The 56,941-nt window shown below is 70.6% G+C and carries 50 protein-coding genes, 2 pseudogenes and 1 riboswitch (1 of these 53 cut by a window edge); of the genes and pseudogenes, 16 read left to right on the top strand and 36 right to left on the bottom strand.

The features are described 5' to 3' along the window. From ACIBJC_RS29010 to ACIBJC_RS28965, 10 genes are all read right to left on the bottom strand, one after another. Positions 1 to 573, bottom strand: partial view of an HpcH/HpaI aldolase/citrate lyase family protein gene (locus tag ACIBJC_RS29010; protein ID WP_399297434.1) — the 5' portion only. The gene continues 291 nt to the left of window position 1, outside the view; only the first 573 of its 864 coding nucleotides appear in the window; its start codon is at positions 571 to 573; its stop codon lies beyond the left edge, outside the window. Further along, entirely contained in the window at positions 548 to 1,744 is a 1,197-nt protein-coding gene (locus tag ACIBJC_RS29005; RefSeq protein ID WP_399297432.1) for a Glu/Leu/Phe/Val dehydrogenase dimerization domain-containing protein, read from the bottom strand. The genes ACIBJC_RS29010 and ACIBJC_RS29005 overlap by 26 nt, the downstream gene beginning before the upstream one ends. 7 nt (positions 1,745 to 1,751) lie before the next feature. Next, positions 1,752 to 3,080, bottom strand: coding sequence for an FAD-dependent oxidoreductase (locus ACIBJC_RS29000; RefSeq protein ID WP_399297430.1), 1,329 nt, complete (start codon positions 3,078 to 3,080; stop codon positions 1,752 to 1,754). Between the two features lie 38 nt (positions 3,081 to 3,118). After that, on the bottom strand, positions 3,119 to 4,237 hold the full coding sequence (locus ACIBJC_RS28995; RefSeq protein ID WP_399297428.1) for a DegT/DnrJ/EryC1/StrS family aminotransferase: 1,119 nt from the start codon (positions 4,235 to 4,237) through the stop codon (positions 3,119 to 3,121). A gap of 80 nt (positions 4,238 to 4,317) precedes the next feature. Next, complete coding sequence (locus tag ACIBJC_RS28990; RefSeq protein WP_399297426.1) at positions 4,318 to 5,082, bottom strand: class I SAM-dependent methyltransferase; 765 nt, start codon at positions 5,080 to 5,082, stop codon at positions 4,318 to 4,320. Beyond that, entirely contained in the window at positions 5,079 to 6,248 is a 1,170-nt protein-coding gene (locus ACIBJC_RS28985; protein WP_399297424.1) for a nucleotide disphospho-sugar-binding domain-containing protein, read from the bottom strand. Before ACIBJC_RS28985 ends, ACIBJC_RS28990 begins: the two co-directional genes overlap by 4 nt. Before the next feature lie 139 nt (positions 6,249 to 6,387). After that, positions 6,388 to 7,614 carry an FAD-dependent oxidoreductase gene (locus ACIBJC_RS28980; RefSeq protein WP_399297422.1) on the bottom strand — a complete coding sequence of 409 codons (1,227 nt, stop codon included), beginning with the start codon at positions 7,612 to 7,614 and terminating at the stop codon, positions 6,388 to 6,390. Positions 7,615 to 7,745: 131 nt separating this feature from the next. Further along, positions 7,746 to 8,828: a ParB/RepB/Spo0J family partition protein gene (locus ACIBJC_RS28975; protein WP_399297420.1), complete on the bottom strand. Its 1,083-nt coding sequence runs from the start codon at positions 8,826 to 8,828 to the stop codon at positions 7,746 to 7,748. 912 nt (positions 8,829 to 9,740) lie between these two features. Further along, the gene (locus ACIBJC_RS28970; RefSeq protein ID WP_399297418.1) at positions 9,741 to 10,307 is read right to left on the bottom strand and encodes a snapalysin family zinc-dependent metalloprotease; all 567 of its coding nucleotides are present in this window, start codon (positions 10,305 to 10,307) and stop codon (positions 9,741 to 9,743) included. Positions 10,308 to 10,443: 136 nt separating this feature from the next. Then, the gene (locus tag ACIBJC_RS28965; protein WP_399297416.1) at positions 10,444 to 11,925 is read right to left on the bottom strand and encodes an MFS transporter; all 1,482 of its coding nucleotides are present in this window, start codon (positions 11,923 to 11,925) and stop codon (positions 10,444 to 10,446) included. 277 nt (positions 11,926 to 12,202) lie between these two features. Here ACIBJC_RS28965 and ACIBJC_RS28960 point away from each other — a divergent pair, with 277 nt between their 5' ends. The 4 genes from ACIBJC_RS28960 (at position 12,203) to ACIBJC_RS28945 (ending at position 16,585) form a co-directional block, all read left to right on the top strand. Continuing rightward, positions 12,203 to 13,393 (top strand): non-reducing end alpha-L-arabinofuranosidase family hydrolase, encoded by a 1,191-nt coding sequence (locus ACIBJC_RS28960; protein ID WP_399297414.1) that lies wholly within the window; start codon positions 12,203 to 12,205, stop codon positions 13,391 to 13,393. 160 nt (positions 13,394 to 13,553) lie between these two features. After that, on the top strand, positions 13,554 to 14,870 hold the full coding sequence (locus tag ACIBJC_RS28955; RefSeq protein WP_399297412.1) for a PHB depolymerase family esterase: 1,317 nt from the start codon (positions 13,554 to 13,556) through the stop codon (positions 14,868 to 14,870). A gap of 85 nt (positions 14,871 to 14,955) precedes the next feature. Then, positions 14,956 to 15,984, top strand: a complete 1,029-nt coding sequence (locus ACIBJC_RS28950; RefSeq protein WP_399297410.1) for an LLM class flavin-dependent oxidoreductase — start codon at positions 14,956 to 14,958, stop codon at positions 15,982 to 15,984. A 112-nt stretch (positions 15,985 to 16,096) separates the two neighbouring features. Beyond that, complete coding sequence (locus tag ACIBJC_RS28945) at positions 16,097 to 16,585, top strand: Rieske (2Fe-2S) protein (protein ID WP_399297408.1); 489 nt, start codon at positions 16,097 to 16,099, stop codon at positions 16,583 to 16,585. A 122-nt stretch (positions 16,586 to 16,707) separates the two neighbouring features. Here ACIBJC_RS28945 and ACIBJC_RS28940 read toward each other — a convergent pair whose 3' ends face one another. Then, positions 16,708 to 17,652 (bottom strand): LysR family transcriptional regulator, encoded by a 945-nt coding sequence (locus tag ACIBJC_RS28940; protein ID WP_399297406.1) that lies wholly within the window; start codon positions 17,650 to 17,652, stop codon positions 16,708 to 16,710. Positions 17,653 to 17,746: 94 nt separating this feature from the next. Between ACIBJC_RS28940 and ACIBJC_RS28935 the strand changes: the two are divergent. Then, positions 17,747 to 18,760: pseudogene (locus tag ACIBJC_RS28935) on the top strand (DMT family transporter); the annotation flags it as partial. Here the strand turns inward: ACIBJC_RS28935 and ACIBJC_RS28930 are convergent. After that, positions 18,751 to 20,082 carry an aminotransferase class I/II-fold pyridoxal phosphate-dependent enzyme gene (locus ACIBJC_RS28930; protein ID WP_399297404.1) on the bottom strand — a complete coding sequence of 444 codons (1,332 nt, stop codon included), beginning with the start codon at positions 20,080 to 20,082 and terminating at the stop codon, positions 18,751 to 18,753. The pseudogene ACIBJC_RS28935 and the gene ACIBJC_RS28930 overlap by 10 nt on opposite strands. A gap of 36 nt (positions 20,083 to 20,118) precedes the next feature. Between ACIBJC_RS28930 and ACIBJC_RS28925 the strand changes: the two genes are divergently transcribed. Then, positions 20,119 to 20,832: a pyridoxamine 5'-phosphate oxidase family protein gene (locus ACIBJC_RS28925; RefSeq protein ID WP_399297402.1), complete on the top strand. Its 714-nt coding sequence runs from the start codon at positions 20,119 to 20,121 to the stop codon at positions 20,830 to 20,832. On the opposite strand, the gene ACIBJC_RS28920 is transcribed toward ACIBJC_RS28925, so the two are convergent. The 6 genes from ACIBJC_RS28920 to ACIBJC_RS28895 all read right to left on the bottom strand — a co-directional run bounded on the left by ACIBJC_RS28920 (position 20,814) and on the right by ACIBJC_RS28895 (position 28,409). Then, positions 20,814 to 21,806, bottom strand: coding sequence for an EamA family transporter (locus ACIBJC_RS28920; RefSeq protein ID WP_399297400.1), 993 nt, complete (start codon positions 21,804 to 21,806; stop codon positions 20,814 to 20,816). The two genes, ACIBJC_RS28925 and ACIBJC_RS28920, sit on opposite strands and share 19 nt — an antisense overlap. Before the next feature lie 78 nt (positions 21,807 to 21,884). Next, positions 21,885 to 22,454: a Clp protease N-terminal domain-containing protein gene (locus ACIBJC_RS28915; protein ID WP_399297398.1), complete on the bottom strand. Its 570-nt coding sequence runs from the start codon at positions 22,452 to 22,454 to the stop codon at positions 21,885 to 21,887. A gap of 221 nt (positions 22,455 to 22,675) precedes the next feature. Next, entirely contained in the window at positions 22,676 to 23,296 is a 621-nt protein-coding gene (locus ACIBJC_RS28910) for a PadR family transcriptional regulator (RefSeq protein ID WP_399297396.1), read from the bottom strand. 1,251 nt (positions 23,297 to 24,547) lie between these two features. After that, a complete protein-coding gene (locus ACIBJC_RS28905) occupies positions 24,548 to 25,585 on the bottom strand; it encodes a TniB family NTP-binding protein (protein WP_399297394.1) in 1,038 nt (345 codons plus the stop codon). Further along, a complete protein-coding gene (locus ACIBJC_RS28900) occupies positions 25,582 to 27,663 on the bottom strand; it encodes a Mu transposase C-terminal domain-containing protein (protein ID WP_399297392.1) in 2,082 nt (693 codons plus the stop codon). The genes ACIBJC_RS28905 and ACIBJC_RS28900 overlap by 4 nt, the downstream gene beginning before the upstream one ends. Next, entirely contained in the window at positions 27,651 to 28,409 is a 759-nt protein-coding gene (locus tag ACIBJC_RS28895) for a TnsA-like heteromeric transposase endonuclease subunit (RefSeq protein WP_399297390.1), read from the bottom strand. The genes ACIBJC_RS28900 and ACIBJC_RS28895 overlap by 13 nt, the downstream gene beginning before the upstream one ends. Positions 28,410 to 28,672: 263 nt before the next feature. Here ACIBJC_RS28895 and ACIBJC_RS28890 point away from each other — a divergent pair, with 263 nt between their 5' ends. Next, entirely contained in the window at positions 28,673 to 29,035 is a 363-nt protein-coding gene (locus tag ACIBJC_RS28890) for a PhzF family phenazine biosynthesis protein (protein ID WP_399297388.1), read from the top strand. A gap of 197 nt (positions 29,036 to 29,232) precedes the next feature. Next, complete coding sequence (locus ACIBJC_RS28885) at positions 29,233 to 30,237, top strand: SDR family NAD(P)-dependent oxidoreductase (protein ID WP_399297386.1); 1,005 nt, start codon at positions 29,233 to 29,235, stop codon at positions 30,235 to 30,237. Positions 30,238 to 30,298: 61 nt separating this feature from the next. On the opposite strand, the gene ACIBJC_RS28880 is transcribed toward ACIBJC_RS28885, so the two are convergent. Next, entirely contained in the window at positions 30,299 to 30,643 is a 345-nt protein-coding gene (locus ACIBJC_RS28880; protein WP_399297384.1) for a 2Fe-2S iron-sulfur cluster-binding protein, read from the bottom strand. Between ACIBJC_RS28880 and ACIBJC_RS28875 the strand changes: the two genes are divergently transcribed. Next, positions 30,548 to 31,168, top strand: a complete 621-nt coding sequence (locus ACIBJC_RS28875; protein WP_399297382.1) for a TetR/AcrR family transcriptional regulator — start codon at positions 30,548 to 30,550, stop codon at positions 31,166 to 31,168. The genes ACIBJC_RS28880 and ACIBJC_RS28875 overlap by 96 nt on opposite strands. Positions 31,169 to 31,270: 102 nt before the next feature. Here the strand turns inward: ACIBJC_RS28875 and ACIBJC_RS28870 are convergent, their stop codons facing one another. Further along, on the bottom strand, positions 31,271 to 31,669 hold the full coding sequence (locus ACIBJC_RS28870) for a VOC family protein (protein ID WP_399297380.1): 399 nt from the start codon (positions 31,667 to 31,669) through the stop codon (positions 31,271 to 31,273). 122 nt (positions 31,670 to 31,791) lie between these two features. Here ACIBJC_RS28870 and ACIBJC_RS28865 point away from each other — a divergent pair, with 122 nt between their 5' ends. Further along, positions 31,792 to 32,799: a helix-turn-helix transcriptional regulator gene (locus ACIBJC_RS28865; protein ID WP_399297378.1), complete on the top strand. Its 1,008-nt coding sequence runs from the start codon at positions 31,792 to 31,794 to the stop codon at positions 32,797 to 32,799. Positions 32,800 to 32,890: 91 nt separating this feature from the next. Then, positions 32,891 to 33,555: pseudogene (locus ACIBJC_RS28860) on the top strand (maleylpyruvate isomerase N-terminal domain-containing protein); the annotation flags it as partial. 64 nt (positions 33,556 to 33,619) lie between these two features. Here the strand turns inward: ACIBJC_RS28860 and ACIBJC_RS28855 are convergent. The 3 genes from ACIBJC_RS28855 to ACIBJC_RS28845 all read right to left on the bottom strand — a co-directional run bounded on the left by ACIBJC_RS28855 (position 33,620) and on the right by ACIBJC_RS28845 (position 35,505). After that, on the bottom strand, positions 33,620 to 34,054 hold the full coding sequence (locus ACIBJC_RS28855; protein WP_399297376.1) for a VOC family protein: 435 nt from the start codon (positions 34,052 to 34,054) through the stop codon (positions 33,620 to 33,622). A 55-nt stretch (positions 34,055 to 34,109) separates the two neighbouring features. After that, positions 34,110 to 34,514 (bottom strand): RidA family protein, encoded by a 405-nt coding sequence (locus tag ACIBJC_RS28850; protein WP_399297374.1) that lies wholly within the window; start codon positions 34,512 to 34,514, stop codon positions 34,110 to 34,112. A 67-nt stretch (positions 34,515 to 34,581) separates the two neighbouring features. Further along, entirely contained in the window at positions 34,582 to 35,505 is a 924-nt protein-coding gene (locus tag ACIBJC_RS28845) for a helix-turn-helix transcriptional regulator (protein ID WP_399297372.1), read from the bottom strand. Between the two features lie 226 nt (positions 35,506 to 35,731). Here ACIBJC_RS28845 and ACIBJC_RS28840 point away from each other — a divergent pair, with 226 nt between their 5' ends. Continuing rightward, complete coding sequence (locus ACIBJC_RS28840; RefSeq protein ID WP_399297370.1) at positions 35,732 to 36,553, top strand: PhzF family phenazine biosynthesis protein; 822 nt, start codon at positions 35,732 to 35,734, stop codon at positions 36,551 to 36,553. Positions 36,554 to 36,635: 82 nt separating this feature from the next. On the opposite strand, the gene ACIBJC_RS28835 is transcribed toward ACIBJC_RS28840, so the two are convergent. Continuing rightward, a complete protein-coding gene (locus tag ACIBJC_RS28835) occupies positions 36,636 to 37,436 on the bottom strand; it encodes a CPBP family intramembrane glutamic endopeptidase (RefSeq protein WP_399297826.1) in 801 nt (266 codons plus the stop codon). A 187-nt stretch (positions 37,437 to 37,623) separates the two neighbouring features. Here ACIBJC_RS28835 and ACIBJC_RS28830 point away from each other — a divergent pair, with 187 nt between their 5' ends. Further along, positions 37,624 to 39,480, top strand: a complete 1,857-nt coding sequence (locus ACIBJC_RS28830) for a hypothetical protein (RefSeq protein ID WP_399297368.1) — start codon at positions 37,624 to 37,626, stop codon at positions 39,478 to 39,480. 163 nt (positions 39,481 to 39,643) lie between these two features. Here ACIBJC_RS28830 and ACIBJC_RS28825 read toward each other — a convergent pair whose 3' ends face one another. Further along, positions 39,644 to 41,212 (bottom strand): glutamate--cysteine ligase, encoded by a 1,569-nt coding sequence (locus ACIBJC_RS28825; RefSeq protein WP_399297366.1) that lies wholly within the window; start codon positions 41,210 to 41,212, stop codon positions 39,644 to 39,646. A gap of 528 nt (positions 41,213 to 41,740) precedes the next feature. On the opposite strand from ACIBJC_RS28825, the gene ACIBJC_RS28820 reads away from it, so the two are divergent. Continuing rightward, positions 41,741 to 42,406: a hypothetical protein gene (locus tag ACIBJC_RS28820; protein ID WP_399297364.1), complete on the top strand. Its 666-nt coding sequence runs from the start codon at positions 41,741 to 41,743 to the stop codon at positions 42,404 to 42,406. Between the two features lie 292 nt (positions 42,407 to 42,698). Then, on the top strand, positions 42,699 to 42,905 hold the full coding sequence (locus ACIBJC_RS28815; protein ID WP_384995704.1) for a DUF5999 family protein: 207 nt from the start codon (positions 42,699 to 42,701) through the stop codon (positions 42,903 to 42,905). 151 nt (positions 42,906 to 43,056) lie between these two features. On the opposite strand, the gene gcvP is transcribed toward ACIBJC_RS28815, so the two are convergent. Continuing rightward, positions 43,057 to 45,942 (bottom strand): aminomethyl-transferring glycine dehydrogenase, encoded by a 2,886-nt coding sequence (gene gcvP, locus ACIBJC_RS28810; RefSeq protein ID WP_399297362.1) that lies wholly within the window; start codon positions 45,940 to 45,942, stop codon positions 43,057 to 43,059. 184 nt (positions 45,943 to 46,126) lie between these two features. Continuing rightward, a riboswitch (glycine riboswitch) is annotated at positions 46,127 to 46,224 on the bottom strand. Positions 46,225 to 46,337: 113 nt separating this feature from the next. Between gcvP and ACIBJC_RS28805 the strand changes: the two genes are divergently transcribed. Next, entirely contained in the window at positions 46,338 to 46,736 is a 399-nt protein-coding gene (locus tag ACIBJC_RS28805; protein WP_399297360.1) for a PRC-barrel domain-containing protein, read from the top strand. Here the strand turns inward: ACIBJC_RS28805 and ACIBJC_RS28800 are convergent. From ACIBJC_RS28800 to ACIBJC_RS28755, 10 genes are all read right to left on the bottom strand, one after another. Continuing rightward, on the bottom strand, positions 46,631 to 48,184 hold the full coding sequence (locus ACIBJC_RS28800) for a DNA polymerase IV (protein ID WP_399297358.1): 1,554 nt from the start codon (positions 48,182 to 48,184) through the stop codon (positions 46,631 to 46,633). The genes ACIBJC_RS28805 and ACIBJC_RS28800 overlap by 106 nt on opposite strands. Positions 48,185 to 48,264: 80 nt before the next feature. Next, positions 48,265 to 48,834, bottom strand: coding sequence for a MerR family transcriptional regulator (locus ACIBJC_RS28795; RefSeq protein ID WP_399297356.1), 570 nt, complete (start codon positions 48,832 to 48,834; stop codon positions 48,265 to 48,267). 179 nt (positions 48,835 to 49,013) lie between these two features. Beyond that, the gene (locus ACIBJC_RS28790; RefSeq protein WP_006123076.1) at positions 49,014 to 49,487 is read right to left on the bottom strand and encodes a bifunctional nuclease family protein; all 474 of its coding nucleotides are present in this window, start codon (positions 49,485 to 49,487) and stop codon (positions 49,014 to 49,016) included. A gap of 53 nt (positions 49,488 to 49,540) precedes the next feature. Then, on the bottom strand, positions 49,541 to 50,278 hold the full coding sequence (locus tag ACIBJC_RS28785; RefSeq protein WP_399297354.1) for a MerR family transcriptional regulator: 738 nt from the start codon (positions 50,276 to 50,278) through the stop codon (positions 49,541 to 49,543). A 20-nt stretch (positions 50,279 to 50,298) separates the two neighbouring features. Continuing rightward, complete coding sequence (locus ACIBJC_RS28780) at positions 50,299 to 51,183, bottom strand: FHA domain-containing protein (protein ID WP_329823361.1); 885 nt, start codon at positions 51,181 to 51,183, stop codon at positions 50,299 to 50,301. 82 nt (positions 51,184 to 51,265) lie between these two features. Next, complete coding sequence (locus tag ACIBJC_RS28775; RefSeq protein WP_399297352.1) at positions 51,266 to 52,165, bottom strand: DUF881 domain-containing protein; 900 nt, start codon at positions 52,163 to 52,165, stop codon at positions 51,266 to 51,268. A 5-nt stretch (positions 52,166 to 52,170) separates the two neighbouring features. Then, the gene (locus tag ACIBJC_RS28770) at positions 52,171 to 52,503 is read right to left on the bottom strand and encodes a small basic family protein (RefSeq protein WP_023543062.1); all 333 of its coding nucleotides are present in this window, start codon (positions 52,501 to 52,503) and stop codon (positions 52,171 to 52,173) included. After that, positions 52,500 to 53,432, bottom strand: a complete 933-nt coding sequence (locus ACIBJC_RS28765; RefSeq protein WP_399297350.1) for a DUF881 domain-containing protein — start codon at positions 53,430 to 53,432, stop codon at positions 52,500 to 52,502. The genes ACIBJC_RS28770 and ACIBJC_RS28765 overlap by 4 nt, the downstream gene beginning before the upstream one ends. A gap of 121 nt (positions 53,433 to 53,553) precedes the next feature. Next, a complete protein-coding gene (locus tag ACIBJC_RS28760; protein WP_399297348.1) occupies positions 53,554 to 56,049 on the bottom strand; it encodes a sugar phosphate nucleotidyltransferase in 2,496 nt (831 codons plus the stop codon). Between the two features lie 112 nt (positions 56,050 to 56,161). Next, complete coding sequence (locus ACIBJC_RS28755; protein ID WP_329823349.1) at positions 56,162 to 56,770, bottom strand: CDP-alcohol phosphatidyltransferase family protein; 609 nt, start codon at positions 56,768 to 56,770, stop codon at positions 56,162 to 56,164. Positions 56,771 to 56,941: the final 171 nt, after the last annotated feature.

The following is a 56,941-nucleotide window of genomic DNA, read 5'->3' as shown; positions in this document are numbered from 1 at the left end:
CCTCGCCGGGAGCCCCAGCGAGAGATGCAGGTCGTTCGGGCCGATGAAGACCAGGTCGACGCCCTTGACGGCAAGGATCTCCTTGATGTTCGCCACGCCCTGGGCGGTCTCGATCTGGACGCCGACGAGGATCTCGTCGTTGGCCTCCGCGAGGTAGCCGGGGGCGTTCACACCGAACCCGACGTGCGGGTGCATCCCTCCGCCGCCGCGCTCGCCCCGGGGCGGGAACCGGGCGTAGCGTACGGCGTCCTCGGCCTCCTGGGCGGTGTTCACCATCGGCACGATCACACCCTGGGCGCCCGCGTCCAGCGCGTGCTTGATGTGGTCGATGGTGCCCGCCGCGACCCGGGCGACCGGGGTGATCTCGCCGCCGCTCAGGTCGGAGACCGTGCTGAAGAGGTGGCTGGCGGTCGTGTGGTCGACCGGTGTGTGCTCGAAGTCCACGAGCATCCAGCGGAACGCGCCCTGCGCGACCAGGAGTCGGGTCGCCGGCACGCTGTGCAGTTGGAGCCAGGTGCCCACGGCCGGGCTCCCCCGCCGGATCAGCTCAAGTGTCTTGTTGTTCCGCAGCATCAGTCTGTTTCCTCTTTCGGTTGTCCACGTGCAGACCGTGGGTGTGCAGGAATTCCTCGATGCGTTCGGTGATCGTCGAAAAGATCGACTCCAGCGTTTCCCGGTCGGCCTGTTCCGTCTTGAGCAGCTCGGCGAAGAGGATCGCCGCGCCGGAATTGGAGACCCATTCCGGGACGATGGTCAGTCCCTGCCGAATCCAGCGTGTTCTCACTTCTGCCGTGGCGAAGGCGTTGTTGGCGCCGCAGACCACCACGTGTCCGCCGCCGTTCGCGAACTCCCGCAGGACCCCGTCGGTCAGGGCGTAGCGGGTCGCGCAGGGCGTCAGGACATCGGCGCCGGCCGCGGCGGCGAACTCGGTGAGCAGCGCCTCGTCGGAGCGGCCGGCGCCGCGCGGCACCCATTTCCAGCCCGGGAGCGGGTTCTCCCCGACGAGGTCGCCGAAGGCCGGCCGGTCGTCCCGCCCGGCCCGGCGGCGCAGGAGTTCGGGGATGTCGATGCCGTCGGGGTCGAGGAGGTAGCCGTCCTTCTCGCAGAGGGCGGTGACCTGGCCGATGCCGCGCGAGGTGAGCGAGTACGCCGCGTTCGAACCGACGCTGCCGAAGCCCTGGACCGCCACGCGCGGTGTGCCATCGGTGGAGAGCCGGATCGCCTCGGCGACGGAGTGTCCGGTGGCGGCGTCGTCGACCGTGGCGTGTTCGTTCCAGGGCCGGGCCAGCCGCCGCGGCATGGCGGGCGCCTGGGAGGCGATGCCGGCGTGCCGGGCCAGGGTGGCGGCCATCGCGGCGAACGCCGTCGGCAGGGCGAGGTCCTCGCGTGCGATGCGCTCGATGACGTCCCTGCTGGTGTACAGGTCGGCCCCGGTGCTCCAGTCCCGTGCGATGACCTCGCGGTGCGCGAGCATGAACCGGCGCAGCACGCCCTCGGCCTCCGGGGAGGCGGGGTCGTACCGTATGCCGCCCTTGCCGCCGCCGAACCGCGGGCGTTGCAGGGTGTTCTTCAGCGTCATGGTGGAGGCCAGGTCGGCCACCTCCGACAGCGTGACGTTCGGGTGCATGAACAGGCCCCCGCCCGAGACGCCGCCGACCAGGCTGTCGATGACGAGCCAGCCCTCCGCCTCGGTCCGGTCGTCCCGCCAGTGGAACACCTTGGCGAGCTGGTGAGTCGTGGTCACGTCGTGGTCACCCTCCGTTGGGCCGTGACGGCCGTGACGGCCGGGCCGCCACGGGTACGCGGCGGTCGCGTGCGTAGATGTCGAGTGCTTCCCGGTAGGTGGAGCTGACGAAGTTGACCAGGGTGGGAAGGGGGACGGCGTCCGGGGCCGCGGGCCGCGGGCCCGTGCCGTTCAGCTCCTCGTAGTTGGCCAGGGAGAGGGCCGCGGCGGCCTCGTGTTCGGGGAGGCGTTCCCGCTGGTACGCGTCGAGGGCGGCGGCCTGGTCGCCCGGCCGGCGCGCCAGGGACCGGGCGAGTACGGCGCAGTCCTCCAGGCCGAGGTTGACGCCCTGGCCCAGGAAGGGCGCCACGGTGTGCGCCGCGTCGCCGACCAGCAGGACGGAGCCGTCGTGGACCACCGGGGCCGATGCCAGCACCGAGATGGGGGTCACCGGCACCTTCGACGGATCGGGCTCGGCCGGGTGGAAGATCTCGGCCGCGTCGGGGAAGTGCCGGCGCAGGAAGGCGCGCAGGGCCTCCTCCGTCATGAGGTCGGCGAAGGCCGGGGAGCTTGGGGAGCCCGGGGAGCCCTCCCGCGGCAGGACGAGCGTGCAGCGCAGCGAGCCGTCGTGGCTGGGCAGGCCGACCATGAAGAACCCGTCGCGGGGCCAGACGTGGATCGCCCGCGGTGTCATGCGCCCGTCCCTGTGTCCGTCCCCGCCCCGGTCCTCGTCCCCGTCCGGGGGTCGCAGGGTGATCTCCCGGTACTCGACGCCGGTCCGGTGCTGCCGGCAGTGCGTCAGCCCCCGTTCGGCGAGTTGGTCGCGGACCGCGGAGTGTGTTCCGTCGGCGCCGACGAGCAGGTCGTACTCCGTCTCCCAGGAGCGGCCCCGCCGGTCGGTGAGGGCGACCCTGCGGGTGACGGGGTCGACGCCGGTGCACTCCGTACCGAAAGTGAAGCGCACCGTGGGAACGGCGTCGGCGCTCGTCATCAGCAGCAGGTTCAGGTCGTTGCGGTCGATCGACAGGTTCCGCCAGTCGTCGCGCCCGTACCCGGCGGCGTCCACCCGCCCGTCGGGACGGTGGCGTACACGGCGGTCCATCGGCACCACGAGCCGGTCCAGGGCCGCGCGGTCGCAGAACCCGTCCAGGGCGTCGATGCCCCTCGGTGACAGGGACAGGTTGATCGTGCGGCCGTCGTACCGCAGCCCGTGCTCGGTGTAGTGCGGACGCTTCTCGTGGACGTCGACGGTGTAGCCGTGCCGGGCGAGGACCTGGGCGGCCAGACAGCCGACCGGTCCCGCTCCCACCACCACCGCCCTGGGGGCGGACGTACCTCTGCTCGTCCTCGCGGACATCGGGATCACCACCGTTCTCCTGCCTGGGTCACCGGCGCTCAGACCGCGCCGACGGTGGCCAGGACCTTCCGCAGGCTCTCGATCACCCGGTCCTGCCGGTCCGGGGCGAGCGAGGGGTACATGGGCAGGGAGAAGATCTCCCCGGCGAGCCGTTCGGTGACCGGCAGGGACACCTCGGCGGCCTCGGTGTGCGCGAAGCCGGCCATCGTGTGCACCGGCCACGGGTAACTCACGTTGAGGTGGACGCCGTGGGCGCGCAGGCCTTCGATGACGGCGTCGCGGGCCGGGTGCCTGACGACGTAGAGGTAGTGGACGTGGTCGTTGCCCGGCGCGGTCTCCGGCAGGACGAGAGCGGTGTCGGCGAGCCCCTCGCGGTAGCGGTCGGCCACCCTGCGCCGGGCCGCGATGTACCCCTCCAGCCGCCGCAGCTTGCGCCGGAGGATCTCCGCCTGGACCTCGTCGAGCCGGCTGTTGTGGCCGGGGAGCGCCTCGACGTAGTAGCGCTCCTCCATGCCGTAGTAGCGCAGGCGGCGCAGGTTCTTCGCGACGTCCTCGCGGTCGGTGAGCGTGGCACCGCCGTCGCCGTAGGCGCCCAGCACCTTCGTCGGGTAGAAGGAGAAGGCGGCGGCGGCACCTGTCGTACCGGCGAGTCTGCCGTGCTGGCGCGCTCCGTGGGCCTGGGCGCAGTCCTCCACGATGTCCAGGCCGTGTGCCTCGGCCACTTCGACGACCGGCGCCATCGGCACGCACTGGCCGTAGAGGTGCACCGGCAGGACACAGCGGGTCCGTTCCGTCACGGCGTCGGCCAGGCGGGCGGTGTCCATCAGGTACGTCGCCGGGTCGATGTCCACGAACTTCGGGGTCGCGCCGGTGCCGGCGATCGCCACGACGGTCGGGGCGGCGGTGTTGGAGACGGTGATGACCTCGTCGCCCGGGCCGATGCCCAGCGCCTCCAGGGCGAGTTTCACCGCGTTGGTGCCGTTGTCGACCCCGACGCAGTCGCGTACGCCGTGGAAACCCGCGAACTCTTTTTCGAACGCGGAAACACTGGGACCGAGAATGAGTTGGCCCGAGGAGAACACCGAGTCGACCGCGTCCAGAATGTCGTCGCGTTCGGCGTTGTACTCATCCTCGTAGGACCACACCAGGGTCGTCATCCGATACTCCAACCTCGTCTTCGCCACATACGGGGACCCATAAGGGAATTCGGACAAAAGAAGTTCCAGCGGGGCCGCGGTCAGCCGGGGAGCGTGCCGACGAACGCCCCCGGCCCGCCGTTGCCCAGGTCGAGGAGTTCGGCGTCCAGGCCGGCCTCCTGGAACGCGGTCAGGTAGGTCTCGCGGGGGAACAGCGCCATGACGTGCTCGTCGGTGAAGTGCCAGATGCCCTCACCGGTCCGGGCGACCACGTAGTGCACGGTCATCCGGCTGATGTCGCCCTCTCCGACCGTGTACGAGACCCGGGACAGCCTGGTTCCCTCGAACTCGACGACGTCACCGCCGACATGGCCGTCGACGAAGGTGTCGGGGAACCACCACGGTTCGACCACCAGAACTCCGCCGGGCCGGAGGTGGCGACGCAGGCAGCGCAGGGTGGCCCGCAGTTCGGCAACGCCGCGGATGTTTCCGACCGCGCTGAAGAGGCAGGTCACCGCGTCGAATCGGCGCCCGAGGTCGAAGTCGCGCATGTCCGCCCGGTGGAGGGGCACCCCGGGCAGCCGCTGCCGCGCGTGGCGGATCATGGGCTCGGCGAGGTCGGCCCCCTCCACCCGGTCGAAGGCCCGGGCGAAGTGGTGCAGGTGGGTGCCCGGCCCGCAGCCCACGTCCAGCAGGTCGCGGGCGCCCGGGTTGCGGTCCTTGACCAGGCCGACGACCGTGGCCGCCTCGGTCTCGTAGTCCTTGCCGCGGCCCAGGTAGATCGCCTCGTACAGCGGTGCGACATCGTAGATCGTGTGGGCCGCGGCCAGCGCGCGGCCCCACTCGGTCGTCGGGGCGGTCGTCATCCGGACGTCTCCACCAGGTCCTCGATCCGGGCGACGATGTCGGACGGGGTGGGCAGGCCGCGGATCTCCTCGCGCACCTCGTGGACGGCCGCCTTCATCTTCCCGTCCGCGAGGACCGTTTCGAGCAGGTCACGGCCGAGCGCCTCGGGCGGCGCCGCCAGGCCGACCCCCCGGTTCCCGACCGCGTCCATGATGAGCGGCCGGCCGAGGCCGCCGAAGGCGGGGATGATCTGGGGGATGCCGCTCATGACGGCCGCGAAGGCGGAACCGGGCCCTCCGTGGTGGATCACCAGCGAGCTGCACTCCATCAGCGAGACCAGCGGCGCCCAGCCGACCGAGATCATGTTGTCGGGCAGCGGTCCGAACGGTTCCAGATCCATGGTGGGCGCCGCCAGCACGAACTGGGCGTCCATGTGTCCGGCCGCGTCCATGAGGTTCCGTACGACGCGCTCGGTCTCCTGCGGCGGCGGCCCGCTGCCGAACGTCACGGCGATACGCGGGGTCCCGTTCCGCCGGGCCTCCACCAGGTAGTCGTAGACACCGGACGGGAAGACACCGCCGCCGTTGAAGGGGACGACGCCCATCTGCCAGGCACCGGGCTCGATCCCGCCCATGCTCGGCGGGGTGATGTCGATGGTCGCCAGCGTCTTGGGCAGTTCCACGCCGTGCGCCTCGAAGAGGTCGCTGTGCAGGTGACGCATCAGTTGCGGCGAGTCGTCGGTGCGGACCATGCCGAACTCGTTGCGCACCGCGGGGATGCCGAGCTTGGCCGCGGCGATCAGGCCGGGGGTCAGCAGGGGCGAGTAGACGATGACGTCCGGCTGCCACTCCTCGGCCGTACGGATCATGTTCTCGACCAGCGTGGGCTGCAGGCGCAGCGCCGACGAGACCGCCAGGCCGATGGTCTGGTGGTAGTCGGGGTCCAGGGAGTCGTTGTTCAGCCGCGCGATCACGTCCGGGTGGTTCTGCGCGAGCTTGGCCTGCATCTGCGTCAGGGACAGGCCCGGGGCCATGTCGACGCACCGTACGCCCGCCTCGCCCAGCATCAGACCGGGGCCGGCCGAGGCGACGAGTACCTCGTGCCCGGCCATCTGCAGGGCCCAGCCGAGCGGCACCATCGGAAAGGCGTGACCGGCACCGGGGGTGATCATCATCAACACGCGCACGGCGCATCATCTCCTCGGACGTAGCAGACGTAACAGACGCAACGGAAGTAACGGATGTAACGGATGTAACGGATGTAACGAGAGGGGTGAAAGTGACTGAAGTGACGAGATGTCAGCGGGAACGGCGGGACGGCAGCGCTCACCGCAATTCCGGAGCAGGATGTTCCGGGCGCAGCCCGATGCCGATCGTGCGCGCCGGGCCGGCCTGGAGCACGGGCAGTCGCTTGAGGATCCTCAGCACCACCGGCGTGGTGGACCTGCCCTCTCCGCGCACCCACGGTTCCAGGAACCGGCTCTGCAGGAACCGCTGGAGCCGCTGGGTCATCACCGTGGGCGGTGTACGACGCCTCTGGACGCGCGCCAGGTGGCGGTCGGTGACCGTCCCGGAAGCCAGCGGTCCGGCGAGGATGTTGGCGGCGGCCACGGCGTCCTGGATCGCGAGGTTGATCCCGACGCCCATGATGGGCGACATGGTGTGGGCCGCGTCCCCGAGGCAGAGCAGCCCGGGACGCCACCAGCGCGGGAGGCGATCGATCTGTACGTCCAGGGCCTTGACGTCGTCCCAGGTGCGTACCTCGTGCACCCGGTCCGCGAGGAAGGGGGTGAGTTCGGCCAGGGTCCGGCGGAACCAGTCGAGACCGTGCGCCTTCACCTCGTCGTATCCGCCCTTGCGGACGGTGTAGGCGGTCTGCCAGTGCGTCTGGCGTTCGATCCGGACGAGCAGCTTCCCGTTGGAGAGCCGGCCCACCATCCCGCCCGGATCACCCTCCTTCTTCGAGAGCTGGAACCACAGGATGTCCATGCCCGAGCCAAAGACCCGGGGCCGCAGCCCCGCGTCCTGGCGCAGTGCCGACCGCCGGCCGTCGGCCGCCACCGTGAGGTCGGCCCGCAGTTCGTGCTCCCCCGTCGCGTCGCGGTAGCGCAGCCCGGTGATCCGGCCGTTCTCCTCGATCGCCCCGGTGACCTCGCTGTCCCGGTACAGCCGGAAGTTCGGGAACCGGCTCGCCTCCTCGGCCAGGAAGCTCAGGAAGTCCCACTGCGGCAGGAACGTGATGTGCTTGAACTTGCCGGGAAGGCGGCGGAAGTCGGCGAGAGTGAACGGCCCGTCGTCGGTGACCACCTGCAGCCGGTGGATCTGCTGGTGAGCCAGTTTCATGAATTCTTCCTGCAGCCCCAGTTCCCCCATCAGCCGGAGGGTCGAGGCATGCACGGTGTCGCCGCGGAAGTCGCGCAGGAAATCGCTGTGCTTCTCAAGGACAACGGTATTGACCCCGGCCCTGGCCAGCAACATTCCGAGCATGAGTCCGGCCGGGCCGGCACCGGCAATGGCGCACGTCGTCGTACTGGTTCCCACTTTCCCCCACATTCTGTGTTCAGCTCTCGCGGAACGATTCACCAAATGGAAGTACCGCCGGAAGACGTTGCGAACCTACCGCCGCCCGTTCCGTTCAAGCGAGGAAAGCGAATAGCGGAGCCAATCCCGTTTCGGCCGCCCTCTCATTCATCGGCACGGGGCCCGTTCGCCGCCTCCTTCTCCCGTTGAACCTCCGTCTCCCGTTGAGCCTCCGTCTCCAGTTGATCGGCGAACTGCGTCCATCTGAGCGCGCTCTGCCGGGCCAGCGCCGCGACGACATCGGTGCAGTGCGTGGGGAGGTTCATCACGATGCTCGTCCAGTCGGAGGTGTCGAGGTCGTGCATGGCGAGCAGCCGCAGCACCACCCGCCCGGAGTCGGTCGACCGCAGGGCCGGATCCCTGCGCAGCCTCTTGAGGAGCTCCGCCGTCGGCAGGGGCGGGGTCTCGCACGCGGCGCGCGCGAGCTTCTGTTTCGGCCGCTGCTCCGCGACCACCGACCTGCCCCCGCCGGGCATGGGGTCCTCCCCGCGCTGCAGCCGCTTCTTGACGTCGTGCGCCGTCCCCAGCGAGATCCCCGCGGCCCTGGCCACCTCGCGCAGGCTCGCCTCCGGCCGTTCGGCGAGCAGCCGCCCGGCCTGCTCCCGGCCCTGCGCCACCCCCTTGGGATGGACCTTGCCGTCCATGCCGATACGGGCGTTCAGGTGCGGATCGTGCCCGGTTGAACGCCGGATACGGGCGACCGTACGCGCGGACAGCCCGGCGACCACCGCCACGTACCGGTCCGACATTCCGGCGCTCTCCCCGAGCAGTCGGCCGGCCGCGGCCACCCGCTCCGCGTACGACAGCGGCATGCCGTGTGCCGTGTTCAGACGTACCGAGAGGGCGAACAGGTCGCGCTCCGGAACGTCCAGCAAGTAGGCGTCGATGGCGGTGTCACCGCGGCGCCGGGCGGCGTCCACCCGGTGCATCCCGTCCACGACGCGCCGGGTGGGCCGGTGGACGACGATGGGAGGTAACTGCCCGTTCAGTTCGGTCAGTACGTCGACGTGGTTCTGGTCGATCGTCTTCATCCGCGGCGAGTCCGCGGGGTTCAGGGTGTCCAGAGGTACCGACCGTCGTTCGAAAGGACCGAGCCTCGACGGTCTCCCGTCGGCGGTCAGTTCGGGAAGCACCTCGGACAGGTTCGGCAGGTCCGGCCCGACACGCGCAACAGTTCGTCTCTCCATTGACCCTCACCTCTCCGGACGCGCCGTTCAGCGCTTGGTCGTTCAGTCGTGCGGTGGGTGTTCGTCATGACGTCCGACGCCGACGGCGCCGCCCTGTCGCGCGGACGGGCGTACGCGCGCGGCGCGCCCATGACCGGTCCGGGCAAGGGGGTGGCGGAGCAGCGGTCGACCGTGCCGGCGGAACGCGGGCGGACGGCCGACACGGGACATGACTCGACCGGAAACCGGCCACCGGGTGTCCACCGCGCCCACGGACGCGGCCGCCGGCAGGGCGGGACTCATGACGTGCGGAATCTCAGACGGCGCTGGTCACATGCGGTGCCGAGCGCGGGCCTTCCGGTGCGCGGACCAGGGCGGTCCGCAATTCGACAGACGGCGCTCCGGAAAGCGGCGGCACCCTGAATGTGCCGGCCTTCCCGGGCGCGCACACGCCCCGACCAGGGGCTCCACCTCTGACGCGCGGTCGACGCACCGTCAAAGATGTACCTTTGCGGCCAATTGGGCCGCACTTTTCCCACACTTTACCGGTGTGTTCACCGATGGACCGATCCAATGCACCATTCGATGCGCCCACGGCGACTTCATCTCTCGCCAAAGTCATCTGCTCCACGGAATCCCCCGTTCACATTTTCCGTCGCACGGCGAAATCTAGCCGAGTATCGGAAACCAGGCAGCTTCGTTCAGCAGGCGCTATTAACGGAAAGCAGTATTCCGCTCATAGCGACGACCGAACGGCTCCTGCCGCGGGGCGGCCCCGGATCGCGCGGCGGTTCGTGATCTTCGCCGCGCCGTATGTGCCGGCCACGGGCCTCTTCCCGTTCAACCCACACTGCCGGGATCCGGCCGGGCGTATCTTCACCCTCAGCACGGAGCCCCCGGCGGCCACTTCCGCCGGGGGCTCCGTGTCGTGTGTCAGTCCGCGATCGTGGCGTTGAGCGGCGCCGCCCCGGCCGTCCGCGCGAACGCACCGCCGAAGTACCCCTCGACCTCGGCCTTCTCGGCCGTGTTCGGGTAGGCGTTCGTGCAGGTGGTTCCCGCGCTGGCACCGGACATCAGGCTCGTGCAGGGCCCGGGCTTGCGGTCGGGGAGGCCCAGGATGTGGCCCAGTTCGTGGGACGAGATACGGATCGTGTTGTGCCCCTCGTTCACCGCCTGCCGTCCGATGTAGACGGTTCCGTTGCCCAGCGAGGTGGTGATCGCGCGGGGCCAGCCGTCGTCCGCCAGGACCCGGATGTTGGCGCGTTGCCCGGTCGAGGCGGGGCGTAGTTCCACGGCGTCGACGCTCTCGTTCCAGATCGCCGCGCCCCGGTCGACCGCGGACCTGAACTCCGCGGTACCGCTGGCGTCATAGGTGACCACCCGAGCGGCCACGGCCCTGTCCGCGTCCGCGGAAGGGGCGGCCACGGCCTGGCCGCCGATCAGGGAAAAGGTCACGGCCAGCGTGGCGGCGAGCCCGCCGGTCAGCTTACGAACGTTCATGGTCGGCCTCCTTGCAGGTGAGAAAGTCGTGCACATGACATAGTTTTCCTCTGCTCATTGCCCAGCGAGGACGGACACCAATCCGTCAATCGGCAGCCGTGCCGACGACCACGACAGGCCGCGGAATCACCGCTGTTCAGCTCTTGCGGAGTGCGGCGAGCAGAGCCGGAGAGTGGTAGGCCGTCGAGCTGCCGGACAGCCAGGACTTGAGGTCCGGCGGCTGCGGACGGGCGCCGCCCAGGGCGTAGAGGCCCACCAGGAGCAGCGCGCCGATCACCAGGAGCGCGAGGATGATCACCACGGCGAGGTGGAAGCCGTGCGCGAGGCCGTTGGTCAGGGCGAGGTGCAGCAGGACGGGGCCGACCAGGAACGCGGCTTCCGAACGCAGCAGTTCGACCAGGGCGAAGGCCGGACCGATCCGCGCCGACGGTACGGAGAAAGCGGCCAGGAAGAGTCCCGGCGTCACGCCCGCGCCCGCTCCGAAGCCGAGGAAAAGCGCCGCGAAGGGAACGACCGCGGAGGCGTTCCCCGTGGACGCGGTCAGCAGCACGCCGGCGGCGATCGCCACACTGACGGTGCCCGACAGGGCCAGATACGGGGTCCAGCGGGTCGACATCAGCCGCCGGAACAGGACGGCGGCCACGAACACACCGACGATCTGGGGTGTGACGAGCGCCCCGACGCGCAGCGGAGCGTAGTGCGCCTCCCTGGTCAGATAGGTCTCGGTCAGTTCCAGGAGCGAGGTGAAGCAGGCGCCGACGAGCATCGCGTTGGCCGTCCCCACGACGGGCAGTGTGTTGCTGATGAGCCGCACCGGCATCAGCGGATCGGCCTTTCTGTACTGGCCTCCCACCAGAAACACACCGCAGATCAGCCCGCACCCGACCGGCACGAAGAACGCGGGATCGCCGAACGAGCCGCGGGTCAGCCAGGAGACGCCGAAGAACGGCAGCGCGGTGGTCCCGAGCGCGAGGAGGACGGCGGACCGGTCGAACCGCGCCCGGGGGTCCGGTGGTTCGTTGCCCTCGAACGTCAGGGCGCCGACGGTCAGGCCGATCGCCGCCAGCGTGGCGATGCCCGCGAACAGTGGCCGCCAGCCGCCCAGACTCCCGACGAGTCCGCCCACCAGCGGTCCGAAGGCCACCATGCCGAACAGTCCGAGACTGATGACGGCCGCGGTCGTCCGAAGCTGCTCCACGGGGTGTCCGGTGACCAGCGGTGGCAGCGCCGCGACCAGCAGCATGCCGGTGAACAGGCCCTGAAGCACCACACCGGCCGTGAACAGGCCGACGCCCGGCGCGCTGAGCGCCAGCACCGAACTCAGTACGAAGCCCGCTTCACAGATGAGGTAGACCCGGCGCCGTGCCGCACGCTGGACGAGGCCGGCGGCGGCCACCGCGCCGAACGCGTACGCCGCGTTCGACAGAGCACCGGCGAGTCGCAGCTCGAACGCGGTCCCGCCGATGTCCTCCATGATCCGCGGCTCCATCAGGGCGGTGGCCGAGGTGAGGATCAGATACGGGCTCAGCGCGAGCAGCGAGAGCGCCACCGCCGCGGGGTAACGTCCGGCCAGCGGGAGCCGGCCGAAGTGTCGCGGCGAGGATGAGCTGAACCGCAAGGACGCCTCCGGGGCCGAGAGGGAAGGGCCGCGGACCCGTCGCGCACGCCGGGCACAGGTCACTGCGCCGTCCTCGCGGTGCGACGCCCGGACTCCGGCCGGGCCGGCCCGGTCAGCGTACGTGCGGACGCCGCACACCCCGGACTGACACGCCCGCGCCGAGCCCGTCCCGCGTTCCCGTCGAAGCGATCCGGCCACCCCCGTGGGAGCGCTTCCACGGCGGCCGTGTCCATGCCACGATGCCCCGGGGCGGTGCCTTTCCGAGAGGGGCGAGGTCATGAGAATTCCACGCGGGCGCCTGTTCGTGAGCGCCGTGATGCTGGGGCTGCTGGCCGTCGTGGCCTTCACCGTCCCGCCGGGACCGGCCACCGCGGCCGACCAGCGGTCGACCGTGTCGGCGTCGACCGTGTCGGCATCGGCGTCAAAGGCGGATACGGAAACGGAAAAGGCGGGCGCGTCAGAGGCGGGAGCAGAGTCGGAGTCGCGGGTGAACCCGCTGCCCCGCTCGTTCAGTTGGTCGTCCAGCGGTCCGCTGATCGCCCCGAAGCCGGACGCGGCCCACCCGATCGTCTCGGTCAAGGACCCGACGGTCTTCCGGTACGCCAACCGGTGGCACGTCTATGCCACGACCGCCGACACCGCCGGCCGGTGGAGCCTGGCGTACACCAGCTTCGCCAACTGGTCCGACGCCGCCGCCGCGCCGCAGACGTTCCTGGACACCAATCCGAACATCGGTGACCGGTACGCCGCCGCGCCCCAGGTGTTCTACTTCGCGCCCCAGCGCACCTGGTACATGGTCTACCAGACCGGTCCGCCGTCGTACTCCACCAGCAAGGACCCCACCCGGCCGGGAAGCTGGAGCACGCCCCGCCTCTTCATGGACACCGAGCCGCCGGTCCTCATGGAGAACAAGGGGGACGGCGGCTGGCTGGACTTCTGGGTGATCTGCGACCGGACCGACTGCTACCTGTTCTTCTCCGACGGCAACGGCCATCAGTACCGGGCGCGGACCACCCTCGCCGAGTTCCCCGGCGGCTTCCGCGACACCGCCGTCGTGCTCTCCGCCCCGAACCGCTTCGACCTCTTCGAGGCGAGCAACGTCTACCGCGTCGGCGACACCGGCACGTACCTCATGCTCGTCGAGGCCCTGGCCACCGGTTCGGACTGGCGGCGGTACTTCCGGGCCTGGACCGCCGACCGTCTGGACGGTACGTGGACCCCGCTGGCGGACACCGAGGCCGTACCCTTCGCCCGCGCGAACAACGTGCTCTTCGAGCCGGGACAGGCCGCGTGGACCCGGGACATCAGTCACGGCGAGCTGATCCGCGACGGGGTCGACCAGAGCCTCACCATCGATCCGTGCCGTCTGCGCTTCCTCTACCAGGGGCTCGATCCGGACGCGAGCGGCGACTACTCCCAACTCCCCTGGCGGCTGGGGCTGCTCACCCAGACCAACTCCACCTGCTGAACGTTCCCCGGCACCCGGCAGCACGCACCCACGTATCCCCGGATCCCCGGATTCACGCACCCCGTACACGCACCTCCCCGAGCGATACCCCCCACCCGAGCCGCGATCAGGAAGGGACAAGGACGTGTCCAGAACTGGCAGGAACCGCGCGAGGAGACCCTTGCGCACAGCGCTCGTCGCGCTTCTCGGAGCGCTGGCGCCGTTGCTCGCGACGGTGTTCCTCACCGCGCCCATGGCCTCCGCCGCACCTCCCGGAGTACCCGTCGCACCCCGTCAGGCGCCCACCGCGGGCGCCGCGGCCCTCACCGAGGTCACCGACTTCGGCAGCAATCCCAGCAACCTCCAGATGTATCTGTACGTGCCGGACACGGTCGCCGCGCGCCCGGCGGTCCTGGTGGCCGTGCACTACTGCGGGGGCTCCGGGCCGGTGTTCCACTCCGGTACCGAATTCGCCTCGCTCGCCGACCGGTACGGCTTCATCGTCGTCTACCCGTCCGTCACCCGGGCCAGCAAGTGCTTCGACGTCTCCTCGCCCCAGGCCCTGCGGCGCGGCGGCGGGAGCGACCCGGTGGGCATCCGGTCCATGGTCGACTGGGCCACGCGTACGTACAGCGCCGACACCAGCCGCGTCTACGTCACCGGCGCCTCCTCCGGCGCGATGATGACCAACGTCCTGCTGGGCGACTACCCGGACGTCTTCGCCGCGGGCGCCGCGTTCATGGGCGTGCCGTTCGGCTGCTTCGCCACCACCGACGGCTCCGAGTGGAACAGCGCGTGCGCCAACGGTACGGTCAGCCGCACCCCCGCCGGGTGGGGAGACCTGGTCCGCGCCGCCTACCCCGGCTACAGCGGGCCACGGCCGCGCATGCAGCTCTGGCACGGCACCGAGGACGACATCCTGCGCTACCCCAATTTCGGGGAAGAGATCAAACAGTGGACGAACGTCCACGGACTGGCCCAGACGCCGGCCGCGACCGACTCGCCCCAGTCCGGCTGGACCCGTACCCGCTACGGTTCCACCGGCAACCAGGCGCCGGTCGAGGCCATCAGCCTCCAGGGCGTCGGGCACAACCTCCCCGCCGGGGGCATGGCCGCGCGCGTCCTCACCTTCTTCGGGCTGGACGGCGGCGGCACCGGGCCCGGCCCCGAGCCGCAGCCGGGCACCTGCCGGGTGGCCGTCACGGTCAGCGCCTGGAACACCGGGCTGACCGCGTCCGTGACGGTCACCAACACCGGAGCCACCCCGGTCAACGGCTGGAAGCTGGGCTTCACCCTGCCCTCCGGCCAGACCATCGCCTCCGGCTGGGGCGCCACCTACGCCCCGGCCACCGGCGCCGTGACCGCCACCAACGTGTCGTACAACGGGACGATCAACCCGGCCGCCGGTGTCACCATCGGCTACCAGGCGAACCACGGCGGCGGCGCGTCCGCGCCCGGCGCCTTCACCCTGAACGGAACGGCCTGCACGGTCGCCTGACCGGGCCGGTGTCACCACCCCGCGGGTCCGGGCGCGCGCCGGGGCCCGCGGGGAATTTCGGCCCGGCACACGTGTTGAACCGAGCGTGGCGATCGCGACGACGACGAAGTTCTCCGTACTGGACCGCTCCCGTACCCGGCAGGGGGTGACGGCCCCCGAGGCGCTGCGGGAGACCGTACGGTTCGCGCGGGAGATCGAGGCGCTCGGCTACCACCGCTTCTGGGTCTCGGAGCACCACAGCGTGCCGGGCGTGGCCGGTTCCGCGCCGACCGTGCTCGCGGCGGCCGTGGCGGGCGCGACCTCCACCATCCGGGTCGGCACCGGCGGGGTGATGCTGCCGAACCACCAACCGCTGGTCGTGGCCGAGCAGTTCGGGGTGCTGGAGTCCCTGTTCCCGGGGCGGATCGACATGGGGCTCGGCCGCTCCGTCGGCTTCACCGACGGCATCCGCAGGGCGCTGGGCCGGGACAAGCGGGACGCGGACGACTTCCCCGTACGGCTGGCGGAACTGCTGGCCTACTTCACCGGTGACGGGACCGCACACCCCGAGGTGCACGCGCACCCCGCAGAGGGGCTGCGCCCGCCCGCGTTCGTCCTGGCGACCGGTAAGAGCGCGCGCGTCGCGGCCGGGGCGGGACTCCCGCTGGTCATCGCGGCCGTACGGGGCGAGGACGCGATGCTGAGGGCCGTCGAGGAGTACCGCCGCGGCTTCCGGCCGTCCGCGTGGGGCGAGCGCCCGTACGTGGTGCTCTCCGGCACGCTCGCGGTGGCCGCCACCTCCGAGGAGGCGCACCGGCTGCTGATCCCGGAGGCGTGGTCCACCGCGTACGCGCGTACGCATGGCGCGTTCCCGCCCCTCACCCCGGTCGACACGGTCCTCGCGACGCCCATGGCGGAGCGGGAGCGCGCGCTGTTCGAGGAGGCGCGGCAGGGGCAGACGGCCGGCACCGAGGAGGAGGTCGCAACGGCCCTGGCGAAGCTGCTGGCCCGCAGCGAGGCGGACGAGTACCTGGTCACGACCAGTACGTACGACCGGGGCGCCCTGCTGGACTCGTACCGTCGGCTGGCGGACCTCGTGGGGCTCGGGCCCGGCCCCGTGCGGACGGATTCCTAAGAATTCTCTGAGGGGTTGAGCATCCCGGCGCTCCTTCACGTACTTTCTGACGAACCGGCGACGCAGGACAGCGCGAGGACAGCGCGAGTCAGCACGAAAACGGGAGTTGGGCATGACGGAACCGCAGGGGACCGCACGGATCGTGGAACGCCGGACCGTCGGACGCAGAACAGTGGTCGCGGCGGCGGGCGCCGTGGGGCTGAGTGCGGCGCTGGTCGCGTGCGGCGGCTCGGACGACACGGCGGACTCCTCGGACTCTTCGAACGGCGCGGCCCAGCAGCCGACGGCCGGCGGCGACGCCGGAGCGGCCGGCGGCGGTGTTCTCGCGAAGACCACCGACATCCCCGAGGGCGGCGGCATGGTCTTCGCCGACCAGGGCGTGGTCGTCACCCAGCCCACGGCGGGCGAGTACAAGGCGTTCTCGTCCAAGTGCACGCACACGGGCTGCGCGGTGAAGGACATCACGGACGGTGTCATCCACTGCCCGTGCCACGGCAGCCAGTTCAGCGCGGCGGACGGCAGTGTGAAGGCCGGACCCGCCACGAAGCCGCTGCCCGCGGCCTCGATCAAGGTCTCCGGAACCTCGATCACACTCGCCTGACCACCGAGCCCCGCCACCAGGGGCTCGGTAGGCCGGTGGGTCCGTACCACCCCGGCGCCCCGGCGCCACCACAGACCGACGGCTGACGGACTTCACTTTTCGTCGGCAGCGGGTGAAGCCCGTCAGCCGTCAACCCCCTCCGTACGGGGGCCGTGCCCGACCCGGCCGGTCACCGCGGCCGACACCCGGCCCAGCGCCCGCGCCGCCGCCCTGATCGACGGGCGGCGGTCGGCGTCCGTCCGCCACACGGCGGAGACACGCCGGTGCATGGCGTTCCGTACGGGGACCACGGCGACGCCCTCCGGCAGCGCGCCGCGCCCCAGCCGGGGCGCCACACAGACCCCGAGTCCTTCCGCGATCAGCGCGAGTTGGGTGTGGTACTCCCCCGCGAGATGCGCGATCCGCGGCTCGAACCCCTTCGAGCGCAGGGTGAACATCAGCCAGTCGTGGCAGAACTCGCCCTCCGGCCAGGACACCCACTCGTCGTCCGCGAAGTCCTCCAGGTCCACCTCGGCCCGGCCCGCGAGCGGATGGCCGACCGGCATCGCCAGGTCGGCCGCGTCGTCCAGCAGATGCGCGGTCGCGAGGCCGCCGGGCACCGGCATCCGCTTGTTGCTCCAGTCCAGTACGACGGCGAGGTCGAGATCGCCCCTGATGACGCCCCGGACGCCGGCCTCGGGTTCCAGCTCGCTCGAACGGACCCGCAGCTCGGGGTGGTCCTCGCGGAGCAGCCGGAGCGCGTGGGGGAACAGCCCGCGCGCCGCCGTCGGGAACGCCGAGATCCGCACCTCGCCGACCACCCGGCCGCGCTGCGCCTCGATGTCCGACTGCGCGACCTCGACCTGGGAGAGGATCCGCGCGGCATGGTCGGCGAGGAGCCGGCCCGCGTCGGTGAGCCGTACGCCGCGGCCGTTCCTGGCCAGGAGCTGCTGGCCCACCTCGCGCTCCAGTTTGGCCATCTGCTGGGAGACCGCGGAGGTCGTGACGTGCAGGCCGTCGGCGGCGCCGCTCACCGAGCCGTGCCGGGCCAGGGCATCCAGGGTCCGCAGGCGCTCCAGATTCAACATGTAAGCAATACTAATCAGATGGGTGGTCAAAGTCTTGCTTGTTCTACGAGGTTCCGCGCGCCATCGTTGACGCCATGACCTCCGCCACCCCGCCCCGCCCCGCCCGGCCCCGACCCCGACCCCGGCCCCCACCACCTCCGCCGATGCCGCCGGTTCCGCCGCACCGGTCCGCCCGCGTCCCGCGCTCGACTGGCGCATACGGTTCGCCGCGCTCGCGCTCATCTGGGGCTTCAGCTTTCTGCTGATCAAGGTCGGCACACACGGCTTCGCCCCCTTCCAGGTCGCCTTCGGCCGGCTCTTCTTCGGTACGGCGGTCCTGGCCGTCGCGATGGCGGTCAGGCGCGAGGGGCTGCCCCGGTCCGCGCGCACCTGGGGCCATCTCGCCGTCGCCGCTTTCCTGCTCAACGCGCTGCCGTTCTCGCTGTTCGCGTACGCCGAGCTGACGATCCCGTCCACGCTCGCGGGCATCTGCAACGCCACCGCCCCGCTCTGGGGCATGGTGCTCTCCCTGGTCGCGCTCTCCGAGGACCGGCCCACCCGCCGCCGGGTCGCCGGTCTCGGCCTCGGCTTCCTCGGGGTGCTGACGGTGCTGGGCGCGTGGCAGGGGTTCTCGGGGCTCGATCCGACCGGCACGGCGATGGCGCTGCTCGCCTCGCTGAGCTACGCGATCGGCTGGATCTACGTACGCCGCACCCTGGCGGGCAGCAGCGACTCGTACCTCTCCCTGACGGGCGCGCAGCTCTTCCTCGCCACGCTGCAACTCGCCGTGGTGACCACGCTGTTCACCACCCTGCCGACCTCGTTCCCGGTGGGCCCGCTGCTGGCGGTGGTCGTGCTGGGCGCGCTCGGGACGGGGCTGGCGATCCTGCTCCAGTACAGCGTCGTCGCCGAGGTCGGGCCGACCACCGGCCAGATGGTCACGTACTTCATCCCGGTGATCGCGACCGCGGCCGGTGTCACGCTCCTCGGGGAGCAGTTGAGCTGGAACACCCCGGTCGGCGCGCTGATCGTCCTCGTCGGGGCCGCGCTCACACAGAGCCGGCCCCGCACGTCCCGCACATCACGCCCGTCCCGCACATCACGGCGTACGGCGGCCCGTCAGCCGTAGCTGCGGGCGGGCGCCGGTCCCGCCGCCGACGCCACCGCGTCGGCGAGCGGCCCGATGTCGTCGGCCGTGACGGTCGACACCGTCAGCCGTACGCCCCGAGGCGCCAGGGTCGTGAAGCGCGCGCCGGGCGCGACCGCCCACCCGGCGTGCAGCAGTCGCGCGACCGCGCCGGTCTCGTCGGCCACCGGCACCCAGACGTTCATGCCGCTGCGGCCGTGCGCCGCCACACCCCGCTCGGCCAGCGCCGCCACCAGCCCGCCCCGCCGCTCCCCGTAGGCCCGTGCGACGGCCGGTACGTCCACCGCTCCCGAGGTCCACAGGTGCACGACGGCCCGCTGGAGGAGCCGGCTCACCCAGCCGGGGCCGAGCTGCTGGCGCCCCCTGACCCGGTCGACGGTCAGCGCGTCCCCGGTGAGCACCGCGAGGCGCAGATCGGGTCCGTACGCCTTCGCTGTGGACCGTACGAGCACCCACCGGTCGGTGACACCCGCCAGCGGGTGCAGGGGCAGGTCCACGATGCTGTGGCCGTGGTCGTCCTCGATGAGCAGCACCTCGGGCCTGGCCGCGAGGAGGGCGCGCAGCCGGGCCGCCCGGCCGGCGCTCACCGACGCGCCGGTCGGGTTCTGCGCGCGGCAGGTGACGACGACCGCGCGGGCACCGGCGCGCAGCGCCCGGTCGAGGTCGGCGGGGAGCGGTCCTTCGTCGTCCACCCCGACGGGGACGAGCCGCAGCCCGAGCGCGGGGACGAGATCCAGCAGGCTGCCCCAGCCGGGGTCCTCCACGGCGACGGCGTCACCGGGGCGCAGATGCGCGGCCAGGACGCGTTCGATGGCGTCGAGCGATCCGGAGGTGACGGCGACAGGACCGGGCGGCACGCCGTCGGCGTCCAGACCTGCGCGGGCGAGGCGCGCGAACTCCGGGTCGACGGGGTCCTGTCCGTACAGCCCCGGATGCGCGGCGTTGTGGCGCGCGGCGGCGGCGAGCGCGTCGTCCAGCGGGGGCAGCAGGGCCGGGTCGGGGTTGCCCTCGGAGATGTCCCGTACACCGGGCGGTGCGTCGACGCGGATGGAGCCGCGGGCGGTACTCGCCGGGCGTGACCGTACGCGGCTGCCCCGGCGCCCCGCCGTCTCGATCACCCCCCGGTCGCGCAGGGCACGGTAGGCGGCGGCGACGGTATTGGGGTTGACCCCCAACTCCGTCGCCAACTCCCGCATCGGGGGCAGCGGTTGGCCCGAAGCCAGCTCACCGGAGCCGACTCCTCGCTCCACGCTGGCGGAAATCTCAGCGGCACCCCGGCCCGTGATCCGGTACTCTCCTAGCACAAAGAAGATTATGCACTAGTGCAATGGAGGACGCAAATGCCGGAGACCACGGAGACCACCGACATCGCCGAGCCCACCGGGGCGGCCGGCGCCTACCGGCCCACGGCCCGTACCGTCCCCACCCGCGCCAAGGAGCGGGCCTCGTACGACCGCGAGCTGGTGCACGGGATCCTCGACGAGGCGTACCTCTGCCATCTCGGGTTCGTCCGCGACGGTGCCCCGGTCGTCCTGCCCACGCTCTACACGCGGGTGGGCGAGCGGCTCTACGTACACGGCTCGACGGGCTCGCGCCCGCTGCGGATGGTGTCCGGCGCCGGCACCGCGCCGGACCCCGGTCTCGCGGTGTGTCTGACGGTGACCCATGTCGACGGACTGGTGCTGGCGCGCGCCGCCTTCCACCACTCGATCAACTACCGCTCGGTCGTGGTCCACGGCACCGCCCACCAGGTCACCGACCCCGAGGAGCGGCGCACGGCGCTCGACGCGATCGTGGACCAGGCCGTCCCCGGCCGCTCCGCCGACTCCCGGCCCGCCAACGCCCGCGAACTGGCCGCGACCGCCGTGATCCGGCTCGATCTGGACGAGGTGTCCGCCAAGGTCCGTACGGGCGGCCCCCACGACGAGCCCGAGGACCTCTCCCTGCCGTACTGGAGCGGGGTCGTCCCTGTCGTACGGGGCTACGGCGCACCCGTGCCGGCCGACGATCTCGACCCGTCCGTCGCGCCGCCCGGCTACCTCTCCGCCCGCTGAGGCGCCACCGAAGGCAGCGCCTCCTCCGTCGTACCGCCCGTACCCACGGCGATCGGTCCCGACGGCACCTTGGGCGTCGACGACTGGGCGATGAAGGCGCCGATGAGGACGACGGCGCCGCCGAGGATCTGCGGGGCGGACAGGTGTTCCCGCAGCAGCACCCAGGCCAGCCCGGTCGCGATGACCGCCTCCAGGCAGGCGACCACGCCCGCCACCTGCGGGGAGAGCTTGCGCACGGAGACCACCCCGGTGACGTACGCGAGCACGGTCGCGATCAGCACGATCCAGCCCAGCAGCAGCCAGGCCGCGACCTGCGAACCGCCGACGTCCACCGCGCCGCCGAGGAGCGAGAAGTCCATGCCCCACGGGCGGGCGACCACGGTCAGCACGACGGCGCCGACGAGCAGTCCGTACGCGATCACGCCGAGCGGATCGGGGGCGTCCTCCGCGTCGCCGCCCTGGTCGGACAGGACGAAGTAGCCGACCTGGCAGCAGGCGGCGCAGAGCGCGAGGAGCACCCCGACCGGGTCGAAGCCCAGCCCGGCCCAGACCTCCACCACACAGGCGAGACCGCCCACCGCGAGGACGACCCCCACCGCGGCGGCGCGGGTGACCGGGCGGCGCTGGACGAAGCGGACCCAGAGCAGGACGAGCGCGGGGGCGAGGTACTCGATGAGCAGCGCGACACCGACGGGGATACGGGAGAGCGCGGCGAAGTAGAAGGCCTGGACGCCCGCCACGGCCAGCAGGCCGAACCCGGCGAGCAGTGCGGGCCTGCGGCGCACCAGCGCGCGGTGGCGCCAGGCCACCGGAAGCATGACGAGCGCGGCGCCCGCGACCCGTAGCCAGACCACGTGGAGCGGGTCGAGCCCCGCCTCGATCAGCGGCTTGGCCGCGACCCCCGAACCGCCGAATGCGAACGCCGAGCCCAGAGCCAGTGCCAGGCCGACGTTTCTCCCCTGAGACGCGTGCATGGCGCCATCATGACAGCTCGCGTCAGGAGCATCACCCGCGTGACGCCTGTCGAGACGGGCCGGGCCCTGCGTCCCGGATCACAGCAGACCGGAGAGGCGGGACAGGCGTCGCTCCAGCGTTCCGGCCTCGGCCCCGGCCCGTTCCAGCACCTCGACCGCACGGCAGCCACGGTCGGCGAGCAGCGCGGCCAGCAGATCGAGCCCACTGACGCGCGGCTCACCGTGGCGGGCCGCCCGGTCCAGGGCACCCGCCATGGCGGCGAGCGCCTGCGGGGACCAGCCGGTCACGGCACGATCCGCGGCGCCGCGCGGTACGGGTACCGCGGGAACGGATCCGGAGTCCTCCACCGTGGCCTGCCAGCGCAGCCCGTAACCGATGCTCCGCTGTACGAGATAGCCCAGCACCCTGACCACCTGCTGATCGCCGCCGAAGACCTCCCGTACCCGCGGATCCGTCTCCAGCAAGGAGTGCAGCAGATGGGCGGTGTCGACCTGGACGTCCCCGACGCGCAGCGCTCTCCTGCGCGCGCCCGAGAGCACCGACACCAGCTCCGCGGTGAGCCGGGACTCGGCAGCGGCGCGGACCGGCGTGACGCCGGCGCGCTCAGGGGCGGGCTGTACCGGCACCAGCGGTGGAGGCTTCTGCACTCTCCCACCCCATCAGTCCCGCGCACCCGGGGCATCCCCGAAGGGGAGCATCTTCACGTCCGACGGAGGGTGGGTACATCGGGACGAGTTCTCCTCCTTGCGGATGAGATTTCCCCGTTGTTCCCTGATTCCCCCACCGCTTCCCCTCTGCCCCTCCCCCGGTCGCGGGTGAGGCCCCACGGCTAGGGCCGCGGGGCCTCACTCTGTCGGCGACGGGGCGGTCAGCCCTCGTCGGCGAGGATCAGGTAGAGCTTCTTGCGTGATTCGTTGATGACCGCCAGAGCCTTCTCCCGCTGATCGGGAGTGCCGGTCTTCCAGACCTGGCCGAAGGCTTCCATCAGCCCGAATCCGGCCTGCCGTATCTCGTTCATCGACTCCCAGTCGACGCCGCGGCCGGCCTCTTCCCACGGGGCCTCGGGCCCCGATTCGGCCTCGGTGGCGCCGGCCTCGGTGAGGGTGAACAGCTTCTTGCCGCCCTCGCTCCGGCTGGTGATCAGCCCCTCGTCCTCCAGCAACTGGAGGGTCGGGTACACCGATCCCGGGCTGGGCCGCCAGGCCCCGCCGCTGCGCTCGCCGATCTCCTGGATCATCTCGTAACCGTGCATCGGCCGGTCCTTCAGCAGCGCCAGGATCGAGGCGCGCACATCACCACGCCGCGCCCTCCCCCGGCCTCCGCCGCCGCGCCCCCTGCCGCCCCCGCCGAAGGGACCGCCGAACGGCGGCCCGAACGGCCCGAAGGCCCGACGCCGCCCCTCGAAGTCACCCCGGCCGGAATGGCCGGGCCCGCAGTGACCGGGTCCCGGTCCGTGCTCATGTCCGTGCTCGTGTCCATGTGAACGCATCGCTACGCTCCCTTCATCGTTGATCTGTCGCGATGCGTCAACGATATATCGGAACCTGTCGCATGACAAGCCCGCCGAGATGAGTGTCGGTGACCTGTGCCAGTGATCGTTGATCGATTGCCAGCAGAGGGCGATCAACGCTTTTCCGTGTCAGCAATGAGCGACCGCATGCCAGTTTGTGGCAGTAAAGATTGACCAAAGTCGCGGGTGACGCTCTCAGGGCTGACTCGGGCGCCTCTGACCTGGCCTTTTCCCAGTTCGCCGTCTTCAGATGACGGCGATGACGCACTTTCCGGCTATCCCTCTGCGGCTGGCGAGTGAGCACCCCAGCCGTGTTCGCAGGTCAGCCAGGTTCGTTGCTGTTGGCAGCCTTGCGGCGCCGCTGTGCCTTCTCGCGACAACTTCTTGAACACCAGCGGCGGGCCCTCCCCGACGCGGCCCTTTCGATGGGCTCCCGGCAATACTCGCAGGTCAGCAGCCTGTAGGAGGTCGGGTCGACTCCTCGGCGGGCTCGTTGCCCGCAGCGATACGAACACCAGCGACGCAAGCTGGTCCTGGACTTGGCCGGTTGAAGAGGATCCTGGCAGAACTCACAGGTATCACTTGGCGGTTGGAGGAACTGTTCTGGCGAGGAGAGGCGACTCCAGCGGCGAGCGTGCTGTCGACAAGCGGCCGAACATGTCTGACGGTGAGAGCGTGCGCCCGGGGGTAGGGGCTTCTCGCAGGCTATGCAGCGACGGTCTTCTTGAGTGGGCGGACCGCCCTCGGTGCTCGAGGCGTCGAGGCCGGTGCGCCCACTCTGGCGACGGAGGTAGGCGGTGCGGCGGCATGCAGAGGAACAGAGTCTGTGACGCTGCCCGATTTGAATCTGCATCGGTTTCTGGCAGATCCGGCAGGGGGCCGTCGTCTGCCTTCGGCGGTGTGCTCGGGTCTTGCAGCGCATGGAGCAGAGGATCGCCCGCCGCCCGAAGGCTCCGGTGGGCGGTATGTCCGTGCCGCATTCCCTGCACTTCTTCGTCTCGAGGGTGATGCGCAGGAAGTCGGGGTCGCGGCCAGTGACCGCGGCCAGACGAAACCAGGACGGTGTGCCCCGTGGGCCGGGTGGGTCTATGAGGAACTTTCGAAGGTAGGCAGGCGGGAGGTGGTTGGCGTGGGCGAGGCGTCTGATGAAGGCGGGGCCGCCTTCCCCTGCTCGTGGACGGACCTGGAAGGGAAGACGTGCGATCGTAAGGTCACTCCAAGGTGGCACTGTCACTGACCGCCGGCCGCCGCTGAAGGGCCGCCTGGCCGCTTGCGGCCGGAGGCGATGTCCAGGTCAACGGCCAGCAGTCCGGGCTTAGTGATCTTTTCTGAGCCGGTGAGAATGGCGTCCACGGCGGCTCCGCGGAGCTGGTGAGAGAGGGTTCCGATCATGCCGCCCGTTCGGGTGTGCAGGAAGCGGTCCAGACGGGTCAGAGTGCCGGGCTTGTGCTGATGCAGCAAAAGGTTCGCTTCCATCTGCGCGACCAGCGCCTTCCATTCCTTGTTGTAGGGGAACGGGTGAGTGGCCACCGAGGTGAAACGGGCGGCGATCTGGTCGCCGCGGGTGCCGGAGAGCAGGCCGCTGTCTTCGATGTCGATGCCGGCGTAGGCGAACGTCGCGGGGATGCGCTCGGAGAAGTACTTGAGCGTGTCGGACGCCTCGGCTCCCGTGCGGGTGTGCAGGGAGATGTTGTGGATCTCGTCGACCAGGATGAGGTTGGTGCGGGCCTTGGTGCAGACGCCGACCACGGCCTCGGTGAGGTCGGTGATGTTGGAGCTTCGCAGCACCGGAAGGCCGAGGAAGCGGGCGAACTCTGCAGCGATCATGCGGGGTGTCGCGGCAGGCGGGACGGTGATGTAGATGACCGGTATGCGCTCGTCTTGGCCGGGGTGCCGACGGCGGTCCTGGAGTTCGTGGGCCAGGCCGAGCTGGGTGAGGGCGATCGTCTTGCCGGTGTTGGCTGGCCCGGAGACGATGAGGCCTCTTCGGGCGCTGATGGCGCCGCGGTTGAGGATGATCAGGCGGCGCCCGCAGGTGACAGTGTGCCGGACGGTCGAGGTGGCAACCACCTGCAGGCGGGCATGGTGGTCAAGCCGGTCCTCGTCGTATTGGTATCTGTCCTCTTTGGTTAGGGCTTCGTACTCATCCTGCGTCAGCGTGGCCGTCGGCTCACTGATCGCCCCCGCGACGAACTCGCGCCAACCGGGCAGGACCGTCAGGTAGCGGCCGAAATCGTCATCCGGCTGGTCTGCCAGCGGCGTGCTCACGAGCGTCTCCAAGGGTCCTCAAGCGGGTCGAAGATTCCCAGCGGGATCACTTCGGCCATCGTTTCCTCGTCCTCCGCCAGCGGCTCCGGCGAGGGTTGCATCTCTGGTTGCGGTGGGGGTGTGGCTGCTGCCGGTGTGGTGGCCTTGGTCCGGGCGGCGACGCGGCGGTCCGCCTTGGACGGCTTGGCCTTCCGCTTCTTTGCCACTGGCTCGTCGGGGCCGGCGTGTGCGCGAGTCAGCAGGGCTGACACGGCTGCGGCGAGTTCTTCCTCGGTGGCCTTGGGTAGTTGGTGGCTGACGTGGTCCCAGGCGAGGTCACCGAAGGGAACGGGTGCCCGGTTCAGGTATTTCCAGGTTGCCTGGACCCACTCACCTTCGCCGCGGTGGTTGCGTACCCAGACTCGGGAGACGTCGTAGGGGTCTCGGTGCACTTCCCAGAGCCCGCGCTTGGCGGTGACGCCTGAGTCCCGCCGCCGCATCGGCCCGAGCTCGGGGGCGTCGTAAGTGCGGTTGTTGATCCGGATGCCGTAGGAGTTGACGGCCCGCCAGGCCGCGGGCAGGAGCTCGATGTAGTCCTGCCCGCTGAGCGCGACCGGGACGTAGCCGCAGGCCTCCACCAGGGCGGCGTACTTCTGGTTGGGGGTGAACAGGCGTCCCGGGTGGCCGGGGTCGCGCAGGCCCTCGTGCGGCCGGTTCTGCCACCTCGCGACGATCCACTCGTCCAGCAGGTCCTGGAGTTCGGGCAGTGACCACAGGTTCTCCTCCTCCGGGTGCCGGCCGCGGTGGTCGGTGTTGCGGCCGGTGTAGCCGGGGAGGAACTGGGCGAACATCGTCGCGACGGAGCCCAGCATCTTCTCGATGTGCCCCTTCTCGAAGGGCGATCCCTTGTGCGTGGGCTGGAAGTCGATCTCCAGGAACCGGCAGGACGCCCGGAAGTTGTGCGAGATGAACACCTTGCCGTGATCGCAGACGATCATCTCCGGGACGATCACCGGCTTGGCTGCAGCATGTTTGAGGCGTTCGTCGATCGTCAGCAGGCGGCGGTGCGGCAGCACCGAGCGCGACATCTTCAGTGCGTCGATCCAGCCTGGCCTCATCAGTTCCGGCGTGACCGTGCGGGCAAGCAGCACGCTGGCGTCGACCGACTTCGTCGTGGGCCTGAGCACCGCCGCGGTCAGCGTCCTGGACGCGACATCGATCATGCCGGTCAGTTCGACCTTGCCGACCACTCCGTCGTCGAGGCGGACCATGACGTCCAGCGGAGTGGAGTCGATCTGCATGACCTCGCCCGGAGCCGACACCGTCAGCTCTCCGAACGGGGCAGCAGCCCCATGGGCCATCGACCTGCGGGTGACCGCCGACCCGGTCGCGTGCGTGCCCGCCACCAGCCTGTCCAGCAGACGGTAGAGCGTCCGCCGCGACGGCAGTTCGGCCAGGTCGCCGCCGTTGTCCCGGAGGATCTCCTCCGTCCTCCAGATCAGGTAGGCCCCGTTGCGTGTCGAGGTCTCGACGCCTTCCTTGATCGCCATCCGCATCGCCGCGACGACGGCGTCCGGTGCGTCACCGAACTCCTTGCGCTTGCGGCCAGGTCGGTGGTCCACGAGCCTGGCCAGTCCTGCCAGGCCGTCCTCCAAATAGCGGCGTCGCCGCAGCCCCACCGCCCCGGACTTGATCTCGTGGCCGAGGGCCGCGAGTTCGGTCGCCTTGGTCTTCTGGCGTGAGGTCACCGACGTGCCCGGCCCATAGCCCGGCCGTGGCAGTGTTCCGGGTTCGACGCCGGGCGGCAGTCCGTGCAAGACCTCGAGGATGTGCCCTTCCCACCACAATGCCTGCTTCATCACTTCGGGATCGAAGGTCTCCAGCAGGCCGGACGGCGGCAGCGGAATGCGTTCGGGCTGGAACAGGACCTCGAAGTCCGCCGTCTCGAACAGATCGATCAGGGCCACCACTCGGTGCGGTGCCCCGGCGTCCTCCAGCACCGCCGCCTGTGTAGTGACCTCGAGAACCCCCCTGACCTGGCCCTCGAACCGAACCCGCTGGCCGACCGCCAAGGCCGGCGGCCGCTTCAGGCTGCCCATGCGTTTCCCTCCGTCCAGACCAGGCTGTCGGTCTCCATCAGCCCTCCCACCAGGTCCGTCTTCAAAGCCCCGGACCACAACAGATGAAAAAGCACCGGCAGAACCTGCAACCGGTCGCCGACCAGCCCGGCGCCGCCCCAGAGCCCCATCGGTTCGCGGAAGACCTCCAGGAGCCTGTCGGCCACCCCCGCCGGCCGTCGGCAGCGGGCCCGCCGATACCGGGACAGCCAGCGGACATTCGCCATGAACACCGGATCAGGCCGCCCGGCCCACTCGAACTCCCAGCCCACGGCCCGGCAGGCATGCCCGGCCGCGTCGAACGCCTCCCGCGTCGCCTCATCCATCTCGTCCTCGGCCCGGACATCAACGACACGGGCGCGACCGTCGGACAGCCGGACAAAGTAGTCCGGAGCGTGTCGGCGCTTGCGGGTGCCGTCGTGCCAGTGCAGCCAAAACGGCTGTGAGGCGATTGCGGCCACGTGCGGGTCGCGGTCTAGCAGGATCAGCCGGTCCCTCTCCAGCCAGGACTCGTAGCCCACGTGATCCCGAACCGTCGTCGAGTAATACCAGCCCGCGAACCCCTGGCCGTCCTTCCGCCAGCTGAACTCCCGTACCGGGTCCACAGCCTCGAACGGCGTATCCCAGCTGGCCCCCAGCGACCGGCGTACAAGCAAGCTGTTGACGGAAAACGCCAGGTCAAAGGCCGTAAGAGCAGCCTCGTCCGACACACTGGCAAGTGCCCCCACCACGTCCTCCGCTTGCTGTACGCCAGGTGATCATCCTTTGGTGGCACAAACTAGCGTTGATCATTCATCAGTGGCAATCGATCAGGGTTAACTGACACAGGTCAGTCGGTGCGCCCGGCCGGTGGGGGGCCGGATGGGGGAGGAGGATCGGCGGACATGAGGAGGTTGACGGGGCCACTTCGTCGCGAGAGGCCCTGTACCGGTCCCACACGCGTCAGTTGGGATGGACGCCGAATCCGCCGGCACCGATACGAAAGGGCTCGATGACCGTGTCGCGAACCCGCTCGTTCATGCAGGTCGATGTGTTCTCCACGCTCCCCTGCGGTGGCAATCCGGTCGCGGTCGTCCTGGACGGCACGAACCTGACAGATGAGGAGACTCACCGCCTGGCGCGTTGGACGAACCTGTCTCGCTGCCGCACCTGCCGCCTGCACGGTCGCGATCAACGACTGTGTGACGGCCGTACCGACCCCCGGACACACCGTCCACGAAGTCAGCGGCAGCGCCGGCCGGCTCCTCGTCTGGGGCGACACCGTGCACGTACCGTCACTGCAATTCGCCCAGCCGGACGTGTCCTGGGAACTCGACGGCGCACAGCCACAAGCGCGCACAGCACGCACCTGTGACCGATGCCGCGATGCGACATCCGCACAGCGCGGAGCAGAGTCGAACCGGCCAGTGAGTGTCGGTCGGCTGTCGGTGGGGACAGCGATCTGTCGGCAGGATGTGGGTGGCGGCTGGGACTGTGGGGACTGGGCGTGGCCGGCTGTGCGTGTACGGTCCCGCCCGCCTCCAGACCACTCCTAGCTTCCGGGAGCCCGCCATGTCCTCCGTACCCCCGTTCCCGCAGTGGGACGTCCACCGGCTGCCTCACGCCGAGGGAAAGAACTTCCTGGTCACCGGCGGCAACGCGGGGATCGGGTATTTCGTCGCCGAGCAACTCGCGGGCACCGGGGCCACGGTCGTGCTCGGTAGCCGAGACAGGGCGAAGGCCGACGAGGCGATCGCTTCCATCAACTCGCGCGTCCCCGGCGCCAAGGTGCGGCACGTGCCCCTGGACCTGGCCGATCTCGCGTCGCTCAAGACGTCCGTGGACGCGCTCGGTCTGGATCGCCTCGACGCCGTCGTCCACAACGCCGGCATGGCGCTCGACCATCCTCCGCGCCGCGAAACCACGGCCGGTCACGAGGTGATGCTCGCGGTGAACCACCTGGGGCACTTCACACTGACCCGCCACCTGGCCCCCCTGCTCACGGCAACCCCGGGGAGCCGGATCGTCACCACCGGCAGCTTCGCCGCCAAGTCCGAACGCCTGGACCTCGACGATCTCCAGGGCACGCGCGACTACCAGCCCAAGCGCGCCTACGCACGGTCGAAGTTGGCCCAGATGCTCTTCGCTTTCGAACTCGACCGGCGCCTGCGCGCCGTCGGCAGCACGACGCTGAGCGTGGTCGTTCATCCCGGCGGCGCGCTCGACTCCCTCACGCCTTCGCGCCCGCCGTTCCATGTCCGGACCGCCGGCGAGCGGCTGCGCCATCTGCCGCTCGGCCTTCTCGTCCAGGGCAAGGACGCCGCCGCCTGGCCCGCTGTCCGGGCCGTGCTCGACCCAGGGGTCCGCGGCGGCCAGATGTGGAGCCCCCGACTGTTCGGGCTGCGCGGTACGCCCAGGATCGAACCCCTTTGGAACCACCTCGCCGACACCACGACCGCGGCACGTCTCTGGGCGGCCAGTTGCGAGCTGACCGGCCACGATCTGACGTTCACCGCGCCGACAGGGTCCGGTGGGGCTGAAGGCCCGGCGACTGAGCGCGGCGAAGTGGACGCCTGACCGGACGAGACCGGATAAGCGGTGCCGCTTCCGGCCGTCAAGGCCCTGAAGTCCTAAGGTCCTAAGGTCCTTCGGAGACCGCCGGATCGGCGATGTCGAGCGTCACCTTCGACAGCGGACAGCCGACGCATGTCAGTACGTAGCCCTCGGTCTTCTGCTCCGGTGTGAGGCAGGTGTGCTCGGGTTGCGTGACCTCTCCGCTGCGCATCCGCACCATGCATTCACCACAGTTGCCGACCGTGCAGGAGTACGGCACGCGCAGTCCTGCGGCGAGAGCTACTCGCTTTTCACTGCCCGGGAAGATCAACGGATGCCCTCCGCCGAACGCCGTCCCACCCCACGTCGCAAGCCTCGGCAGGTGCGTGCCGAGCTCACCCGTGAGCGCATCCTCACTGCCGCTGCTCACGTTTTCGCCGAGTACGGCTACGCCGCCGGCACCACCAACCGCATCGCCGAACACGCCCGCATGTCCATCGGCTCGCTGTACCAGTACTTCCCGAACAAGTACGCCATCCTGGCCGAGTTGCTGGTCCGGCACATCGACCGCGGTGCCTGGAAGGGAGCCGAAGAGCTGGACCTGACCCCCGGCAGCCTGAAGGAGACGGTGCTGGCCCTGGTCCGCGACGCGATCGACCACCATCGCGACGACCCGCAACTCCTGCGGATCATGATCGAAGAAGCCCCGGTCTCCAGTGAACTGATCGAAGCGATCGACCGGCACGGCACGGCGCGGGTGCGTCAGATACGCGACGTGCTCGCCCGCCATCCGGACGTCCGGGTGCGGGATCTCGACATGGCCGCGGAACTGGTCGTGGGAACGGTGGAGATGAATACCCACAAGCTCATGGCAACCCCGCATCCCGTCCAGGTCGAGAGGCTGGAGACGGAGCTGACCGCCATGATCACCCGATATCTGCGCGGTGACGGGTAGCCGCCGGTGCGGGCTCGTCGCCGCCGCACGGAGTACGCGAACACCGAGGCGACCTGGCCCGGCACCTTCTCGATACGGCCCCCAGGAGGCGTCGTTCTCCCGTCAGCGAGCGAACTTCTCGACGGCGGCCGGGGTGACCGGGGTGAAGAAGTTGACGAGGTTGCCGTCGGGGTCGCGGAAGAGGAGCGCGCGGTTGCCCCAGGGCATCGTGGTGGGCTCGTTGACGAAGTCCTCCACGAAGCCGGTCAGGTTCTCGTACACGCTGTCCACGTCGTCGACGAGGAATTCGAGGATGACGCTGTGGTTGTCGGCCGGGCGGGCGGAGCCGGGCGCGAACAGCGGGACGGTACGGGTGCTGCCGATCGCGAGGGTGGCCGAGGCGGTCCTCAGCTCGGCGAAGTCCTCGTTGGACCAGCTCGCCCGCACTCCGGTGACGCGCTCGTAAAAGGTGACGAGGCGGGCGACGTCGTCCGTGATGACGCGGACCGAGACGAAGTTCATGAGTTCTCCCCTGGTTGATCGATGTGATCGGTGTGATCGATGTAGCTGATCGATGCCTCTGAGCGCACACTACGATCCATACCGGACAGAATCCGCCCGGTATCCGCGAGAGACTTCTCGGCATGTCCCGACCCATCGCTCGCGTACTCACCCTGCTGGAGCTCCTGCAGTCGGGAGGCATCCGGACCGTGGCCGAACTGGCCGATCGGCTCGACGTCGACGAGCGCACGGTACGGCGGTACGTCGACCACCTCCTCGACCTCGACGTGCCCGTCGAGTCCGTGCGCGGCCGCTACGGCGGCTACCGGCTCGCCTCCGGATACCGCATGCCGCCGCTCATGCTGAGCGACGACGAAGCGCTCGCCGTGCTGCTCGGCCTGGTCGCGGGCCGGCGAGCCGGCCTGATGACGGCCACCGGCACGGCGAGCGAGACGGCGGCGGCCAAGGTCCGGCGGGTGCTGCCCGAGCGGCTCGGCCGCAGACTCGACGCCGTGCTCGGCTCTCTCGCCTTCACGGCTCCGCCCGGTGAGTCGGCCGCCCCGGAGACCGGGGTCCTGCTCCCGATCGCCGACGCCGTGCGCCATCACCGGCCGATCTCGATCCGGTACACCGCCGCCGACGGCCGGCGCAGCGAACGCACGCTGCACCCGTACGGGCTCGTCGCCCACTCGGGCAGGTGGTACGTGACGGGCGCGGATCCCGCGCTGGGTGAGGACCGGACGTTCCGGCTGGATCGTATCGACGGGGCGAGGACCCTGCCCGGCGCGTTCGATCCGCCCGCCGGATTCGACCCGGCGGAGCACGTCCTGACCGGGCTCGCCACCGCCCCGTACCGCCACGAGGTGACTCTGCGGATCCAGGGGACGGCCGAGCAGATCCACACCCGGCTTCCCGCCGGTATCGCGATCGTGGAGGAGTCACCGTCCTCGGACCGCGCGCACGCGGACGCGGACGCCGCGCACTGGTCCCGTGTCGAACTGCGGGTGGAACGGCTCGACTGGCTGCCTGCCGTGCTCGCGTCGCTGGACCGGCCGTTCGTCATCGAGCGACCGGACGAACTCCGCGACCTCGTCGAGGCGCTCGCCGGCAGGCTCGCGGACTCGGCCCGGCGAAGGCCGCCTCACGCATGACGGATCAGCGAGGCCCCTGTCCCTGCCGGCCGGGGCCCCGCGCCGGCCCGTTCCGCTGTCCGCCATGGCGGCACCGCACTACCGTGCCGTCATGGATCTCGTCTCACGCTCCTGGACGGCGTTGCGCGCGGCGGTCGCCGAACTCTCCGACGAGGACTTCCAACAGCCGTCCGGCTGTACCGGCTGGCTCGTACGAGGGACCTGGTCCGCCATCTGGTCATCGACGCCCAGGACGTCCTGATCACCCTGGCGACCCCGGCCGAAACGGAACCGACCCGCGACGCGGTGACCTACTGGGACGTCGCCGGAACGCCGCCGACGGACGACGACCCGCTCGACGCGCTGACCGTCCGGCTGGCTGCCGCGTACGAGGAACCCCGGCTGCTCACGTTCCACCTCGACGACGTCGGCTCCGCCGCCGGCCGCGCCGCCCAACTCGCCGACCCGCGCCTGCGGGTGGGCACCCGCGACGAGGTCCTCACCGCGGGCGACTACCTGTCCGCGTACGTCCTGGAGTGGACCCTGCACCATCTCGACCTGGTCGCGCACCTCCCGGACGCGGCGGCGCCACCGGCGGAGGGGCTCGCCCGGTCCCGCGAGATGCTGGAGAGGATCGCCGGGGCGGCGTTCCCCGCGTCGTTCTCCGACAAGGACGCGCTGCTGGTCGGCACCGGACGGCGCGCGCCGACCGACGCGGAGAAGGCCGAACCGGGCGAGCTGGGCGAACTGGCCACGAAACTCCCGCTCGTCCTCGGACGACCGTCCGAAGGACCGACTCGGTCGTGGCCGGCCCCCCTGTTCACGACCCTGTTCACGGCCCTCAGTCGAGACAGAACTCGTTGCCCTCGACGTCCTGCATCCCGAGGCACGACTCGTTGAATCCATCGGCGACCAGGAGCTGCCCGCGTACCGCGCCGAGCGGGACAAGTCGTGCGCACTCGGCCTCAAGTGCGGCCACACGCTCCTCACCCACGAGCCCGGTGCCGACCCGCACGTCGAGATGCACCCGGTTCTTGACGACCTTGCCTTCGGGCACGCGCTGGAAGAACAGTCGCGGGCCCACACCTGAGGGATCGACACATGCGAACGCCGACCCCTGACGCTCAGCCGGCAGCGAGCGGTCGAAATCGTCCCACGTGGCGAACCCCTCCGGCGGCGGCGGTACGACGTACCCCAACACCTCGCACCAGAAACGAGCGACGCGCTCGGGTTCCGCGCAGTCGAAAGTGATCTGGACCTGCTTGATCGACGCCATCGGGCCACCCTATCCACCCGAGGACCGGCCCCTCCACCGTGTTGATCGGCGCCTCCTACTCGACGATCGCGGTGACCTCGGCCTCCACCAGGATCCCGGGCTCGAAGAGGACGTCGACCCCGATCAGCGCGAGCGGCGGCGTGGCGAGATCGAACTCGCGGGCCGCCTGCTCGATGCCCGCGTTGAATGCCTCGTACATCTCTCGCTTCCAGCCCGCGGCGTACCAGGTGAACCGGACGACGTCGTGGAACGTGGCTCCTGCCGCGTCGAGCGCCCTGGCGACGTTGCGGTGGACCTGGGCAACCTGTCCGGCGAGGTCGCCCGGTGCCACGAGGTCGCCGTTCTCGTCCCAGGCGACCTGCCCCGCGATGTGGACCTGCTTGCTCCCCGTCGCGACCGCGACGTGGTGGTAGAGCGGAACGCGGACATGCCCGTCGGGGTTGATGAGCGAGACAGCCATGAGATCTCCGTACGTTGTCGGGCGGCGTGGTGGGATGAGCGGGCGCGCGGGAGACGGACGACGGCGGTTATCCGCCCGTACGCCCGAGTGCCTCGGGGCGGGCGGCCTCGGTTTCCCGTTGATCGGCGGCCTGGTCGGCGGCCTGATCGGCGACCTGGTCGGACAGCAGGCGCAGCGCGTCGGCCGAGGCCGTGTCGTTGGGCGTGTAGACCTCCAGCCGGTGGTCGGGGCTCTCGGGCTGGAGCCACACCTGGTAGTCGACGTCGACCCTGCCGACGGTCGGGTGGCGCAGGCGCATGGTGCCCACGGTGCACTCCGCGACATCGCCCCTGGCCCACAGTTCGGCGAAGTCGGCGCTGTGCATGGCGAGTTCACCGATCAGTTCGGCCAGCCGGGCGTCGTGGGGATATCTGCCGGCGGTGAACCGCAGGTAGGCGACATGGGATCGGGCCAGTTCCTCCCAGTTCTGGTGCAGATCGCGGGTGAGGGGGTCGAGGAAGAACATCCGGGGGATGGACGGCCGTCGCGCGAGATCGTGGGGCGCGTCGAAGTCGAGGTGCTCCGCGACGAGGGCGTGTCCGGTGCGGTTCCACACCAGCACGTCGCCACGGCGGCCGAGGACGACGGCCGGCGTGCTCTCTCCCAGGGAGGCCAGGAGCGCCCGTACGCGGGAGTGCGGTGTTTCCGGGCGGGGGCGGACCAGCCGTGATGTGGCGGGCTGACGGGCGAGGTTGCGCAGGTGGGCCGTCTCGGCCGGATCGAGCCGGAGCACGTGGGCGAGCGCGTCGAGGACCTGCCGGGAGGCCGTACCGGCCTGGCCCTGTTCCAGCCGCGTGTAGTAGCCGGCGCTCACCCCCGCGAGCTGCGCCAGCTCCTCGCGACGCAGACCCGGCACGCGACGGGCCGTTCCGTAAGTACGCAGTCCCGCGTCGGCGGGCGTGACCCGGTCACGGCGGCTCTTGAGATAGGCCCCGAGGCTCTCCAGCTCCATGGCTTCGAGCGTAGGCGGAACGGTCCGGCCCCGGGTGCCCCTGTGAGGTGTACCCAGGGCGCGGGGACGGCGGAAGGACCGACCGCTGTCCCGACGGTCACCGGGGCGTCGGCGTCTTCGCCCTGCGCCATCTGCCGAGGGCCGCCACCAGCTCCGACGGTGTCCGTACGGGACCCGAGGGCCCGGCCCCGGGCAGCGGCTCCCGTACGGCTCGTACGCTCGCCCCATGCGCATTCGAATCGTCGACGCCTTCGCCGACCGCCCCTTCACGGGCAACCCCGCCGGGGTGCTGCTCCTCGAATCCGACGGTTTCCCCGACGCCGCCTGGCTCCAGCAGGTGGCGGCCGAGGTGAACCTCTCGGAGACCGCCTTCGCCCATCCCCTGCCGCCCGGCGGCGAGGCCGACTGGGCGCTGCGCTGGTTCACCCCGGTCACCGAGGTGGACATGTGCGGCCATGCCACCCTCGCCACCGCCCATGTGCTGCACAGCACGGGACGCGCGAGCGGCCCCCTGCGCTTCGCCGCCCGCCCCGGGGTGCTCGGCGCCACCGCGCACGAGGACGGGTCCCTCACCCTGGACTTCCCGACCTCGCCGCTGACCCCGGTCACCGTCCCGGACGGCGTCCCCGCAGCCCTGGGCGCCGAGCCGCTCTCCGTGCACGACACGTCGGAGCACATCGGGGACCTGCTGGTGGAGCTGGCCGACGAGCGGACCGTACGGGACCTCGCCCCGGACTTCGCGGCGCTGAGGACGGTCTCCAAACGGGGTGTCATCGTGACCGCCGTCGCCGAGGATCCGGGCCGTGGCTACGACTTCGTCTCGCGGGGCTTCTTCCCCAACGTCGGGGTCGACGAGGATCCGGTGACGGGGAGCGCGCACACCACGCTCGCCCCGTTCTGGTCGGCCCGGCTGGGCCGTACGGAGCTCACCGGGCTCCAGGCCTCCGCCCGCACCGGCCTCGTCCGCACCTCACTGCGCGGCGACCGGACGCTGCTCACCGGGCGGGCCGTGACGGTCATCGACGGCGAGCTGCACAGCGCGCCGTGACGCCGCCGAGGGGCGTACGGCAGCCCCCGTACGCCCCTCGGCGCCGCTCACGCGTCCACGTCACCGTCACCGTGTCCCCGCGTCACACCGTGGGCAGCCAGGAGACATTCCCCGCCAGCAGCGCGTACCCGACGAACGCCCCGATGTCGAGCAGCGCGTGGGCGGCGACCAGCGGGCCGACCCGGCCCCACCGCCGGTAGAGCAGGACGAACACCACGCCCATCACCATGTTGCCGATGAAGCCGCCGATCCCCTGGTACAGGTGGTACGAACCGCGCAGCACCGAACTCGCCACCAGCGCGCCCATCGGCGTCCAGCCGAGCTGTCCGAGCCTGCGCAGCAGATACCCGACGACGATGACCTCCTCCAGTACGGAGTTCTGCACCGCCGAGAGGATCAGCACCGGGAACTTCCACCACACGGAGGGCAGTGACTCCGGCTGCACCGTCAGATTGAACCCGGCCGCCTGCATCGCCAGGTAGAACGCCAGTCCCGCGCTGCCGATCCCGGCCGCCACCAGCGTGCCGCGCCCCAGGTCCGGCCAGGGCCTGCGGCCGTCGAAGCCGATGTCCCGCAGCCCGCTGCCCTCCCTCAGCAGGAGGTGCGCGACCAGCGCGACCGGCACCAGCGCCGTGGTGATCCCGAAGAGCTGCCAGGCGAGGTCGAGCCACGGCCGGCCCGGCGCCGCCGACGCGTTGAGCCGGGCCGCCTGGTCGCTCAGCGCTCCGGGCCTGGTCAGCGAGCCGATGAAACTGATGAGCGCCGACACCCCGCTCGCGCCGAGCGAGAGCGCCAGCACGAGCACTGTCTCGGACCGCAACGTCCTCGGTGAGAGGGCTTCTTGGGGGTAAGAGCCGTCCACCCGCCCCGCCTCCGCCTGCACACAGCCTCCAGTTGAGTATTCGCGCCTCATGCCTCGCACGGTGCCGCTAGGGTCTCGAATGCAGATACGAAGATCGCTCGCGACAGGCCGGGAGACCGGCGCCCTTCGGCGTCCGGGCCCTGGACCTCGGGGCCCGTCCACTCTCCCAGCCCTTGTTCACCCTTCACGAAGGAGGGGCACCACCGCCATGGGACGTCACAGCTTGCCCGACGCACGATCGGCAGGAGTGCGCAGGGTCTGGCCGCCCCGCCGGCGCACCGTCACGATCGCCGCCGCGGTCGTGGTGTCGGTGGCCGCGGGGACGGGGATCGCGGCGGGAAGCGGCCTGCTCTCCCTCTCGGAGACCTCCTGCGGGAACGCGCCGGTACGGCTGGATCTCGTGGCCTCCCCGGACATCGCACCCGCCCTGCGCGCCGTCGCCGACCGTGCCCGGCGCGACCATGTCACCTCCGACGGCCGCTGTATCGACATCCGGGTCACCGCCCGTGAGAACGCCGAGGTCGCGAACGCGCTCGCCACCGCCACGGTCGCGCCCGACTACCAGATCTGGGTACCGGACTCGGACCTGTGGGTGGACCGCGCCAAGAGCGTCGGGGACGCCGTCTCCCTGACCCCGGCGGGCAATGTGGCCCTCTCCCCGGTGGCACTGGCCGCGCTGCCCACGTCGGCGCGGGCGCTCGGCTGGCCCACGAAGACCTACACCTGGGCCGCGCTCGCCGCCGCGGCCGGCAACGCCGACACCCTGCGCCTGGGCTCCGCCGATCCGTCGCGCAGCGCCACCGGGCTGCTCGCGCTCAGCAGCATCGCGGAGTCCGAGCGGCAGGAGTCCGAGCGGCGGGGCGGCAGGCCGAAGGAGTCCGAGCGGCAGGACGGGGCCGGTGGCACCCGGGCCGCCGCCCTCGCCAAGCTGCTCACCCAGCGGGTCTCGGAGTCGGACACGCGGGTGCTGGAGAGCCTCGCCCAGGACGACGCGGGCGCCGGGCTCGCCGACCCCCGGCGCAACGAGGCGGTGCTCCTCTCCGAGCAGGCCGCGTTCCGCCACAACTCCGGGACCGGCGACTCCGCGCGGCTCGAACTCTTCTACCCCACCGACGGGGCGCCGGCGCTCGACTACCCGTACAGCCTGGTCAACCAGACCGAGCTGAGTACGGACGAGAGCCGTGCCGCCATGCGGTTCATGGTGCTGCTCAGCGAGGACGGCTCGTACCGCACCCTGGCTGAGCACGGTTTCCGGGTCGCGAACACCCCCGTCCACGCCGATGTGCTCCGTACGGCCGGTGGCCGCTCGCCCCAGCCGTACACCGGGGACGACGCGCGCCCGCCGTCCGCCGAGGCGGTGGAGCAGGCCCTCGGCCTGTGGACGATGTCCGTGCGCAGCACCCGGCTGACGACGGTCGTGGACGCCTCGGGCTCGATGGAGGAGCCCGTTCCCGGACGCGGTGGCCAGAGCCGTATGGACGTCACCAAGGCGTCGCTGCTGCGGGCCCTCGCCCAGTTCACCGCCGAGGACGAGATCGGCCTGTGGGAGTTCAGCACCCGTCTGGACGGCGCCAAGGACTACCGCAAGCTGGAGAGGACGGCCCGGCTCGGTGAGCCCGCGCGGGGCGGCGGCACCCACCGCGAGCGGCTCTCCGACGCCTTCACCGCGCTGAAGCCCGTCCCCGGCGGTGACACCGGGCTGTACGACACGACGCTGGCCGCCTACAAGGAGGCGCAGGCCGGCTATGTGCCCGGCAAGTTCAACGCGCTCGTCGTCCTCAGCGACGGCTCCAACAAGGACGACGACAGCATCTCGCGCGGCGATCTCGTCAAGCGGCTGAAGAAGCTCGCCGACCCGGCGCGACCGGTGCCGCTGATCGGGGTCGCGGTGGGGCCCGACGCGGACCGGAAGGAGATCGACGCGATCGCGCGGGCCACCGGCGGCGCGGGGTACGAGGTGAGCGACCCGGCCGACATCCAGTCGGTGATCCTGCGGGCGATCATGCTGTCGGCGAGCGAGTCCGCGGCGGACGCCACCGGCGGCACCACCGCGGCGCGCCCCTGACCCCCCGACGCGCCGGCCCGGCCGGACCGGCCGGGGCCCCCGCCGTTCGCTCCCCCGTGGGGCTCCGGCTCAGGGGACTCCGACTCATGCGGCTCCGGCTCGCGGACATCCAGCTCCTGCGGCTCCGGCTCGCGGGGCTCCGGTTCGCGGAGAGCGCGCCGTGTCATCCCGTCCCGGAGGCGAACGGCCCCGCGTCGGAGTCGCCCGGATCGGAGGGCCCCGCGCCGGACGGCGCCGGGAACCCCGTCGGCCAGGTGTGCACCGGCTCACCCCGGTGCATCAGCTCGCAGTAGCGGCGGGTCGTCGCCGCGAGCGCCGCGTCCCGCTCCAGCCCGGCCTCCAGCGCCCGGTGGAAGGTCTCCACCTGCCAGGAGGCGCCGTTCACCCGCCGCTTGCACCGCTCCTCGATCACCCCGAGGTAGAAGTCCCGGTCCACCGGCGCGACCTGCCACGCGTCGAGCCCGGCCGCGGCGAGCGGCAGCAGTTCGTCCCGTACGAGCTTCACCGCCGGTACGGTCGTCATCCCGCCGGTACGGCCCGGGCGCGGCCAGCGCAGCTCCGCGTCGATGCCGTGCCGGCACGCCTCCTCGAAGTTCCGGGCGGCGTCCTCGAAGGGCAGCCTGCTCCACACCGGCCGGGAATCCTCGGCGAGGGCCCGCACGAGCCCGTAGTAGAACGCGACGTTCGCGATGACGTCGGTGACCGTGGGCCCCGCGGGCAGCACCCGGTTCTCCACCCGCAGATGCGGGGCGCCGTCGGCGACCTCGTACACCGGCCGGTTCCAGCGGTAGACCGTGCCGTTGTGCAACGCCAGCTCCTGGAGGTCGGGCATCCCGCCCGCGTCGAGGACGCTCATCGGGTCCTCGTCGTCGCAGATCGGCAGCAGCGGGGGGAAGTAGCGCAGGTTCTCCTCGAACAGGTCGTAGGCGGAGCTGATCCAGCGCTCGCCGAACCAGGTCCTGGGGCGTACCCCCTGTGCCTTCAGCTCCGGCGGCCGGGTGTCGGTGGCCTGTTCGAAGAGCGGCGGCCTGGATTCGCGCCACAGCTCCCGGCCGAACAGGAAGGGCGCGTTGGCACCGAGTGCCACCTGTACGGACGCCACCGCCTGGGCCGCGTTCCACACGTCGGGGAACCGGTCGGGGGTGACCTGGAGGTGCAGTTGTACGGAGGTGCAGGCGGCCTCCGGGGTGATCGACGCCGACGTGCACGTAAGCCGTTCCACGCCTTCGATGTCGAGGGTGAAATCCTCGCCGCGGGCCGCCACCATCTGGTCGTTGAGGAGTGTGTAGCGGTCCACGTCGGAAAGGTTCGCGGAGACCACGTCGTGCTGCGTGAGGGTCGGGAGAATTCCGATCATCACGATCCCCGCGTCGACCTCGCTCGCTTTACGGTGGGCATATCCGAGGCCCGTGCGCAGTTCCTCCGCGAGCTGATCGAGTACGCGCCCGCCCAGGCGGTGCGGAGCCACGTTCACTTCCATGTTGAACATTCCGAGTTCGGTCTGGAAATCGCCGCTCGCGATGCGCTTCAGTACCTCCGCATTCATCATGCGGGGCATCCCGTCGGAGCCCGCCAGATTCAGTTCGATCTCCAGGCCCATCAGATTCTTGGGCCGATCGAACCTCTCCTCCGCCAGTAGTCGCTCCAGCACCCTCAGGCACTGTTGGAGCTTCCTGCGGTATTTCTGCCGATCGGACAGGTCGGAACCGCCCGCTTCGACCTTCTCCCCCATCGAAGTGTCCCTCCTCGACTGGGCTTCCGGCGGCTGGGGCCGCTCGCGTCACGATCGATAATGCCCACACAGAGTGATCCGTAACGTCCCGTCGGCGCCCGGCGCCCGGTAGGGTGGCGAGTCCGGCCCCCGAGGCGTCCGGCACATTCCCTCGGCATGACAGGTGACAGGGCAGGGAGTGGATATTCGTTTCCACTCCCGGAACCGTCCTCCAAAATCGCCGACCGTTTTCAGCCGACCCCATCCGGCGAATCACCCCAGGCCAGACACCCTCCCTTCCCTATTTATCAACAGAAAGCGCGCGGGAGATGGACTTAATAGTGTCTTGCCCGCAATATCCAGTACAGCTAGCGGAAACATGGCGTGAACACGCGTCGTATAAACTCTGCCCACGAGGCAGAGAGTCGGTGCCCGGCCGCCAGCGGCCCGGTGACCCACCTCTGACCCCGCACGCCGACAGCGATGTCCGCACCCGCCCACGCTCCATTTCACGCGTCACCCTGTCTCCTGAATGAGAGGCAACCCACCATGCCGCTGCATGTACCCCCGGCCCCGGCGCCCGCCCTGCGCAGCGTTCTCGCGGCACTCGGTTCCCCCACCGCCGTGCGCGATGCCCGCACCCCCGCTCTCCAGTCCGTCCAGGGACCGCTGAGCCCCGAACTCCCGCTTCCCGTTCATGTGCTCGACCACGTCACCCCGGAGGACCGAACGACCACAGCAGGCAGCGGTGCACCGCGGACCCGGCTGACCGGCTGGCGCTTCCTGATCCGCAGCGGCGAACGCACCGTGGCCGCCGCCGACACCATGCCGACCGCGGACGGCTGGACCTTCTCGCGCTTCTTCGAGGGCCCGTACCTGCCCTCCACGGAGCGCGCGCTGCGCCAGGCCGAGAGCCTGACGACGGCCTACCAGCCCCGGCTGCTCTCCATACCCGAGCTGTACATGCTCGCCCTCTGGCTGCACGGCGACACGGAGGCCGACGCCGGCGCGGGCGCGCCCGCGCCGACCGACATCCTCGTCCCGCTGGCGCCCGCGCCGCCGGGCATCGCCGCGCACCGCCCGCACCGGGTCGCCGAGTTGCTGCCGGTGATCGGACTGCGGCTCACTCCGCCCCCTCCGCTCCCCTCGGCCCCGCCTCTCCCCCCGGCCACTCCGCTCACTCCCGCGCCGCCCCTGCTCCGCACCCCGGCCTGAACGCGCTCCGGGCGCCTGTGCCCCGCGGCCCCCGGCGGCCGCGGGGCACTTCGCTGACCATGTGGCGTAGTCCGCTCAGGCCACTGCGAACCACCCGAAAAGAGAGCGCAGTTGAGCTGAACCGTCCGGGCGGGTGGCACGTCCTTAAGCAGAAGGAAGCGCTGCCGCGAAATACCTGCGGATTTACCGTCCGTAGGGCAACACTAGGACTGGACCAGACAGATACGGGGGAGGCGCCATGACCACATCGCGCCGCAGGACACTCACAACGACCCAGCGAAAGAATCCACCCATGTGCCAGCACCAGCCCGCCTGCCCGACAGCCGACTCCGCCGACCGCGACGCCGCGCGGCTGGTCGCGCACCACCCGGAGCAGGGCTGGAGCCTGCTGTGCAACGGCGTACTGCTCTTCGAGGACACCGGTGAGCTGCTGCCCGACGGACAGATCATCGCTCCGCACCGGCCGCTGCGCACCGAGCAGGTGGCCACGGCGGCCTGAACCCCGGCCGCCGCCCGGCAGTTCGCCGCCCGCGAGGCGCGCGGCTGCCACCGGAAGAACGGGGGCCGGCCCGGAGACTCACTCCGCACCGGCCCCGACGCATGTCCACGAACGTCTCGTACGCCGCCTGCCGCCGCGTACGCCCCGTACGTCAGTTGTCGTACGCGTCCACCGGCGGGCACGAGCAGACCAGATTACGGTCGCCGAACGCGCCGTCGATACGGCGGACCGGCGGCCAGTACTTGTCCGCGGCCGACACACCGGCCGGGAAGACCGCCTCGGCGCGGCTGTAGGCGTGCTCCCACTCCCCGCCCAGCGCGGCGGCCGTGTGCGGGGCGTGGCACAGAGGGTTGTCGTCCGCGGGCCACTCACCCGACGCGACCCGCTCGATCTCCGCACGGATCGCGATCATCGCCTCACAGAAGCGGTCGATCTCGTTCAGATCCTCGCTCTCGGTGGGCTCGATCATCAGCGTGCCCGCCACGGGGAACGACATCGTCGGCGCGTGGAAGCCGTAGTCGATCAGGCGCTTCGCGATGTCGTCGACGCTGACCCCGGTGGCCTTGGAGAGCGGGCGCAGGTCCACGATGCACTCGTGCGCCACCAGTCCGTTCGGGCCGGTGTAGAGCACGGGGTAGTGCGGCTCCAGGCGCTTGGCGATGTAGTTGGCGGCGAGCACCGCGACCTGGGTCGCGCGCTTGAGGCCCTCCCCGCCCATCAGCCGTACGTACGCCCAGGAGATCGGCAGGATGCCGGCCGAGCCCCACGGCGCCGCCGAGATCGGCCCGACGCCGGTCTCGGGCCCGGCGGCCGGCTGGAGCGGGTGGTTGGGCAGGTACGGGGCGAGGTGCGCCCGTACGCCGACGGGACCGACACCGGGGCCGCCCCCGCCGTGCGGGATGCAGAACGTCTTGTGCAGGTTGAGATGCGAGACGTCGGAGCCGAACCGGCCGGGCTTCGCCAGCCCGACCAGCGCGTTCAGGTTGGCGCCGTCGACGTACACCTGGCCGCCCGCGTCGTGCACCGCCGCGCAGATGTCGCCGATGTGCTCCTCGAACACCCCGTGTGTGGACGGGTAGGTGACCATCAGGACGGCCAGCTCCGCGCCGTGCTGCTCGATCTTGGCGTGCAGGTCCTCGACATCGACGTCGCCGTCCTCGCGGGTCTTGACGACGACGACCCGCATCCCGGCCATGACCGCGCTCGCCGCGTTCGTGCCGTGCGCGGAGGACGGGATGAGGCAGACGGTGCGCCCGGTGTCGCCGTTGGCCCGGTGGTACGCCCGTACGGCGAGCAGTCCGGCCAGCTCGCCCTGCGACCCGGCATTGGGCTGGAGGGAGACCGCATCGTACCCGGTCACCTCGGCGAGCCGCTCCTCCAGCTCGCGGATCAGCGTCAGATAGCCCTGCGCCTGCTCTGCCGGGGCGAAGGGGTGCAGCGCGCCGAACTCGGGCCAGGTGACCGGCTCCATCTCGGTGGTCGCGTTCAGCTTCATCGTGCAGGAGCCGAGCGGGATCATGCCGCGGTCCAGCGCGTAGTCGCGGTCGGCGAGCCGGCGCAGATAGCGCAGCATCGCGGTCTCGGAGCGGTGCTCGTGGAAGACGGGGTGCGTCAGGTAGTCGTCGGTGCGCAGCAGCGCGGCCGGCAGCGCGTCGTCGGTGGCCGCGTCCAGCGCGTCGATGTCGCCCTGGACACCGAAGGCGGTCCACACGGCGGCGAGCTGCGCGCGGCCGGTGGTCTCGTCGCAGGCCACGGAGACCTGGTCGGCGCCGACCTGGCGGAGGTTGACCCCGCCCTCGCGCGCCGCGGCGACGACCTCGGCGGCCCGTCCCGGGACCCGGACGGTGAGCGTGTCGAAGTACGCGGCGTGCACGGCCTCGACCCCGCCGGCCCGCAGCCCCGCGGCGAGCACCGCCGCGTACCGGTGGGCGCGCCGGGCGATGGAGCGCAGCCCGTCGGGGCCGTGGTAGACCGCGTACATCCCGGCCATGACGGCGAGGAGCACCTGCGCGGTGCAGATGTTGCTGGTGGCCTTCTCGCGGCGGATGTGCTGCTCGCGGGTCTGGAGCGCGAGCCGGTACGCCGGGTGGCCGTCGGCGTCGACGGAGACCCCGACGAGGCGTCCCGGTAGGCTGCGCGCGAACTTCTCGCGTACGGCCATGAAGCCGGCGTGCGGTCCGCCGAAGCCCATGGGGACGCCGAAGCGCTGGGTGGTGCCGACGGCGATGTCGGCGCCCAGCTCGCCGGGCGGGGTGAGGAGCGTCAGCGCGAGCAGGTCGGCGGCGACGGTGACGACCGCGCCGAGCTCGTGCGCCCGCTCGATCACGGGCCTGAGGTCCCGTACGCCCCCGGAGGCGCCCGGGTACGCGAGCAGCACCCCGAAGACACCGCGCTCGACGGCCTCGGCGGGGATGCCCTCACCGAGGTCCGCGACGACGACCTCGACACCGGTCGGCTCGGCGCGGGTACGGATCACGGCGATCGTCTGCGGCAGGGTGTCGGCGTCGACCAGGAAGACACCGCCCTTGACCTTGCCGACGCGGCGGGAGAGCGCCATGGCCTCCGCGGCGGCGGTGGACTCGTCCAGCAGGGAGGCGCCGGAGGTCGGCAGCCCCGTGAGCTCGGCCACGACGGTCTGGAAGTTGAGCAGCGCCTCCAGCCGGCCCTGGGAGATCTCGGGCTGGTAGGGCGTGTACGCGGTGTACCAGGCCGGATTCTCCATCACGTTGCGGAGGATCACCGGCGGGGTGAACGTGCCGTAGTAGCCCAGCCCGATCATCGGCGCCAGCACCTGGTTGCGGTCGGCGAGCGAGCGCAGCTCCGCGAGGACCTCGGGCTCGGTGCGGGCGTCCGGGAGGTTCAGCGCCTCGGCGCTCTTGATCACGTCGGGTACCGCGGCGGCGGTCAGCTCGTCGAGCGAGCCGTAGCCGACCTGCGCGAGCATCTTCGCCTGCGCCCCCGCGTCGGGGCCTATGTGGCGCTGTTCGAAGGGGATGCCACGCTCAAGCTGGGCGAGCGGCGTGCGGTGGGCGTTCATGTACGGAGGCCTCCTGGTCTGCCACGACCTGTGGGGGCACCAAGGCGCGGGTGCCCTAAACGGCCTCCCCCTCTGTCATCTCGACCTGAGAGCTTCACCGGTCCGCCGTGCGGCGGTCCGGCTTTCACCGTCGGTGAGAGCGGATGCCGTACGGTCCGGCGTCCGCCCTGCTTTCCAGAGTGACCTCGTCCGCGCGGTACGGGGGCCTGAGAGATTCCGGGGAGGATTTGCTCCTTCGGCGCCTCCGGTGGGCTCACCGGAGAACTCTCCCGCGCGGGGTCAGCAGCCGCTTGCCAGCCTACCAGCGGGATCTTCCGGGCAACTTTCGAGTGGCCGTCGCCCCGGTTCTGCACTTCTGTAGTGCTTACGAGCAGTTGCGACCCGCTGGAGGGACCGTGGAGACCGATATCGATCCGCGCAGCCTGATAGGACGCAAGGCGTACGACCGGGAGGGGCGCAAGCTCGGCACGGTCGACGAGGTCTATCTCGACGACGCCACGGGTACGCCCGAATGGGCCGCCGTCCGCACCGGGCTCTTCAGCCGTGACGCCTTCGTCCCCCTCGCCCCCAGCACACTGGAGGCGGAGGGGCTGCGGGTCCCGTTCGAACGGGCGCTGATCAAGGACGCCCCCGATTTCGGTGTCGGCCGCCATCTCTCCCCCGAGCAGGAGCTTCAGCTCTACCACCACTACGGCCTCGCCCTGCCGGCCCCGGAACCGCCGGAGGGGCCCGCGGCCCGCTCGGACCGGGACTCCGAGCGGAACTTCGGGCGGCTGGCGGGCCAGGACGACTGACGCGACTGCCCCGTCTCCGGCACCAGGGGCAGCGGCTCGGAGAGCTCCAGATCGGGATCATCGACCCAGAACGTCCGCACCCACCCCGGTGCGGACCCTGGCTCCTCGAACCGTACGGTGACCCTCCGCAGCCCGCTGCCCTGCACCCAGCCGGGACCGAACTCGGCATGGCGCACATCGTGTCCGGCCGGAAACCGGCGCTCCTCGGACGGCTCGGGAAGTCCGGCGGGCCCCGCCGCCGACGGCGCCCCGTCCCCCACGGCCGCCACCCCCTCCCCCCGCTCCCCCGCGCCGCCCTCCGCCCCCGCGTCCCCCTGACCCGCGCCCGCGGCCTCGCCGAGCGGGTCGGCATGCTCCTGCGCCTCCCGCTCGCGGGCGGCGGCCTGCGCGAAGAGGTCCTCCTGCGTGAAGTCGGCGAGCCCTGTCACCCCCACCCCGAGCAGCCGTACGCCGCCCGTGGTGTCCACGGACTCCAGCAGGCGCCCCGCGGCCTCCCTGACCACGCCCAGGTCGTCCGTGGGGCCTCTGAGCGTCTCCGAGCGGGTCAGCGTGGAGAAGTCGTACCTGCGCACCTTGAGGACGACGGTCCGCCCGGAGTGCCCGGAGGCCCGCAGCCGCCGCACGCACCGCTCCGCCAGCCGGTCCACCTCCGTACGCACCCGCACCCGGTCGTGGAGGTCCGTGTCGAAGGTGTCCTCGACCGACACGGACTTGGCCTCGCGCTCGGAGACCACCGGCCGGTCGTCGTTCCCCATCGCCATCCGGTACAGCGAAGCGCCGTGGGCCCTGCCCAGCAGCCGTACCAGCTCGTCCTCGCCCGCCTCGGCCAGGTCGGAGACCGTCGTCATACCGGCCCGGCGCAGATGCTCGCCCGTCGCGGGCCCCACCCCGGGCAGGGTCCGTACGGTCATGGGCCCCAGCAGCTCGCGCTCCGTACCGGGCTCTATCAGGACCAGCCCGTCCGGCTTGGCCTGCTCGGAACCGATCTTCGCGAGCATCTTGGACCCGGCGAGCCCCACCGAGCCGCTGAGCCCGGTCAGCTCCCTGATGTCCCGGCGCAGCCGCTCCCCCGTCGCCAGCGCCGAGGCCGTGTCATCGGCGGAGCCGCCCGCCTCCAGGTCCACGAACGCCTCGTCCAGACTGAGCGGCTCCACCAGCGGCGAGAGCCGGCCCAGCAGCCCCATCACCTGCTCGCTGACCGCGCGGTAGAGCGTGAAGCGCGGCACGAGATACGCGGCGTTCGGCGCGAGGCGTCTCGCCTGGGCCATCGGCATCGCGGAGTGCACCCCGAACCGCCGTGCCTCGTAGGACGCCGTGGAGACCACCCCTCGCGGGCCCAGACCGCCGACGACCACCGGTTTTCCGCGCAGACTCGGCTTCGCGGCCTGCTCTGCGGCGGCGAAGAAGGCATCCATGTCCAGATGGAGGACGGTCGGCGCGGTTCTCACACCACTGATGCTGCCTCACACCACTGACAATCGGCCCGGGACGCCGCCACGCGGGGGCCGGTCGGGCGGAAAGGGCCTGGTCAGACGGCCCGGTCGCGGCGCCGCCTGGCCAGTTCGTCGGCGGGGTTGTTCCCGATCAGCGTCTCGCCGGTGTCGATCCGCTCCCCGTGGAGCTGGGACAGCGCGGACTCGACGTCCCGCCACACCACGCCGACCGCGATGCCGAAGATCCCCTGGCCGCCCTGGAGCAGGCTCACCACCTCGTCGGGCGAGGAGCACTCGTAAACGGTGGCACCGTCGCTCATCAGCGTCATACGGTCCAGGTCCCGGAAGCCGCGGTCCCGCAGGTGCTGGACCGCCGCCCGGATGTTCTGGAGCGCAACCCCGGTGTCCAGGAACCGCTTCACGATCTTGAGGACGACCACGTCCCGGAAGCTGTAGAGCCGCTGCGTGCCCGATCCGTACGCGGGCCGCACGCTGGGCTCGACCAGCCCCGTACGCGCCCAGTAGTCCAACTGGCGGTACGTGATGCCCGCCGCCGCGCACGCGGTGGGCCCTCGGTATCCGACCGTCTCCGCTCCGGGGTCGGGCGCGCTGCTGTGAAGCGGATACGGACCGCCCGCCGCCGTACCGTCGCCGCTGCTTCTCACGCCGACCCTCCGTCCTTGACCTGCCCTGTCGAAGGTAGGCAGTCACCAGGGGTGCGTCAACGATCGCCACACTCGCCACGCCGAGTGATAATCACCCTGAGAGTGGTTTCCCGTGCCCCATTTCGGGGAAAAGCTGACCGAATGCGCTGGCGGGGCCCGGTGCAGCGCTCACCGGCCGCTCACTGGCTGTTGGTCCCGAAGTCCTCCGGAGAGATCTGGTCGAGGAACTCGCGGAACTTCTCCACCTCGTCCTCCTGCTCGTCCGGGATGGCGATGCCGGCATCGTCCAGAACCCCGTCACTGCCGTAGATCGGCGTACCCGTGCGCAGAGCGAGCGCTATGGCATCGCTCGGCCTCGCGCTCACCTCGACCCCGCTCGCGAAGACCAGCTCCGCGTAGAAGACCCCTTCACGCAGGTCCGTGATCCGGACCTCGGTGAGCTCCTGGCCCACCGCTTCCAGCACGTCCTTGAAGAGATCATGGGTCAGCGGCCGGGCCGGGGCCATGCCCTGCTGGGCGAAGGCAATGGCGGTCGCCTCCCCCGGTCCGATCCAAATGGGGAGGTACCGGTCGCCTCCCACTTCACGCAGGAGCACGATCGGTTGGTTGGAGGGCATTTCCACCCGGACACCCACAACGTCGAGCTCGTTCACACAGCAACCCTAGGACGTGCCCGGCAGGTTTGGGTAGTCGGACTCTCCCATGATCAGTGCGGACCCGGCCCGAGAGCCGTACGCAGCAGGGCCGCGTGAAGCTGCACACAGAGTGCCGAAAGCTCCTTCGTGGTCTCCTCTGCATGGGCTCTGGTCTGCGGGTTACGGTGCAGCCGAAGCGGGGCCACGACCTGCTCGACCAGTCCCGCGTCGCGCTCGGCCGCAGCTTTCATGGCGCGCAGGTGCCGCGGTTCCAGGCCGAATCCGCCCAGATCCGAGACAAGTTTCGCGACCGTCACGGACTCCGCGTCGTAGCCTCCGTCCGGCATCGGGGCGACCAGGCCGTACGCCTCCCACTCGGCGAGCGCGCGCCCGTCGGCCCCGGTCGCCGCCAGCAACTCCTCACGGCCGATCCGCGCCGCGGTCGGAAGATCGGACTCCGCGTCCCCCCGCGGTCCCCTCAGCGCCCGCCGAGAGCCGGGAAGAGGCACGTCCTCGCCGCGCTCCAGGGCGTCCAGGTGTCCCTTGATGACCTTCAGCGGCAGATAGTGGTCCCGCTGCATCCGCAGGACGCGAGCGAGCCGCTCAACGTCCTCCGCGCTGAATTTCCGATACCCCGAAGGGGTCCGGCAGGGCTCGACGAGCCCCTCGGCCTCCAGAAACCGGATCTTGGAGATGGAGACCTCGGGAAACTCGTCCCGCAGCCTGCCCAGGACCGCGCCGATACTCATCAGCGGGTCGCCGGTAGGGGCGGCGCCGTGTCCGGCACCGCCCGTCGGTGTACGCGGCATGGACCTTCCTCAGGGGCTTGTCACACGCCCCGCTGGCTCGCGTAGAAGACCAGCCGGTACTTCCCGATCTGGACCTCGTCGCCGTTCGCCAGCAGGACCGAGTCGATCCGCTCACGATTGACGTACGTACCGTTCAGACTGCCGACGTCCGAGACCGTGAAGTGACCGTCGCCGCCCCTGCGGAACTCCACGTGGCGACGCGACACGGTCACGTCGTCCAGGAAGATGTCACTCTCCGGATGGCGGCCGGCCGTGGTCAGCTCGCCGTCCAGCAGGAAGCGGCTGCCCGAGTTCGGACCGCGCCGCACCACCAGGAGCGCCGAGCCGAGCGGCAGGGCGTCGACGGCGGCCTGCGCCTCCGGGGTGAGCGACGGAAGCGACGTCTGGCCCGTCACCTCGGAGTCGTACGCCTCAAGACCCGAGATCGAGATCGTCGAGGTCGTCTCCGAAGCGCGCTCCGGGGGCACTCCGCCCCGCAGCGGCGCCCCGCAGTTGGAGCAGAACCGACTGGCCTCGGCATTGCGGTGCCCGCACCTCGTACAAACCGGCAAGGCCGCCATAGAGGGATCCTCCTGCCGCGACGGCCCCCCGGGGGCCGATGATTCCCCGAAACCTATGCGGCCGGGACCGGCAGGGTCAACAGACGACGCGCCGGTGGCCTCGCCGCCCACCTGGTCGCGGAAGAGCGGACGTTCGCCGCCCTGCTCCTCGCTCCCACCACGCGCTGCGCGATGGCGGGAGCGCCCCCCGCCGTCCTCGCGTGCGCTTTTGCCGAACAACTTCCCAAACAACTTCACGGGCGATTCCCCTTGACCGAAACAGACCCGCCCGTGGGGCAGGACGAACCCTGAATGAACACACCTGCCGACCCGGACATCTTGACAACGTCCGTATCCACCGGACAGTTTCCACCACTCACCGCACTGTTCGTGCGTCGACCCCCCGCAACCTCATGCCCCCGTACGACGGCTCGCATGCGCCCCCGCCTCACCGTGATGACGACCGAGCGTAGTCAGGCCGCTTCGCGGGTCGCAAGGCATTCACAATGATCTTCTCAGCCCGTGTCACCGTGGCCGTGGCCTGCTCCTTCTCCAGCGTCTGGACCACCCCGCCCGGAATGTTCAGGGCAGGCTCCAGATCCTGCGGTTTACCGATGACCTTGAAGACGTACGGCGAGGACACCGCCTTGCCGTCCACCCGCACCTCACCTCCCGCACCCGAGAAGTACGTATCGGCGACGACGCGGACATCGTTGATCTGAATGGCCTCCGCGCCGGCCGCCCGCAGCTCCTGGAGCGCGTCGAGCAGCATGTCCGGCTCGACCGTCCCGCTGATGTCCCTGATCGTCAGCGTGATGCCGGGCCCCTGAGCGGCGACCGTACCGGCCAGGATGCCGAGCTGCTGCTCTTTTTCCCTGGTCTGCTTACGGGCCTCCTCGGCCTGGTCCGAGCTGGTCTCCAGCTCGGTGCGCTGGGCGTCCAGCCGCTGCTTCTCGTCCTCGAGCCGCTGCGTCCGGTTGTCCAGCTCGTCCAGGATCCGCACCAGGTCCTCCTGGCGGGCGCCGCGCAGCGCGCTGTCGTCGTTGTTCGACCTGACCTGGATGGCGAGCCCCAGCCCGAGCCCGAACAGCAGGACGGCGACGATGAGCTGCGCCCGCGTCACCCGCGGCGGCCACAGCCCCGCCGCCAACCGCTGGCGTCCGGTGAGCTGTTGAGCCCCGGACTGCCCCGGAGCGTCCCCGGCGGCGCCCTCGGGGCCCGCACCGGCTCCGGGGGTCGCGTCCGCGGCGCCGGCGGCGTCCTCGGCGCCCTGGGGCTTCTCGGCGTGCTGCGCGTTCTCGGGGGTCTCGGGCTTCTGAGGGTTCCGGGGGTTCTCTTCGCTGTTCATCGGCGTCACGCCCGGAACACGTGTCGCCGGATGGCGGCAGCGTTGGAGAAGATCCGGATACCGAAGACGACGACCACACCCGTGGACAACTGCGCGCCCACGCCCAGCTTGTCGCCGAGGAAGACGATCAGCGCGGCGACCACCACGTTCGACAGGAAGGAGACCACGAACACCTTGTCGACGAAGATCCCGTCGAGCATGGCCCGCAGCCCGCCGAAGACCGCGTCCAGAGCGGCGACGACGGCGATCGGAAGATAAGGCTCGACCACGGCCGGCACCTCGGGCCGGACCAACAGTCCGACCACGACTCCCACGACGAGGCCCAGTACGGCGATCACGATGTGCCCTTCTCCATGTCGGCCGCGTCCTGCCCGGTGCCCTTCCCGGCGTCGGCGGTCTCCGGCTCTGCTGTACGTACGATCAGGCTGGGCGCGGCAGGAAGGCGCAGGTCCCGCTGGTCCGAAATGCTGGTGCGGATGCCGAAGTTCTCCTGCAAGGAGTGCAGATACTGGCCATCGGCGCTGTCCTGGAACGCGGTGCTCAGCTTCTTTCCGTCCCCCACCGCGAGCACCGTGTACGGCGGCACGAGTGGCCTGTTGTCGACCAGTATGGCGTCCCCGGCGGCCCGGATCGCCGACAGCGAGGTCAGCCGCTGGTCGTTGATGGCGATCGCCTCGGCACCCGACTCCCACAGGCCGTTGACGACCCGTTGCATGTCACGGTCGCGTACCCGGCCCGTGTCGGAGAAACCACTGCTCTCCCGGGGACCGCCGCCGCCACCCGACGAGGCGTCCTTGGCGTCGTCGACGACCAGTTTCACGCCGGGCCCCCGCACGGGGGTCGCACCGGCCAGCAGGGCCACCAGTTCGCCCTGGTCGCCGCCCTGGGTCCGCAGCGCGGCACGCTGCCGGTCACCGACCTCCTTGCGGAGCTTCTCGACGGTGCTCTCCAGCCCGTCGGCGGTCGACGTCTCCGAGTTGATCCGGTCGATCAGCTCCTCGCGTTCCTTCGCCACCACAGGGGCCGAGATACGGGCCTGGGCGGCACCGACAGTGACCACGAGAGCGGCCAGCACCAGCCCTGCGGCAAGGCCCAGTTTGGCCTTGAGCGTGCGCGGCAGCCCGCCGTCCTCCGCGTCCCTGCGGGCCGCCGCCTCCGCGTACCCCTCATCGAGGCTGTGGTCCATCACACTGTTCAGCAGCGACATCGACGCGTCCGGACGCGCGGGCGGAGAAGCGGTGCTCCTCATGGGGGGCTGCTGCGACATGCCGCACATCGTCGCACGTCGCGACCGCTACCGCCGAATGGCCCCACCGACGCGCCGGACGGCGTCCGAGGACGCCGTCCGACCTGCCGCCGGGACACCTGCGAAGCGTCCCGGACCGCCCTTAATGACCTGCGCTGTCCACCACGGACGACCACTCATCGAGCAGCGCCTGGGCCGACGCGTCGTCAGGACCCTCCGCCCACAGATGGGTGACGGCCTCGGACGGGTCGGGCAGCACCATCACCCAGCGTCCGTCGGTCTCCACCACGCGCACCCCGTCGGTGGTGTCCACCTGACGCTCACCGGCCGCCTCCACGACGCTGCGCATCACCAAGCCCTTGACGGCCCACGGGGTCGCCAGATCCCGGCGCAGGACGTGGGCGCGCGGGATCCGGGCGTCGATCTGGCTCAGGGTGAGCTGCGTACGGGCCACCAGACCGATGAGCCGTACGAAGGCCGCCGTGCCGTCGAGGAGGCTGCTGAACTCCGGCACGATGAAGGCGCCGCGGCCGTCCCCGCCGAAGATCGTGGACTCCTCACGGCCCACCCGGGTCAGATCGTCGGGCGATGTCGTCGTCCACTCCACCTGCGTGCCGTGGTACGCGGCGACCTGCTCGGCGATCCTCGTGGTGGTCACCGGGAGCGCCACCCGCCCGCTGCGCCGCTCCGCGGCGACCAGGTCGAGCATGACGAGCAGGGCACGGTCGTCCTCGATGATCCGGCCGCGCTCGTCCACCAGGGACAGCCGCTCGCCGACGGGGTCGAACCGCACACCGAACGCGGCCCGCGCGGAGGCGACGATCTCGCCGAGTCTGACCAGCCCCGAGCGACGTGACTCGGCCGTTTCCGTCGGCCGGGACTCGTCGAGCCCCGGGTTGATCGTCAGGGCGTCGACACCGAGCCGGCCGAGCAGACTGGGCAGTACGAGCCCGGCGCTGCCGTTGGAGGCGTCGACGACGACCTTGAGGCCGGCCTCGGAGATCCCGGTGGTGTCGACGTTGCGGAGCAAGGAACCGGTGTACGAGTCGAAGACGCTGGCGGGGAAGTGGAGATCCCCGATCTCGCCGGGGAACGCGCGGCGGTACTCCTGGCGGGCGTACACCCGGTCGAGCTTCCGCTGGCCCGCCTGGGAGAGATCGGCGCCCCGCTCGTCGAAGAACATGATGTCGACGGAGTCGGGCACCCCCGGCGACGTCCGGATCATGATGCCGCCCGCGCTGCCCCGGCCGGTCTGCTGCCGGGCGACGGGCAGCGGCACGTTCTCCAGGTCCCGTACGTCGATGGCGCTGGACTGGAGCGAAGAGATCACGGCTCGTTTGAGGGCTCGGGCACCACGCGAATGGTCACGCGCCGTAGTGACGGTGGAGCCCTTCTTCAGCGTGGTCGCGTACGCCCCTGCCAGCCGGACCACGACTTCTGGCGTGATCTCGACGTTCAGGATGCCCGAAACACCACGGGCGCCGAAGAGATTCGCCTGTCCGCGGGACTCCCAGATGACCGAGGTGTTGACGAAGGCGCCGGCCTCGATGGTCTTGAACGGGTACACCCGCACATTGCCCTGGATGATCGATTCCTCACCGACCAGGCACTCGTCGCCGATGACCGCGCCGTCCTCGATGCGGGCGGCCCGCATGATGTCGGTGTTCTTGCCGATCACGCAGCCGCGCAGATTGCTGTGCTGCCCGATGTAGACGTTGTCGTGGACGACGGCCTTGTGGAGGAACGCTCCGGTCTTGACGACCACGTTGGAGCCGATGACGGTGTGCTCGCGCATCTCGACATCGGCTTCGACCTTGGCGTAGTCACCGATGTACAGCGGTCCGCGCAGCACGGCGTCGGGGTGGACCTCGGCGCCTTCGGCGACCCAGACGCCCGGGGAGATCTCGAAGCCGTCGATGTCGACGTCGACCTTGCCTTCGAGTACGTCGGCCTGGGCCTTGACGTAGCTCTCGTGCGTGCCGACGTCCTCCCAGTACCCCTCGGCGATATAGCCGTAGATCGGCTTGCCTTCCTTCATGAGCTGAGGGAAGACATCGCCGGACCAGTCCACCGACACATCGGCCTCGACGTAGTCGAAGACTTCGGGCTCCATGACATAGATGCCCGTGTTCACGGTGTCGGAGAAGACCTGGCCCCAGGTGGGCTTCTCCAGGAAGCGCTCGACCTTTCCTTCCTCGTCCACGATCGTGATACCGAATTCCAGCGGATTCGGGACCCGGGTCAGGCACACCGTCACGAGTGCGCCCTTCTCCTTGTGGAAGGCGATGAGGTCGGTCAGGTCGAAGTCGGTGAGGGCGTCACCGGAAATGACGAGAAACGCATCGTCCTTCAGTGCCTCCTCGGCGTTCTTCACGCTCCCCGCGGTGCCGAGCGGCTTCTCCTCGTTCGCATAGCTGAGCTCCATGCCCAGCTCTTCACCGTCGCCGAAATAGTTCTTGACGAGGGAGGCGAGGAATTGCACGGTGACGACGGTCTCGCTGAGCCCATGGCGCTTGAGCAACCGCAGCACATGCTCCATGATCGGCCGGTTCACGACCGGCAGGAGCGGCTTGGGCATGCTTGAGGTCATGGGACGAAGTCGAGTACCTTCGCCACCGGCCATCACGACGGCCTTCATGTCGGAAGCGTCCTCCTTGAAGAGACGGTCTCGCCGACTTCACCCGTCTGGAACGAGGCCCCATGGCGTCAGGCGTGAGCCGGCGACATTGCACGGCACCACATCGACGAGCTCAATCGGCCACGTTGTCCGCCTTGACGAGCCGGCGGACCTGGACCACATACAGGACTCCTGCCCACCAATACAGCGTTGTACCCCATCCTGCGAACGCCCATCCGAAAACTTCGGCGAGTGACGCAAGCCATCCACTTCCGTCACTGAGCAGCAGGAGCGGGAAGGCATACATCAAGTTGAAGGTAGCCGCCTTCCCGAGGAAGTTCACCTGGGGAGGCGGGTAACCGTGCCTGCGAAGGATGCCCACCATCACCAGAAGCATCAGCTCACGGGCCAATAGGGCGGCGGTGAGCCACAGTGGCAGAATCTCGCGCCACGTGAGGCCAACCAGGGTGGAAAGGATGTACAGCCGGTCCGCGGCGGGGTCGAGGAGCCGGCCGAGGCTGCTGATCTGGTTCCAGCGGCGCGCGAGCTTTCCGTCGAGGTAGTCGCTGACGCCACTCAGCATCAGCACCAGCAGGGCCCAGCCGTCGCTGTTGGGCCCGCCGAACTCGGGACGGAGGATCAGCCACAGGAAGAGCGGTACGCCGACGAGGCGAGCCATGCTGAGGATGTTGGGGATGGTGAGCACCCGGTCCGTCTGGACGCGGGTCTCCTGGACCTCCACCCGGGAGCCTCCTGTGTGGAACGAGCCAACGATGCCTCCTGACCTTACCCTCAGGGCAGGCCGACGCCTGCAAGGGGGCCTGGAACGCAGAAATGCCCCGCACCAGAGGTGCGGGGCATTCCCGTCAATGATTGTTCGGCGGCGTCCTACTCTCCCACAGGGTCCCCCCTG

This window comes from Streptomyces sp. NPDC050509 (genome assembly GCF_044457965.1).
Lineage (GTDB): Bacteria > Actinomycetota > Actinomycetes > Streptomycetales > Streptomycetaceae > Streptomyces.
This window is presented reverse-complemented; position numbering and strand designations above follow the sequence as displayed.

Bases quoted from the DNA above. Each gene is read 5' to 3' on its own strand.
- ACIBJC_RS29000 (WP_399297430.1), bottom strand. From the start codon at position 3,080: ATGTCCGCGAGGACGAGCAGAGGTACGTCCGCCCCCAGGGCGGTGGTG.
- ACIBJC_RS28995 (WP_399297428.1), bottom strand. From the start codon at position 4,237: ATGACGACCCTGGTGTGGTCCTACGAGGATGAGTACAACGCCGAACGC.
- ACIBJC_RS28990 (WP_399297426.1), bottom strand. From the start codon at position 5,082: ATGACGACCGCCCCGACGACCGAGTGGGGCCGCGCGCTGGCCGCGGCC.
- ACIBJC_RS28980 (WP_399297422.1), bottom strand. From the start codon at position 7,614: ATGTGGGGGAAAGTGGGAACCAGTACGACGACGTGCGCCATTGCCGGT.
- ACIBJC_RS28975 (WP_399297420.1), bottom strand. From the start codon at position 8,828: ATGGAGAGACGAACTGTTGCGCGTGTCGGGCCGGACCTGCCGAACCTG.
- ACIBJC_RS28970 (WP_399297418.1), bottom strand. From the start codon at position 10,307: ATGAACGTTCGTAAGCTGACCGGCGGGCTCGCCGCCACGCTGGCCGTG.
- ACIBJC_RS28960 (WP_399297414.1), top strand. From the start codon at position 12,203: ATGAGAATTCCACGCGGGCGCCTGTTCGTGAGCGCCGTGATGCTGGGG.
- ACIBJC_RS28945 (WP_399297408.1), top strand. From the start codon at position 16,097: ATGACGGAACCGCAGGGGACCGCACGGATCGTGGAACGCCGGACCGTC.
- ACIBJC_RS28940 (WP_399297406.1), bottom strand. From the start codon at position 17,652: ATGTTGAATCTGGAGCGCCTGCGGACCCTGGATGCCCTGGCCCGGCAC.
- ACIBJC_RS28925 (WP_399297402.1), top strand. From the start codon at position 20,119: ATGCCGGAGACCACGGAGACCACCGACATCGCCGAGCCCACCGGGGCG.
- ACIBJC_RS28920 (WP_399297400.1), bottom strand. From the start codon at position 21,806: ATGCACGCGTCTCAGGGGAGAAACGTCGGCCTGGCACTGGCTCTGGGC.
- ACIBJC_RS28910 (WP_399297396.1), bottom strand. From the start codon at position 23,296: ATGCGTTCACATGGACACGAGCACGGACATGAGCACGGACCGGGACCC.
- ACIBJC_RS28900 (WP_399297392.1), bottom strand. From the start codon at position 27,663: ATGGGCAGCCTGAAGCGGCCGCCGGCCTTGGCGGTCGGCCAGCGGGTT.
- ACIBJC_RS28890 (WP_399297388.1), top strand. From the start codon at position 28,673: ATGACCGTGTCGCGAACCCGCTCGTTCATGCAGGTCGATGTGTTCTCC.
- ACIBJC_RS28885 (WP_399297386.1), top strand. From the start codon at position 29,233: ATGTCCTCCGTACCCCCGTTCCCGCAGTGGGACGTCCACCGGCTGCCT.
- ACIBJC_RS28875 (WP_399297382.1), top strand. From the start codon at position 30,548: ATGCCCTCCGCCGAACGCCGTCCCACCCCACGTCGCAAGCCTCGGCAG.
- ACIBJC_RS28870 (WP_399297380.1), bottom strand. From the start codon at position 31,669: ATGAACTTCGTCTCGGTCCGCGTCATCACGGACGACGTCGCCCGCCTC.
- ACIBJC_RS28865 (WP_399297378.1), top strand. From the start codon at position 31,792: ATGTCCCGACCCATCGCTCGCGTACTCACCCTGCTGGAGCTCCTGCAG.
- ACIBJC_RS28855 (WP_399297376.1), bottom strand. From the start codon at position 34,054: ATGGCGTCGATCAAGCAGGTCCAGATCACTTTCGACTGCGCGGAACCC.
- ACIBJC_RS28850 (WP_399297374.1), bottom strand. From the start codon at position 34,514: ATGGCTGTCTCGCTCATCAACCCCGACGGGCATGTCCGCGTTCCGCTC.
- ACIBJC_RS28845 (WP_399297372.1), bottom strand. From the start codon at position 35,505: ATGGAGCTGGAGAGCCTCGGGGCCTATCTCAAGAGCCGCCGTGACCGG.
- ACIBJC_RS28840 (WP_399297370.1), top strand. From the start codon at position 35,732: ATGCGCATTCGAATCGTCGACGCCTTCGCCGACCGCCCCTTCACGGGC.
- ACIBJC_RS28830 (WP_399297368.1), top strand. From the start codon at position 37,624: ATGGGACGTCACAGCTTGCCCGACGCACGATCGGCAGGAGTGCGCAGG.
- ACIBJC_RS28825 (WP_399297366.1), bottom strand. From the start codon at position 41,212: ATGGGGGAGAAGGTCGAAGCGGGCGGTTCCGACCTGTCCGATCGGCAG.
- ACIBJC_RS28820 (WP_399297364.1), top strand. From the start codon at position 41,741: ATGCCGCTGCATGTACCCCCGGCCCCGGCGCCCGCCCTGCGCAGCGTT.
- ACIBJC_RS28815 (WP_384995704.1), top strand. From the start codon at position 42,699: ATGTGCCAGCACCAGCCCGCCTGCCCGACAGCCGACTCCGCCGACCGC.
- gcvP (WP_399297362.1), bottom strand. From the start codon at position 45,942: ATGAACGCCCACCGCACGCCGCTCGCCCAGCTTGAGCGTGGCATCCCC.
- ACIBJC_RS28785 (WP_399297354.1), bottom strand. From the start codon at position 50,278: ATGCCGCGTACACCGACGGGCGGTGCCGGACACGGCGCCGCCCCTACC.
- ACIBJC_RS28775 (WP_399297352.1), bottom strand. From the start codon at position 52,165: ATGAACAGCGAAGAGAACCCCCGGAACCCTCAGAAGCCCGAGACCCCC.
- ACIBJC_RS28765 (WP_399297350.1), bottom strand. From the start codon at position 53,432: ATGTCGCAGCAGCCCCCCATGAGGAGCACCGCTTCTCCGCCCGCGCGT.
- ACIBJC_RS28760 (WP_399297348.1), bottom strand. From the start codon at position 56,049: ATGAAGGCCGTCGTGATGGCCGGTGGCGAAGGTACTCGACTTCGTCCC.